The sequence below is a fragment of the Amycolatopsis roodepoortensis genome (genome assembly GCF_014873915.1).
Classification (GTDB): Bacteria; Actinomycetota; Actinomycetes; order Mycobacteriales; family Pseudonocardiaceae; genus Amycolatopsis; species Amycolatopsis roodepoortensis.
The window spans coordinates 56934-112404 of sequence record NZ_JADBEJ010000002.1; the positions used below are offsets into that span (position 1 = coordinate 56934).

Sequence of the window (55471 nt, forward strand, 5' to 3'; positions counted from 1 at the left end):
TGGTGCGCCGGCTGGCGATGCTGCCGCTCGAAGCCGTCGCCCGCGGATATCTCACCGGTACCGGTCTCGCCGATTATCGCGCGCGCGGCACGGTTTGCGGCGTCGAACTTCCGCCGGGCCTGACCGACTCGTCCCGGCTCCCCGAACCCATCTTCACTCCCGCGACCAAGGCCGACCGCGGCTCGCACGACCAGAACATCGCCTTCGACGACGTCGTCGGGCAACTCGGCCGCGAACGGGCCGAGGAGGTCCGCGAGGCGACGCTGGCGGTGTACCGCCGCGGCGCGGAGTTCGCCGCCGAACGCGGCATCCTGCTCGCGGACACGAAGCTCGAATTCGGCATCGACCGCCAGGGGAACCTCGTGCTGGCCGACGAGGTCCTGACGCCGGATTCCTCGCGCTACTGGCCCGCCGGCGGTTACGCGCCCGACAGCCCGCAGCCGTCGTTCGACAAGCAGCCGCTGCGGGACTGGCTCACCAGCCCGGCGTCCGGCTGGCACCGCCGGGACAGACCGGAGTCGCCACCCCTGCCCGAGGACATCGTCGCCGCCACGCGGGCGAGGTACATCGAGTCCTACGAACGCATCACCGGCCGGTCGCTGCAGGATTGGCCCGCCTGACCTGCGGAGTTCACTCCGACGTCAGGCGAGCGCAAGCCCGGGCTGGCTCACTGGTGGGGTGGATGCACGTTTGCTGGTTTCCCTGTCCGGCGTGACCACCCGGACGTTGCACCGCTGTGCCGATCTCGCGGCCGAACTCGACCGGCGCAGGGTCCCGCTGTCGGTGCTCTACGCCGCTCGCACCGGCGAGGGCCCCGTGACCGAGTGGGTCAGGACGCGCCGCACCAACGGCGATTCCGTCCTCCTGCACGGCTACGACCACCAGGTCCCGCCCACCCATCGCGCCGTCTACCTGGGCAAACGCGCCGAGTTCGCGGCACTTCCCGCGCACGAGGCGCGGCTGCGGCTGATCGCGGCGAAGGCCGCGCTCGACGCCAACGGCATGGCCGTCGACGGTTTCGCGCCGCCGCGCTGGATCGCGTCGGAGGGCACCGTGCAGGCCCTGCGTGAGCACGGCTTCACCCTGTGCGCGGACCTGGTCTCGGTGCGGGATCTGGTGTCCGGCCAGGTCCAGCGCGCCAGGGTCCAGGAGTTCGGCGGGCCGTCGCACCGCACGGAGACCGTCCGCTGTTTCGCGCTGGTGTTGGCCGCCGCCAGGGCCGCCCGCCGCGGCGGGCTCGTCCGGCTCGGCATCGACGCCGCGGACCTCGCCCGGCCGGGGCTGCGGCAGGCGTTCCTCGACGCCGTCGACGTCTCGCTGGAGAACCGCGCTTTCGGAACCACGTACGGCTCGCTCTCGCGAACGCGGGTTAAATTGTCGGGATGACCGACGAGGGTGGCGCACCGGCGACGCTGATGCGGCTCTGGCGGCAGGCGGAGCGCCCGACGCGCGGCAGGCCGTCCGTGCTCGACATCGACAGTGTCGTGGCGGCCGCGGTGGATCTCGCCGATCGCGAAGGCGTCGTGAACGTGACGCTGGCGAGCGTGGCGAAGGACCTCGGCGTCACGAAGATGTCCCTGTACCGCCACATCGGTTCGAAGGCGGAACTGCTGGAGCTGATGGCCGATTTCGCCATCGGTGATCCGCCGCGCGTGGAGCCGGCCGGTGACTGGCGGACCGAGCTGACCACGCTGGCCGAGGCCAACCGCGATGTCCTGATGAAGCACCCGTGGCTGGTCGAGCTGCCGCTCACCGGCCCTCCGGCCGGACCGCACGCGGTCGCGTGGATGGACGCGATCCTGCGGACGCTGCGCGACACCGGCCTCGACTGGGGCACCAAGGGCGGGGTCCTGGTGCTGATCGGCGGCTATGTCCGCCTCGCCTGCGCGCAGGCCATCCAGCTCGCCGAGGGCAGGAAGGGCAGCGAGCTGAGCCAGGCTCAGGCCGAACGGGCCTACGGCAAAGGCCTCGCCGAGCTGATCGACCCCGAGCGTTTCCCCGATGCCGCGGGCTTCCTGACCTCAGGGCTCGGAGACTCCGAACAGGACTCCGATTTCGACTTCGGTCTCGGCGTCGTGCTCGACGGCATCGCCGCTCTCGTCGACGCCGGCTGACAAGTACCCGCCTCCTCCTTTAGTATCCGCCGGACATTAATTAGTGTACGTTGGATACTAAAGGGGGCTTCATGACATCGACACCGACGAGCGAGCGGGTGCTCGCTCCGGATCTGGCCAGGGGTTTCGCGCTCCTGCTCGTCGCGCTGGCGCATACCGCCAGCATCTTCCTTGGGAACACGCCGGGCGTCGATCAGACGCCGGAAGGCCTGGAACGGCCGTACTTCGTGCTGCTGTTCGTGTTCGTCCACGCGTGCGCGCTGCCGCTGTTCGGCATGATGCTCGGCTACGGCATCGTGCAGTTCGCCAACCGTCAGGAGGCGCTGGGACAGCCGTGGCCGCGCACGCGCGGCATCCTGCTTCGCCGTCACGCGTGGCTGCTGGTCTTCGGCGCCGTTGACGGGGTGCTGTTCTTCTCCGGCGACGTGCTCGGCGCGTACGGCGTGATAGGCGTGGTGTTCACCCTGCTGCTTTTGAGGCGTGGCAAGGGTTTCTACCGGATTCCAGTGCTGTACCTCGGGTTCGGCGTCTGCTATCTGGCCGTGCTGATGTACCTGGTGCTCACCGGTGGTTCCGGGAACGCGCCGGTCCCGTCCGTCGAGGACGTGTCATCCCTGGCGCCGACGTATGGCGACGCCGTGCGCGAGCGGCTCACGGAATGGCCGATGAGCACGGCGATCCTGCTGTCGTCGATCCTCTTCGTCTGGGTGGGTGCCTGGGCCGCGAAGAAGCGCGTCCTGGAGGAGCCGAATCGGAAACTGCTCCTCTTCGGTGTGTTCGGCGGTTTCGGCGTCGCGATCGCGGGTGCGTTGCCGATGGGGCTTTTCGCCGGTGACTACGTCGGATTCGACGAAGGGACCGCCGGGCTCGTCAAGCTGATGTACGAGGGAGCGGGCCTGTTCGGCGCGATCGGTTACATCAGCTTGTTCGGGCTCATCGGTATGGCGGTCGGCGAGAAGCGCCGCGGCGTCGTGGTCACCGCGATCTCGGCGCTCGGCCAGCGCACGCTGAGCGCGTACCTGTTCCAGTCGGTGGCGTGGCTGATCCTGGCGCCGCCGTTCATGCTGGGGCTGAGCGGCAGCACGTTCGTCGCGGCGGCGTGCGGGCTCGGCGTGTGGCTGCTGACGGTCGTCGTCGCGTACCTGATGCACCGGCGGGGGTATCGGGGACCGGCGGAGATCCTGGTGCGGAAACTGGCCTATTGGGCCCCGGAGACTGTGTCGCGAAAGCCACTTTCGCGACGCTAGATGTCCCGAAAGTGGCTTTCGCGACACTGGCGGCCAACCGCTCCGGCGACCGGACGGCAAGAGGCGTTGCGAAAGCCACTTTCGCAACCTTCAACGTTGCGAAAGCGGCTTTCGCAACGCCATCGGGGGCGGCGCGGCGTACCGGAGCTAGAGCTTCACCGGTTCCCCGACATCCAGCACCTTCACCTCGGTGCCTTCCGGCGCGAGATTCGTGAACAGGCCGTAGTGCATCTGCGGCCGCGCGAGGACGGCTTCGTGGATCGGGACGGCGAGGCGCGGCGACACCGCACGCAGGTAGTCGACCGCCTCGCCGGCCTTCAGCCACGGGGCGCCGGTGGGCAGGCCGAGCACGTCGATCTTCTGTTCCGGCACGAAGAACGAGTCGCCGGGGTGGTAGAACGCGCCGTGGTCGACGACGTAGCCGACGTTCGGGATCACCGGGATCTCCTCGTGGATCACCGCGTGCTCACCACCGACCACGTCAACGCTGCTGGAGCCGATTTCGAGGGCGTCGCCGGGGTTCGCGATCTGGAACTCGGCGCCGATCTTCCCCACCGCTTCGGCGGAACCCGGGTCGACGATCAGCCGCACGCCGGGGTTGGCCTCCAGCAGCGAGGGCAGCCTGTCCGCGTCGAGGTGGTCGAAATGCTGGTGCGTGATCAGGATGGCGTCCAGCTCACGCTCGCCCTCGAAGCCCGCCGAGAAGGTGCCGGGGTCGATCAGGATCCGCGCGCCCTCGGTCTCCAGAAGGGTGCAAGCGTGTCCAAAGTGGACAATACGCATCGGTCTTCTCCTTCGCGGTAGCTCGATTCCAGCCTATGCCCGCAGCAGGGCGTCGCCAAGTTCGGTGCGCCGATAACGGACTTCGCGGCCGCGCCGCCGGGTTTCGAGCAGGCCGGCCGCGCGCATCGCGGTCAGATGCTGCGAGACCGTCGGCGCCGAGAAGCCGAGCCGTCGTGCCAGCTCGGTGGTGCTCGCGGGCTCGTTGAGCGTCGTGAGCAGCGCGGCCTTCGTCCGGCCGAGTACTCCGGCGAGGGCGCCGGGCGGACTTTCGGGATCCGACCAGAGTTCGGCCACCCCGCGAGCCGGGTACAGCAGCGAGGGCTGCCACGGCTCCATCGTGATCACCCCGACCGAAGGCCAGGCGAAGACGCCGGGGATCAGCAACAATCCGCGTCGGTCGAGGTGGACGCGGCCGCGTTCCTTCATTTCGATCACCAGGACGTCGTCGACGAGCCGCACCCGCGGGTGGATGTCCTCGAGCACCAGCGCGATACCGCCGGCGGCCAGGCGTCGCGAGCGTTCCTCGATGTCGGCGACCAGGAACCGGCGCATCCGGGGCCAGTGCGGCTCGACCAGTTCGGTCCAGGCGATCTCCATCTGGCTCGCTAGCAGATCCCTTGCCTCGGCGGGATCTTCCGGCAGGCCGCTCAGGTCCGCGTCCACTTTGGACAGCTCGTGGGCGACCTGCTCCGGTGTCGTGCGACGGATCTCGGCGAGCTGGGCGGACGCCGTGGTCTCCGGGCCGCTCGGCGGCGGGCTGAGGAAATCGGTGATGTAGTGCCGCGCGCTCATCACCTTGGCGAAGCCGTCGATGGGCAGGTCCGGCAGTTTCGCGGCGGCCTCGCGCAGCCACGGCAGGTGGCTCGGGTGCCCGCGCCGTCCGAGCAGCGTCTGCATCGCGCCCATGGTCTCGTCGAGCGGGGAGATGCCGAAGCGGACGCGGTTCGCGCTCTCGGCGGTCAGGACCAGCTCGATCATCGGATTAGGCTATGTCCTAATCAATGGTCCTGGCCAGCCCGGGTTCGACAGTGTTCGTGGCATGACGTTGCTGCGTAATTCCGGGTATTGGCGCTGGTCGGCGGGGGTGCAGCTGAACCGGCTGCCCGGCATGATGGCGCCGTTGGCCTTCACCGTGCTGACCACCGCGACGACCGGTTCGTACCGGCTCGGCGGGATCATGATGGCCGTTTTCGTCGCCGCCGAGATGGTCGGCGCCGTGCCGACGGGACGGCTGCTCGACCGCGTCGGCCCCGCGCGCGGGCTCGTCGTGCTGCTCCCGCTGGTCGCCGCCGGACTGTTCCTGCTGGCCGCGGTCGCTTCCGCCGGAGCCCCGGACTGGGTGCTGCTCGCGCTGGCGATCCCGCCGGGGCTGGTCGCGGGCGGGCTGAACGGCGGTTTCCGGACGTTGCTCGCCGCGACGGTGACCGAAGAGGAGCTGCCGAGGGCGGTTTCGGTGGACGCGATGATCCTCGAAGGCGTCATCGTCGGCGGGCCGCTGCTGGTGGCGCTCCTGGCGACGTCCGGCCCGGTCGTCCCGATTCTCGCGATGGCCGTCGTCGCCCTGCTCGCGGCGCTGCTCGTACCGCGGCGGACCGTTCCGCGAGATCCACAAAGGACGGTCGAGCGCCAGTCGATCCCGGTCGCCGCGTGTGTGCCCTGGCTGGCGGGGTTGTTCACCGTCGGGCTCCTGCTGTCGACCATCGAGGTCGGGCTGCTGCCGCTCGTCCTGCGCCTCGGCGCGCCCGAATCGGCGACGGCCATCGTCATCGTCGTGCTGTGCGGGGCCAGTATCGCCGGGAGCGCGCTGTACGCGATGCGGGGGAAGGCCGGCGATCCGAGGCTGTTCCTGGCCGGTTTCGTGGTCGGCGGGATCGTGGTTTCGGCGGGCTTCGGCTGGGACGGGCTGCTCGGCGGGGTCGCGCTGATCGGGCTCTGCACCGGCCCGCTGATGGCCGTCTCGTCGGTCAACCTGCAGAAGCTGCTGCCGGAACGCCGCCGGTCGGAGGGGTTCTCACTGGCCTTCACCGTGCAGGCTTCGGGCTTCGGGCTGGGTTCGCTGGCGATCGGCGTGCTGCCGGTCTGGCTGTGCCCGCTGCTCGGTGTCCTTGCGGCCCTCGTCTCCTGTGCGATGCTGGTGGCACGCCCCAGGCGAGCTATTGGCACGCCGTCAGTAACGTCGTAGCCTGGGCTTTGAGCCGAGACACGGGAGAAGTCGATGACCGCAGTCCAGCCGAAGCCGACCGCGCACAGCGTGGGGGAGACCTTCGATTCCCTCAGCCCGGCGACCGACGAGGTCGTCGGTACCTACCCGGTGCACAGCAAGGAGGACGTCCGCGCCGCCATCGCCCGCGCGAAGGACGCCGCCGAATGGTGGGCCGGGCTCGGCTACGACGGTCGCGCCGAACGCCTGCGCCGCTGGAAGGGCGTCATCACCCGCAGGCTGCCGCAGCTGTGCCAGGTCGTGCGCGACGAGACCGGGAAACCGATCGCCGACGCGCAGCTGGAGAGCGTCCTCGCCATCGAGCACATCGCGTGGGCGGGCAAGCACGCGCGCAAGATCCTCGGCAAGCAGCGCCGCGCGGCCGGGCTGATGATGTCGAACCAGGCGGCGACGGTCGAGTACCAGCCGCTCGGCGTCGTGGGCGTGATCGGCCCGTGGAACTACCCCGTCTTCACTCCGCTCGGCTCCATCGCGTACGCCCTCGCCGCCGGCAACACCGTCGTCTTCAAGCCGAGCGAGTACACGCCCGGCGTCGGGAAATGGCTGGTCGACGCCTTCAACGAGGTCGTCCCGGAGTGGCCGGTGCTGCAGCTGATCACCGGCTTCGGCGAGACCGGCGCCGCGCTCGTCACGGGCGGCGTCGACAAGATCGCCTTCACCGGCTCGACCGGCACGGGCAAGAAGATCATGGCCGCGGCCGCCGAGACGCTCACCCCGGTGATCATCGAGGCGGGCGGCAAGGACGCCGTCCTGGTCGACGCGGACGCCGACCTCGAAGCCGCCGCCGACGCGACCGTCTGGGGCGCGTTCTCCAACTCGGGCCAGACCTGCATCGGCGTCGAGCGCGTGTACGTCCACGAGCGTGTGCACGACGAGTTCGTCGCGAAGGTGGTCGAGAAGTCGAAGGACGTGCGGGCAGGCTCGGACGCGGCCGCGCAGTACGGCCCGGTGACGATGCCTTCGCAGCTCTCGGTGATCAAGCGCCACATCGCGGACGCCATCGAGCGCGGCGGCAAGGCGCTGGTCGGCGGCGTGGACGCGGTCGGAGACCGTTACGTGCAGCCGACGGTGCTCGTCGACGTGCCCGAGGACTCCGTGGCGGTCCAGGAGGAGACGTTCGGCCCGACCGTCACCATCGCCAAGGTCCGCGACATGGACGAGGCCGTCGAGAAGGCCAACGACACGAAGTACGGCCTCGGCTCGACGGTGTTCTCGAAGTCGCGCGGCCTCGAACTCGCCGGACGGCTGCGCACCGGCATGACTTCGATCAACGCGCCGCTTTCCTTCGCCGGTATCGCTTCGCTGCCCTTCGGCGGCGTCGGCGACTCGGGCTTCGGCCGGATCCACGGCCCGGAAGGCCTGCGCGAGTTCGCCCGTCCGAAGGCCGTCGCGCGGCAGCGGTTCACCGCGCCGATCGTGCTGACGTCGTTCTCCCGCAAGGAAAAGACGGACGCGCTGGTCGCGAAGCTCATTACCGTGCTGCACGGAAAGCGGTAGCGGAGCGCTTTGGGTCTCGTGAGTGGTAAGGACGGTTCTAACCGTCCTTACCACTCACGAGCGTCACTTGCCCCGGATGAGGTCCGCGGCCTTCTCCGCCACCATGATCGTCGGCGCGTTCGTGTTCCCGCGCGGCACCACGGGCATCACCGACGCGTCGACCACGCGCAACCCGTCCACCCCGCGCACCTTCAGCGACGGATCGACGACGGCGTTTTCGCCCGTCCCCATCGAGCAGGTCCCGACGGGGTGGTACAGCGTCTGCGTCTTCTCGCGCACGTAGTCGGCCAGTTCATCGTCGGTCAGGTCGTGCCGCTCCGGCAGGAACGGCTTGTCCAGATAGCGCGCCAACGGGCCGGACTTCCCGATCTCGACCAGGGCCCGCATCCCGGCGAGCATCTTCTCCATGTCGACGGATTCGGCGTAGTAGGCCGGGTCGATTTCCGGCTTCCACAACGGATTCGACGACTTCAGCCGCAGGCGTCCCCGGCTCGCGACGTCCACCAGGGTCGCCGCCGAGGTGAAGCCCGGCACCGTCGGCTCGCGCATCCCGTTGTCGTAGAACAACGTCGGCGCGACGTGGATCTGCATGTCCGGCGGTGAGACACCGTCCGCGGCGGGGAAGAACGCACCCGCCTCGCCGATGTTCGAGGCCAGCGGGCCGCGTTTGGTGAGCTGGTACCGCACCAGCCCGCCCGGCGTCGCCGCGTCCACGAGGTCGGTGGTGCCACGCGTCGACCAGATGATCCCGCAGGCGGGATGGTCGTGCAGGTTGTCGCCGACGCCGGGAAGCGCGGCCACGACGTCGATCCCGTGCTCCCGCAGGTGTTCCGCCGGGCCGACGCCGGAGAGCATCAGCAGTTGCGGCGAGTTCACCGCGCCGCCGCTCAGCAGGACCTCCGTCGACGCGCGCACGGTCGTCTCGGTGCCTTTGTCCAAATAGGACACGCCGACGGCGCGGGTGCCTTCGAAGACGACGCGGGTGGCTTGCGCGTTGGTCCGCACGGTGAGGTTCGGGCGCGCCAACGCGGGCCGCAGGTACGCGTCGGCCGTCGACCAGCGGCGGCCCTTCTTGCACGTCACCTGGTAGACGCCGGCGCCTTCCTGTGACTCGCCGTTGAAGTCGTCGGTGCGTTTGAGGCCCCAGGCGACCGCGGAATCCACCCAGGCGAGCGACAACTCGTGGGTGAAGCGGCGGTCCTCGACGTGCAGCGGGCCGTCGGTGCCGTGCAGCGGCCCGCCGAGCCGCTGGTTGCCCTCCGCCCGTTTGAAGTACGGCAGGACGTCGTCGAACCCCCAGCCCTCGGCGCCGTGCCCGTCGCGCCAGCCGTCGTAGTCGGCGCGGTTGCCGCGGATGTAGATCATCGCGTTGATCGACGAACAGCCGCCGAGCGTCTTCCCGCGCGGCCAGTACAGCGTCTTGCCGGTGTGCTTCTGCTCGACCGTCTCGTAGTTCCAGTCCCATTTGGTCTTGAACAGGCCGGGGAACGCGGCGGGGATGTGGATCTCGTCGGCGTCGTCCTCGCCGCCCGCCTCGAGCAGGAGCACCCGCGCCGACGGATCCTCGCTCAGCCGGTTCGCCAGTACGCATCCCGCGCTGCCCGCGCCGACGATCACGTAGTCGAAGGAGTCCTGATCGGCCACGGTGCCTCCTGCTGCTCGCCCGGTGTTGACGCCCCGCCAATGGGCTCATCTTGGCCCAGCGCCGCGCTCCGAGCATCCCCCAGACGAAGGATCGGTGCGAGCTCAGTCCGAGTCGGGTGAAAAAGAGGCCACGCAGGGGCCGCCCTCGGCGTCGTCCTCGGTCTCGATCCGGCCGGGGTTCCGGACGCCGTCGACCTCGCCGGTGAGGTGCAGGATCGTCTGCTTCGCGGTGGTCAGCACGTCGGCGTTGTCGACGGTGTACCTGCCCTCGCCGTGGATGATCTGCTGCACGCCGTCGCGCGTCGTGTCCGGCACTTTCTCGCACAGCACGGACAGCGCCGCCGGGATGTCGCGCGCGTTGATCGCGTCGACGAACTTGTTCCCCGCTTCTTCGCCCGTCTTGACGTCAGGGCGTGGCGACGGCTTCGTCTCGATGCCCGGCAGCGGTTCGGGCTCGCCGCCGATCTTGGCGTCGCGCACGCACCAGCCGCCCTCGCCGGGGATCATCGCGATCCCGACGGTCTGCCCGCCTGCGTTGAGCGTGGCCGAATACTCCTGCGGCGCACGCTGGCGCGCGGGCGTGCCGAGCTGTGCGCCGTCGGTGGCGGCCATGACCTGCTCGAAACTGTAGGACCGCTTCGAGCGGATCGGGCACCAGAGCTGGCTGAGCCGATCTTCGGCGACGCCGTTCACGAACGACTGGCTCAGCTGCTCCGGCGTCGCGCGCGAGGTGGTGTCGGCCTTGGCCTTGAAGAAGCCCGGCGTCACGAACCCGGTGAAGGCGACACCGCCCGCGATCAGGACGAAGACCAGCACCAGCGTGATCCAGAGCCCGGTCTTCGGCTTCTTCGGCGGTGCGTACTGCCCGTAGGTCATGCGGCAACCGTAGTGAAGTAGGCTCGGGCGGTACCCACGACCTGCGTGAATAAGGAGCAGCCTGCCGTGGCCCGAGTCGTCGTCGACGTCATGCCCAAGCCCGAAATCCTCGACCCGCAGGGCCAAGCCGCGCTCGGCGCGGCCGGTCGTCTCGGCTTCACCGGGATCACCGAGATCCGTCAGGGCAAGCACTTCGAGATCGAGGTCGACGACTCCGTCGACGACGCGACGCTCGAAAAGATCGCCGAGGGCTTCCTCGCGAACCCCGTCATCGAGCAGTGGACCATCAAGCGGGTGGACGCGTGAGCGCCCGCATCGGGGTCATCACCTTCCCCGGCACGCTCGACGACGGTGACGCGGCCCGCGCGGTCCGCTACGCCGACGCCGAAGCCGTGCCGCTGTGGCACGCGGACGAGGACCTGAAGGGTGTCGACGCCGTCGTCGTCCCCGGTGGCTTCTCGTACGGCGACTACCTGCGCGCCGGCGTCATCGCCCGGTTCGCGCCGGTGATGTCGTCGGTGATCGAGGCCGCCCACAAGGGCATGCCGGTGCTCGGCATCTGCAACGGCTTCCAGATCCTGTGCGAGGCCGGGCTGCTGCCGGGCGCGATGATCCGCAACGCCGGCCTGCACTTCATCTGCCGTGACCAGTGGCTGCGCGTCGAGAACAACGACACCGCGTGGACCACCCGGTACGACAAGGACGCCGAGATCCTCATCCCGATGAAGAACATCGACGGCTGCTTCGTCGCCGAGCAGGCCACGCTCGACGAGCTGGAGGGCGAGGGCCGCGTGGTTTTCCGCTACGTCGGCGGCAACCCCAACGGCTCGCGCAACGACATCGCCGGGATCCGCAGCGAGAACGGCCGCGTCGTCGGGCTCATGCCGCACCCGGAGCACGCCATCGACGCCCTCACCGGGCCTTCGGACGACGGTCTCGGCATGTTCTACAGCGCCGTCGACGCTCTTTCATTGGTCGCGCGCTGACGTAAACGCGCCGAAGGGGCGCCGTTCCGTATCCAACTCGCGTTGAGTGCGGAGGCGCCCCTTCATCGTGTTTACGTGGGCCTTCGGCCCGAAAGAGGGCGCGCGACGTGAAGTCTCCGTCGGGCGCGGGGCGCCCTTGGGGAGACGCGTCTCCCCAAGGGCGCCCCGCATTTCGTCCTCTAAATGCGTCAGGAGGCAGCGGCCACCAGGGCGGAGTAGGGGCCTCCGGCGGCCAGCAGCTCCGCGTGCGAACCCAGCTCGGTCACCCGGCCGCCCTCGATGACCGCGACCCGGTCGGCCGCGGCCGCGGTGTGCAGCCGGTGCGCGATCGCGATCACCGTGCGCCCTTCGAGCACCGCGCTCAGCGACCGCTCCAGCTCCCGCGCCGAACCCGTGTCCAGCAGCGACGTCGCCTCGTCCAGCACCAGCGTGTGCGGGTCGGCCAGCACCACCCGCGCCAGCGCGAGCTGCTGCGCCATCGCCGCCGGGACGGCGACCGCCCCGGCCCCGACCTTCGTGTCCAGCCCGTCCGGCAGGCTCGCCACCCACTCCGAAGCCCCGACCGAGGCCAGCGCGGCCAGCAGCCGTTCGTCGGCCCAGTCCCCGGCCGGGAGCGTGAGGTTGTCCCGCAGCGTCCCCGAGAAGACGTGCTGCTCCTGCGTCAGCAGCAGGACCTCGCCGCGCAGGACGTCGTCCGGCAGCGTCGACACCTCGGCGCCGCCGATCCGCACCGAACCCGAGGTCGGCGCCGACATCCCGGCCAGCAGCCGCCCGAGGGTCGACTTGCCGGCACCGGACGGCCCGACGATCGCCAGCCGCTCCCCGGCGGGCACCCGCAGGTCGATCCCGTGCAGCACCTCCCGGTCGGCGTTGTAACCGAAGCGCACGTCGCGGACCTCGATGTCCTGGCCGCGCGGAGCCGCCGAGGCCGTCTCCGAAGACGAGGCGGGCCGCACACCCAGCAGCCGCCGCAGCGAGACCCCCGCGACCTGGATGTCCGCGAGCCAGAACAGCGCCTCGTTCAGCGGACCGGTCATGACCTGCGAATACAGCAGCATCGCGGTGATCGTGCCGAGCCCTTCCCAGCCGTTCGAGTAGGCGAGCAGGCCCAGCCCGAGCATCACCGGCACCGGCAGCACGTAACTGATCTCCAGCGACGGGATCCACCGCATCTGCAGCGCCCGGACCTTGCGTTCGCCCAGCATCGCCGCGTCGAGACCGTCGTGCCCCGTCCGGATCCGGCGGCCGGTCAGGTTCAGCGCCTCCGCCGTCCGCGCGCCCTCCGCGGTCTCGTGCGTGGTGGACTGCAGCTCGGACCACTTGTCGAGCATCCGCCGCATCACATCGGGGATCCGCCGCTGGTACCAGATGTTCACCGGCACCAGCAGCGGCAGCGCGACCAGCAGGCCCAGCGCCAGGAACGGCGACGTGATCACCATCGCCACCACGGTGAACACCACCGTGACGGCGGCGATCAGGATCTCCGGCGCGCCGAACCGCACCGCGTGGTCGATTCGGCTGACGTCGGTGGTCGCCCGGCTGAGCAGGTCACCCGTGCCCGCGGCCTCGACCGTGCCGAGCGGCAGGTTCAGCGCGTTCCCGACGAACTCCTCACGGTTCTTCGCCAGGATCCGCTCGCCGAACACCCGCGCGCGAAGCCGCGCCAGGCCCTTGAACCACGCCTGCGCGCCCAGCACGACCACGAACGCGATCGCCAGCCAGGTGATCGTGGCGGTCGTCGTACCTTCGACGACCTCGTCCACCAGCGCGCCCAGCAGCCTCGGCCCGGCGAGCCCGATCGCGGTCGCGACGCAGAACAGGCCGAGCATCACGGAGAACTCGCGCTTGTTGGCGCGCGCGGTCTCCTTGATCCAACGTCTGACGTCCTTCTTGTCTGCCAGCGGCAGCTTTTTCATGCTGTCATTTCCTTACCCCCGAGGTGGTCGTCGCGAACCCGCCGGAGGGCCTTCGGCCCCCCAACGGATTCGCGAGGCCTTCGGCCAAAGGCGGCCACAGCGACTCCGTCTTCAAGCGACCACTTTCGTATCGATGACCACATCGGCCACATGTGTCCACAAAGGACTTTGACTGAACACGACGGTGGTCTTGCCGCGCCGCAGCTTCGCGACGCGTTCGGTTATGCGGGCTTCGGTATGCGCGTCGACGGCCGAGGTCGGCTCATCGAGCAGCAGGACGTCGGCGTCGGTCGCCAGCGCGCGGGCCAGGTTCAGCCGCTGCCGCTGACCACCGGAAACCTCACGTCCGCGTTCGCCGATCACCTCGTCGACGCCGTTGGGCAGCGCGTCCACGATGTCTTCGGCGTCCGCCGCGTACAGCGCTTCGGTGATCTCGACGTCCCCGGGCTCGGCGGGGGTGACCTGCTCGCGCAGCACACCGGAGAACCAGATGTCCTGGTTGTGCGCGAACACGACCCGCCGCCGCAGCTCGTCGAGGGCGACCCGGTCCACCGGAACCCCGCCGACCAGCGCGGGTTCACTCGGATCGGTGAACCGCGCCATCCGCGAAGCCACCGCTTCGGCGTCGGCCCCGACGTCGATGACGGTCAGTTTCCCGGCCTCGACCTTGATCCCGGACGTCTCGTCGTACAGATCCAGCGGGCCTTCCGGCAGCGGCACCGGGTGCTCCGGCTCGGCCAGCGTGCGTTCGGTGGACAGCAGTTTGCACACCTTCCGCGCCGAAACCAGCGCGGCGCTCAGCACGCCCGCGAACTCCGTCGCCGTCGTCACCGGGATCACCAGGAACACCGAGATGCCGTAGAACGTGATCAGCTCCCCGACCCCGATGGTGCCGTTCATCGTCAGCTGCGCGCCCAGCCAGGTGATGACCACCGTGACCAGTCCCGGCAGCGCGACCTCTGCCGCCGCGAGCCAAGCCTCGCTGCGTCCGACCTGGACACCGGCCGCGCGGACCCGCTGGCTGGAGCGGCGGAAGCGGTCGAGGAACTGCTTCTCGCCGCCGACACCGCGAAGGATCCGCAGACCGGAGACGATGTCCGCGGCCAGCGCGTTGACCTCGGTCTTCTCCTCGCGCTGCTTCGTCTGACGCTTCTCAAGCGGCTTCAGCAGAGGCCCGATGCCGACCACCGCCAGCGGGACACCGATCAGCGCGACCACGCCGAGCAGCGGGGACGTCGACAGCAGCGCCGTCGCGCACACGATGAACGCGATCAGCGAACCGAAGGCCCGCCCGAGCACCTCGAAGGAGTCACCGATCGGGTTGATGTCGCTGGTGGTGATCGCGACCACGTCACCCGTGGTGGTCGTGTCGCGCAGATTCGCGCCCAGCTTCGCCGCGTGTTCGGTGGCCAGGCGCTGCGTCACCCCGGCGCCGTGGATCCAGCAGCCGTAGGACGCGAAATGCTGCACCGTGCCCGCGATCGTCTGCGCGATCCCGAGCCCGGCGGCCGCGAGACCCCACAGCCAGACGGAATCGCCGTCGCCGCGGCCGATCGCGTCGATGCCGCGGCCGATCGCGACCGGCAGCAGGGCGATCGGAAGCGACCACAGCGCACCGCTGATCGCCGAGACGGCGAGCAGTCCCGGACGCGCGAGCATCATCCTGACCAGGTACCGCCAGGCGGTCGGCTTGGCGGGCAGGCGTAGCCGCGGAAGCGGATATGTGGCGGAAAGCACGATTACCGACGTTAAGCCGATCACCGTCGCGGGCGCGACCGATTTATCCGTGGGCGACCGCGAGTGGGCTTGAACACTCGCCTATTCTCAAGGCCGTGGCGAACCCTGAGGTTGACACCGTGACCAGCACCGTTGACACCACTCAACGCGCCGAGGCGACCCCCGAACTGACCCAGCCGTACGTCGAGCTCGGCCTCGCCGACGACGAGTACGCCCGGATCCGGGAGATCCTCGGCCGCCGTCCGACCGACGCCGAGCTGGCGATGTATTCGGTGATGTGGAGCGAGCACTGCTCGTACAAGTCCTCGAAGAAGCACCTGCGCTACTTCGGCGAGACCGCCACTCCCGAGATGAAGGAGAAGATGCTCGCCGGCATCGGCGAGAACGCGGGCGTCGTCGACATCGGCGAGGGCTGGGCGGTCACCTTCAAGGTCGAGAGCCACAACCACCCGTCCTACGTGGAGCCGTACCAGGGCGCCGCGACCGGTGTCGGCGGCATCGTGCGCGACATCATGGCGATGGGCGCGCGCCCGCTCGCGGTGGCGGACGCGCTGCGCTTCGGCCCGGCGGACGCCCCCGACACCCGCCGCGTCCTGCCCGGTGTGGTCGCCGGCGTCGGCGGCTACGGCAACTGCCTCGGCCTGCCGAACATCGGCGGCGAGCTGGTGTTCGACCCGAGCTACTCCGGCAACCCGCTGGTCAACGCCCTGTGCGTCGGCGCGATGCGCGTCGAGGACCTGCACCTCGCCTTCGCCTCCGGCAAGGGCAACAAGATCATCCTGTTCGGCGCGCGCACCGGCCTCGACGGCATCGGCGGTGTGTCCGTCCTGGCGAGCGACACCTTCTCGGGCGACGAAAGCTCGGGCGGCCGCAAGAAGCTCCCGAGCGTCCAGGTCGGCGACCCGTTCACCGAGAAGGTGCTCATCGAGTGCTGTCTCGAACTGTTCGCCCAGAAGCTCGTCGTCGGCATCCAGGACCTCGGCGGTGCCGGGCTTTCCTGCGCGACGTCGGAGCTCGCGGCCGCCGGCGACGGCGGTATGCACATCTACCTCGACCGGGTTCCGTTGCGCGCCACCGGGATGACCCCGGCGGAGGTGCTGTCCAGCGAGTCGCAGGAGCGCATGTGCGCGGTCGTCTCGCCGGAGAACGTCGAGGCGTTCATGAAGGTCTGCGAGAAGTGGGACGTCATCGCCACCGACATCGGCGAGGTCACCGACGGCGAGCACCTGGTCATCACCTGGAACGACGAGGTCGTCGTCGACGTCCCGGCGCACACCGTGGCGCACCAGGGCCCGGTGTACGACCGCCCGATCCAGCGTCCGTCCACACAGGACGCTCTGCAGGCCGACACCTCGGCCAAGCTGCCCCGTCCGTCCACTTCGGACGAACTGCGCGCCGACATCCTCAAGCTGATCTCGTCGCCGAACCAGGCGTCGAAGGAATGGGTGACCTCCCAGTACGACCGCTACGTGCGCGGCAACACCGTGCTCGCGCAGCCGTCGGACTCCGGCGTCATCCGGATCGACGAGTCGACCGGCCGCGGTGTGGCCGTCTCGACCGACTGCAACAGCAAGTTCGTCTACCTCGACCCGTACGAGGGCGCGAAGCTCGCGCTGGCCGAGGCGTACCGCAACGTCGCCACCAGCGGCGCGAAGCCGGTCGCGGTGTCGGACTGCCTGAACTTCGGCGCGCCGACCGACCCGGGCGTGATGTGGCAGTTCGAGCAGGCGGTGCACGGCCTCGCCGACGGCTGTGTCGAGCTCGGCATCCCGGTGACCGGCGGCAACGTCAGCTTCTTCAACCAGACCGGTGACACGGCCATCCTGCCGACCCCGGTGGTCGGCGTGCTCGGCGTGATCGACGACGTCACCCGCCGCATCCCCACCGGGATCGGCGCGGAGGCCGGGGAAACCCTGCTGCTGCTGGGCGAGACGCACGACGAGCTGGACGGTTCCGCCTGGGCGCGCGAACTGCACGGCCACCTCGGCGGCCGCCCGCCTCGCGTGGATCTGGCGCGCGAGAAGCTGCTTGCCGACATCCTCATCGCCGGTTCGCGTGACGGCATGATCTCCGCCGCGCACGACATCTCCGACGGCGGCCTGATCCAGACGCTCGTCGAGACCGTCCTCATCGGACAGTGCGGTGCCCGCGTCTTCCTCGACGCGGAACAGGATCCGTTCGTGCAGCTGTTCTCCGAGTCCGCGGGCCGGGTGCTGGTCGCCGTGCCGCGCACCGAGGAACTGCGGTTCACCGAGATGCTGACCGCGCGCGGCCTGCCGTGGCGCAAGACCGGCGTCGTGGACCCGGAGTCGGGCTCGCTCGAACTCCAGGGCATCACGGAGTTCACGCTGGACGAGCTTCGGGAGACCTGGGAGAAGACGCTCCCGGCGCTGTTCGACTGAGCTGAAGGGCCGCGTTCGGCCTCCGGAAGTACATGAAGGCCCCCTTCCTTGCGCCAGGCGCAAGGAAGGGGGCCTTCATGTACTTGAAACGGGGCTCTGCGGGCCCGCCGCCTGAAGTCTGCCCCGGTTCACCTGTCGCGAAAGCCACTTTCAGGACATCAGACGTCGCGAAAGTGGCTTTCGCGACGTCTGTTGGGTCGTGAGTGGCTAGCCCTCACTGGCAGGCAGAGCCGAACCCTCCGCGAACTTCGCGTCCTCCAGTGACGGGGCCTCCTCGAAGGTCGCCACACTCAAGTCGACAGGCGCCTCGACGACCAGGCCGTCCAGCGACACCTTCCGTTCGAACCGTGCCCTCGTGACCTCGAACCTGCCGCGGATGGTCGCGTTCTCCAACAGGAACTTCCCGGACAGCTGAGCGTCGGTGAGGTCGAGATAGGACAGCACCTCGCACCGATCCGCGCCGAACCAGCCGATCCGCCTGCCGAGCAGCCCCAGCTTGTCGAGCCGGGCGTCGCTGAGGTTGAGCGAAAGCGTCGGCCCGGTGGTCCCGGCGTGGGGAAGGATGTCGCGGATCAGCCGCTCGGCCGCACGCCGGACCAGCCTTTCCCGCTCCGCCGCCGCCCGCTTTTCCTTGTCGTCCCAGTCGAGGTCCGGGTCGAAACTCGGGTGCTCGAACGGCCGCCGCAGGTACGCGCACAACACGTCCAGCACCGTCTGCCGGTACTCCGGACGCGTCCTGGCCAGCCCGGCGAGCGAATGCATCGCCCCGATCCGGACCTGATCGGCTTCGTTGCCCAGCAGTTCGATCGACTTGGCGAAGCGCTCGTCGGAGATCCGGCTGCGCTCGATCTCGTGCCGGTCCTCTTCGGTACGCCTTCGCCGGTCGTTGAGCCAGAGCCCGTAGAGCGCGGCGATCGCCCCGCCCGCCAGCGCGCCGGTCTTGAGCGCGTCGCCGCGGCTGGTCGCGCGATCCGTGAGCAGCCAGGCGGTGACCCCGACGAGCACCACGACCGACGACAGCAACGTCCAGAGCAACGGCGACTTGACCAGGCGCCTCATCAGTCCTTCACCGTGAGCCGGGCGCGGCCGTCCGGCAGTGTCTCGACGGCCCAGCCCGCGGGGAGTTCGTGATCCCTCGCCGGCTCCACGGACGTGTTGTACAGCGACACCGTGCCGGGCGGCTTACGGAAGCTCAGGTCCCCGAAGCCCTCGAACCGGGCGCGACGCAGATCGAGCGTGCCCTTGAACTCCGCGTCGGCGAAGACGGCGTCCTTCGCGAAGACGCTGTCCTTGAAGGAGGTCTCGCCCGCGAACACGGTGTCGCGGAACTCGACGTCCTCGGAGAACCGGACCCCGCTGAACCACGCCCGCTGTTCGAACTTGGCGTCACTGCACCGGAAGAAGCCGATGCGCTTCTCCTTTTCCGTGCCCGCGCCGGTCAGATACACCGGCCCGCGGAACACACAGCCGGACAGGTTGGTGCTGCTGTACAACCCCGCGTAGCGGAGCAGCAGCTTGCCGACCTTCCGCTCCGAAAGATCGAAGTACTCCAGCACCGCGCCGGTCAGGTCGAGGTCGTACGCGTTGCCCTCGGAATCCGCGGCCGGGAGCAGTTCCCCGATCAGCCGTTGCGCGGTCTGCCGGACTTGGAGTTCCTGGTCCTGCTCCGCGGAGCCCGCTTCCGGCGCGGCGTTCCCGTCCCGTTTCGCCGTGTCCTTGTACCGCGGATGCTCGAACGGCCGCCGCAGGTACGAGCACAGGATGTCCAGCACGGTCTGCTTGTAGACCTCGCGGCCGCGAGCCAGCCCCGCCAGCGCGTGCAGGGCGCCGACCCGCACCTGGTCCGCCTCATGGCCGAGCAGTTCGACGGCCTTCGCGAACCGTTCGTCCGAGATCCGGTCCCGGTCCTGGTCGGCCCGCCGCAGCTCGAGCTCCTGGCGCTGCCGTTCGACTTCCTGGCGCCGCTCCTCGACCCGGCGCCGCCTGTCGTTGAGCCACAACGCGTACAACGCGACGATGGCGCCCCCGGCTATGCCGCCGGTCTTCAGCGCCTCGCTGCGGCTGGTCGCCGGATCCGTCAGCAACCAGCCGCCGACCGCGAGCAGCAGTACGAGCGAGACGACGAAGGTCCAGAGCAGCGGGGAGCGGAGAATCCGCTTCATCCGCTCAGAATACGAAGAAGTTGCGGACGCAGAAGGACTTGTCCGGGTTGTCGTCCGAGGAGATCCCCGACCCGCTCACCTTCTTGCCCTTGACCGTGCCCTCGATGTCACCGGTGATGAACCCGTCACCGATACCGGAGGTCGAGGTGACCTCCAGCTGCGACGGCGCCGGGGCCATGATGTCGATCGAGTCGCCCATGGTCGCCTTCATGTCCGCGCACACCAGCGCCAGCGCGCCGGCCTTGTCCCCGGCGCTCACCTTGGCCAGGAAGTCCTTCAGGTTCTGGATGCCCTTCGGGTTCCCCTCGGAACCCGTGCCACCGCTTTCGGTGCTCCTCGGGCTGCTCCTCGGCGAGCTCGACTTCGGGCTGCTCTTCGGCGCGGAGGTCGGCGCCTGCTCGGACGACGACGCGGGCGGCGGCGCGGCCGTGTTGTTGCCCTCGTCCTTGCTCAGCAGGAAGCCCGGCGCGACGAACCCGGTGACACCGAACGCGATCAGCACCACCAGGCCGATCACGATCCCGATGATCAGGCCGGTCTTGCTCTTCGGCGGCGGCGCGGGCGGGCCGCCGAAGCCCTGCTGGTAGCCCTGGTTGTTCGGGTCCCAGCCCTGCTGGGGCTGCTGCGGGTACTGCTGGGTCTGGTCCCAGCCCTGCTGCGGCTGCTGCGGGTACTGCTGCGTCTGGTCCCAGCCCTGCTGCTGTCCGTACTGCTGCGGCTGACCGTACTGCTGGGTCTGGTCCCAGCCACCCTGGTGCGGCTGCTGTCCCTGGGGGTCCTGGCCATAGGGCTGGCCTGGCTGGGGTGGGTAGGTCATCGGTCTCGCCTTCCGTACTGGGGCCTGAGGCTGCAGATCAGACGACCGGCGGTCAGCGCTGGTTCCGGATCCGCCCGTGCCAGGGATTTTCCAGGGGCAAGGTACCCCGCGCGCGAAAGCGGCTCCCGGCCGAGGCCGGGAGCCGCCTGTTCACGGAATGCGCAGCTCAGCCGTTGGCCAGTGCCTGCAAGCGGTCGTAAGCGCCGTTGAAGGTGTTCTGGTCGAGCGGGCTGGAGGTGTACTGCCACACGGTGTAGTAGCCCCAGCCGTAGGGCAGCGCGCCCACGGTGGAGGCGTAGCGCGCGATCCACAGCGGGACCGTGCCACCGAAGTTCTGCGTCGAGCCGACGCAGGTGCTCCACCAGCTCGTCGAGGTGTAGATGACGGGCCAGCGGCCGGTGCGCGCCTTGTAGCGGTCGTGGAACGCCCGGATCCACGACCCCATGGCGGACTGGCTCAGGCCGTAACAGGTGGCGCCGTACGGGTTGTACTCCATGTCCAGCGCGCCCGGCAGGGTCTTGCCGTCCTTGGACCAGCCGCCGCCGTTGTTGATGAAGAAGTCGGCCTGCGCCGCGCCGCTCGAGACGTTCGGCAGGGCGAAGTGGTACGCGCCGCGGATGAAGCCCTGGTTGTAGGAACCGTTGTACTGCTGGGCGAAGTACGGGTTCTTGTAGCTCGTGCCTTCGGTGGCCTTCGTCCACACGAAGCGCTTGCCCTGACCCCACCAGTAGGCCCAGTCGACGTTCTTCTGGTAGCTGGCCACGTCCATGCCCGCGACGGTCGCGAGCACCCCGGCCTCGGGCTGCGGCTGCGCGGCCTTGGCCTTGGACTCCGGGGTGGAGGTGTCGCCTTCCACGCGCCGGATCTGCGATCCGATCGTGTGGTCGTTCTGCTGGAGATCCTGTTCGATCGACATGATCTCGGGGGACGGGGCGGCCGACGCCGGGACCGTGCTGCCGAGCAGGAGCAGCGCGGAGCCGACGGCGATGGTGATTCTTCGGGAAGTGCGCATTACGACAATCCCTTCACGGATAACCCTCGCTGAGGACGGCGACCTTGCAGGTGGTAGCCGTCCGGGCACGATTGTTGACGACGAGTGCCGGGTTTGTCACTAACTTCCGTGAAATTGGTACTACGCGTGGGTGATTTTCATTTCCAGGTAGCCCTGGTTATGTGATCTTGTAACGCCCACTCGGGTGAGTGTTCAGCCGAGCGAAAGCGCGCGTACGCGGTCGACCGTGCCGTTGAACCAGTTCTGGTCGCCGGGCAGGCTGCCCCGGTCCGCGAACTGCCAGATGGTCTGGTGCTTCCAGCTCGCGGGCAGCTCGCCGATCTCCGTGTTGTAGCGCGCTATCCACAGCGGGTTCTGCCAGAACGCGTTGCTGTTCCCCGTGCAGCGCTTCCACCAGCTCGTCGACGTGTAGATCGTCGGATGCCGCCCGGTGCGGTGCAGATAGGTCGTCGCGAACGACGTCATCCACGCCACCATCTGGGCCGGTGTCTTGCCATAACAGGTTTCACCGTATGGGTTGTACTCGACGTCGAGCGCGCCCGGCAGCGTCTTGCCGTCCTTGGACCAGCCGCCGCCGTGGTCGACGAAGTAGTTCGCCTGCGCGGCGCCGTCCGAGATGTCGGGGCGGGCGAAGTGATACGCGCCGCGGATCAGGCCGACGCCGTAGGAACCGTTGTACTGCTGGGCGAACCGGGGATTGACGAAGCCGGTGCCCTCGGTCGCCTTCACGTAGACGAACTTCGCGCCGGTCCGGGCGGCGGCGGGCCAGTCGACCACGCCTTGGTGGCCACTCACGTCGTGGCCGAGCGTCTGCCCTTCGCCGCCGTACAGCGGCCCCACCACCCCGTCGACACCTTCGTGCAGCGCGATCTGTGAACCGGCGTAGTGCTCCTCGGCCCCGTCGTATCGCGGCCCGCTTTCCCGTGCGACGGCGGGGGTCTGCGCGAGCAGCAAAACCCCCGCCGTGAGGACGGCCCCCCAGCCTTTCGAACACACTCTGCGACTCATCACGTCGCCACGATCCCTCGCGGAAAGGGAATCAGCGACTCGAACATCACTCGAAAGAGTGGCGTTCGCCCTGAATAAATTGGGCCGAGTGGGTTAACCGGGCCCTAACGACGCTCCTCCGAAAGGGCTTTGTCGAGGTGCTCCGAGGGGACGATCGCGGTGAGCCGGTCGTGCGGATTGATCGTCACGGGGTGGCCGGCGAGCAGCGGGACCATGTCCCGGCCCAGCACCGCCCTGGCGTGCGGCCATTCGCGCGGCACCAGCGATTTGGCCGTGTACGCGGGAACGAGCACCTTGCCGTCGGTGTTGTGGAAGCCGATGACCGTGCGCTGCACCGGCGAAAGGGCGTAGACGAACAGCGTCGAGTCGAGGATGACTCGCGGCAGGTCGGCGGCCGGGCGGTGGTTCGTGCGCACCAGCTGCAGCAGCTGCTCGAGTTCGTTGCGCGGCTCGGGGAAGCCGAGCGCCTTCGGCGAAGGACGGTAGCGGTCGTTGGGGTGGAAGTCCTCGACGATCTCGCCGCCGCCGTTCACCGGGTACGCGCCGACGACCGCCCAGGACGGCACCGGGCCGTCGGGGTCGAAGGCCTCGTCGATGACGTACAGCCAGCTGTTGGGGTTGGCCTTGGCGTTGGCGCGCATCTCTTCGGTGATCTTGGGCTTCGCCTGTTTCCGCTTGCCCGCCGGGCTCGACGCCAACCGATCCGCCTCGTCCCGCTGCGCCATCGCCATCCCCACGTTCCGGGTGCCTGAAGGTTTGTTCGCGCTCACTCTACTGTTCTCCCATGGCCTCTTCGCGTTCGGTCGACCCCGCTGAGTTACGAGCCGCGATCGCGGCGATTTCCCCCTGGTTGAGCGGATCCGGTCCGGATCCGGCCCGTCCGGAGCTGGCCGCGGCGGTGCGGCTGAGCCTGCGGACACTGGCCGGGGACGCCCCGGGGAAGAGTGTCGAAGTGCGGGTGCCGCCGTTCGCGGCGGTGCAGTGTGTCGAAGGATTGCGCCATACCCGCGGGACGCCGCCGAACGTCGTCGAAACGGATCCGCGCACGTGGCTGGAACTGGCGACCGGGCTGCTCGGCTGGGCCGACGCCGTCGAGTCGGGGCGGGTCACCGCCTCCGGGAGCAGGGCCGATCTGGCCCGCTGGCTGCCCTTGGTCCGCCTCTGAAACCGGTGAACGGGCCGTTCCTTGCGAGACTGGCAAGGAACGGCCCGTTCAGAGCTGGTCTCAAGCCTTACGGCCGATGCCGCCCGAGATCGTCCGCTGGGCCGTGTTCAGCTCCTTGATCCGCGGGCCGTCCGGCCACCAGTCGGCGCACAGCTGGACGCCGGGCTCGACCATCTCGAGGTCGTGGAACAGCTCCTCGATCTCGGCCTTGGTGCGGAAGGTGCCCGAACCCATCGGGCTGTGGAGGAAGAACTCCTCCATCTTGCGGGCGATCTCGGACAGCTCGTCCTCCGGGTCGGAGAAGTGCGAGATCGCCACGTACGAACCCGACGGCAGCGCGTCGATGTACTTCTTCATGATCTTGGCGGGCTCGTCGTGCGGCCCGTTGTAGTGGTGCAGGGTCCCGAGCTGCAGCAACGCGATCGGCTGCGAGAAGTCGATGTGCCGCCGGATGTCCGGGTTCTCCATGATCCGCTCCGGCTCGAAGATGTCGTCCGAGACGAAGTGGGTGTTCTCGTTCTCTTCGAGCAGCGCGCGCCCGTGGGCGAGCACCACCGGGTCGTTGTCGACGTAGACGACCTTGATCTCCGGGTTGATCCGCTGCACGACCTGGTGCGTGTTCTCGGCCGTCGGCAGGCCGGATCCCAGGTCGAGGAACTGGGTGATGCCCGTCTGGCTGGCGAGGAACCGGCACGCGCGGATCAGGAAGCCGCGGTTCTCGGTCGCCAGGTCCTGCGCCTCGGGGGCCGCCTGCTGGACCTTGCGCAGCACCTCCCGGTCGATCTCGTAGTTGTCCTTGCCGAGCAGGAAGGCGTCGTACACCCGGGCGATGCTGGCCCGGGTCGGGTCGACACCCACGGGCACTCGTTCCGTCCGGGTCGGGGCGTCGGGCATCTTGAACCTCACAAAACTGTGTCGGAAGTCTCGGGCTCTACGTAGAGTAGAACCACGTACGCGAGCGGTAAACCGAGCCATCCCTGTCGTGTCGAGGTCCAAACGTGTACTTTCAGTAATCGGCTTGTTCCCCTGTGAGTGTCGTCGTGCGAAAGGTCCCGGTCGATGAACGCGGTCACCCCGCCTGGCGGTGAGCAGTCCCTGGGTCCCACCGCGCGACGGATGATCCTCGGCTCTCAGCTCCGCCGGATGCGTGAGGACGCGGGCATCACGCGCCAGGAGGCCGGCTACAGCATCCGCGGCTCCGAGTCGAAGATCAGCAGGCTCGAGCTCGGCCGCGTCGGCTTCAAGGAACGCGACGTCGCCGACCTGCTGACCATGTACGGGATGACCGATCCCGCCGAGCGGCAGCAGTTCCTCGACATGGTCAAGGAGTCGAACGAGCCGGGCTGGTGGCGCCGCTACGGCGACCTGATGCCGAGCTGGTTCAACGACCTCGTCGGGCTCGAAGAGGCCGCGGCCCGGATCCAGGTGTGGGAGCCGCTGTACGTCACGGGCCTGCTGCAGACCGAGGACTACGCGCGGGCCATCATGAGCCACGGCCGCAAGGACATGGTCAACGAACAGGTCGACCGCCGGGTCGCGCTGCGGATGCGACGGCAGAAGATGTTGTCCCGGCCGGACGCGCCGCGGTTGTGGCTGGTGCTCGACGAGTCGGTGCTCTACCGCCCGATCGGCGACCGCGAGGTGCTGAAGGGCCAGATCGACCACCTGCTGGAGATGATCCAGCAGCCGAACATCTCGGTGCAGGTGCTCCCGTTCGACCGGAGCGGCTACTCCGCGGACAGCGCGTTCTCGCTGCTTAGGTTCGCGGAAGAGGAATTGCCGAACATCGCCTACACCGAGTACCTGACCGGCGCGCACTACATCGACAAACGCGAAGAGATCGAGCGGTACAGCCGGGCGCTGGACATGCTCGCGGTCGACGCGGAGACGCCGGATCGCAGCCGCCAGATGCTGATGAAGCGCTGCGCCGAAATCTGAGCCGGTCACCGTTGTGGGGCTGGCCGCCGTTCCGGCTCCGGCCGGTTTTTTCTTGCCTGCGCCCAAAATTCCGGCAACAAGTCGTAGTTGTTCACCCAACGGTGGCTCCGTTCGTCACCCGTTAGTGGGACGGATGACGGCCTAAGTCATCACTGCACGCGAATTCTGCAAAAACTTCTGCACGTGCATTTACCGCTGCAGTCACACGTGCTAACTTTGGGATCACAGGCAAATGCACATGCAGATGCATCGCCCGAAGTCTTCTGTCGGGGAAGGTGGGGACCATGGCTGAACAGTTCGACAACGGCATCCCGGCCGATCGTCTTACCGGCGCCCAATGGCGCAAAGCCAGCTACAGCAACGCGATCGGCAACTGTGTCGAGGTGGCGCCGCTCGCTTCCGGCGAGATCGCGATGCGCAACTCGCGTTTTCCGACCGGGCCCGCCCTGGTCTACACCCAGGCCGAGATGGCCGCGTTCCTCGCGGGTGCCAAGGACGGCGAATTCGATGACGTCCTCGGGTGACACCATCACCGCGGAGATCACCGATATCGAAAGCGGCCTGCAGGAACTGATCCGCCGCGGGTACCAGTTCGTGCACCCGTGCGACGCGAACGGCGAGGTACTGGCCGTGGTCGGCGTGCGAGTCCACGACAACGTGGTCGACGTGGTCCGGCTCAACGCCGAGGACGACGTCGTCGCCACCCGCATGCCCGGGACCGAGGAGGACATCCTCGAGCCAGAGGTCTGGCTGTGGCGATACGCCGGCAACGCGGCGACGGTGCTGACCGAGCTGCTCGCGCTTCCGGACGAGCGGACCCCCGGCTCGCTGTACGTCCCGGAGACCGCGGCCAAGGGCTGCTGGGTGCCCGGCCGCGGCGGCACCTCCAAGTGGCTGGCCGCGGGCTGAACGCCTCCTAAGCACAGTCGACCGCCTCTGTCGAGGGGGAGCGGTCGGCTGGTCGGGGGTCGTGAGTGCCGGGCCTTGACACCCGCTCGTCACTCACGGTCATCGCTTGAAGCGTGTCCAGTGCCACGTCGCGCGGCGCGTTGATCTCCTGCTCACCGTTTACACTGGTGGCGGCCTGCCCTCTTTCTCCCTGGGAGCACCTCGGTGGTTTCCGACCCGTCCCTCGCCGGACAGCCCGTGACCGACCAGCCCGATCCGGAACCCCGCGAGGAATGCGGTGTCTTCGGTGTCTGGGCGCCCGGAGAAGAGGTCGCGAAGCTGACCTACTACGGGCTCTACGCACTTCAGCACCGCGGCCAGGAAGCGGCCGGCATCTCGGTCTCCGACGGTTCGCAGATCGTCGTCTTCAAGGATCTCGGCCTGGTCAGCCAGGTGTTCGACGAGCAGGTCCTGCAGTCGCTGCAGGGACATATCGCCGTCGGCCACTGCCGCTACTCGACCACCGGCGCGACCATCTGGGAGAACGCGCAGCCGATCTTCCGCACCACCGCCACCGGTAGCGGCTTGTCCTTCGCACACAACGGGAACCTCGTCAACACCGCCGAGCTGCGGGATCGCACGGTCGAGGCCGGGCTCAAGCCGCACGCGGGCCTGACCGGTTCGTCCAGCGACTCCGACCTGGTGTGCGGGCTGCTCGCGGCCAACGCCGCCGACAAGGGCATCGAAGCCGCCGCGCTGGAACTGCTGCCCACCCTGAAGGGCGCCTTCTGCCTGGTCTTCGCCGACGAGTCCACCCTGTACGCCGCGCGAGACCCGCACGGCGTGCACCCGCTGGTGCTCGGCAGGCTCGAACGCGGCTGGGTGGTCGCGAGCGAGACGGCCGCGCTGGACATCTGCGGCGCGTCGTTCGTCCGCGAGGTCGAGCCCGGTGAGCTCATCGCGATCGACGCCGAGGGCTTGCGTTCCTCGCGCTTCGCGAACCCCGAGCCCAAGGGCTGCGTCTTCGAGTACGTGTACCTCGCGCGCCCCGACACCTCGATCGCCGGCCGCAGCGTGCACGCCACCCGCGTCGAGATCGGCCGCAAGCTCGCCGCCGAGCACCCGGCCGACGCCGACCTGGTCATGCCGGTGCCCGAATCCGGCACCCCGGCCGCCATCGGCTACGCGCAGGGCTCCGGCATCCCGTACGGCACCGGCCTGGTGAAGAACGCCTACGTCGGCCGCACCTTCATCCAGCCGTCGCAGACCATCCGCCAGCTGGGCATCCGGCTCAAGCTGAACCCGCTGCGCGACGTCATCCGCGGCAAACGGCTCGTGGTGGTCGACGACTCCATCGTCCGCGGCAACACCCAGCGCGCCCTGGTCCGCATGCTGCGGGAGGCCGGCGCGCTCGAGGTGCACGTCCGGATCGCGTCGCCGCCGGTGCGCTGGCCGTGCTTCTACGGGATCGACTTCGCCTCGCGCGCCGAACTGGTGGCCAACGGCGTCGACCTCGACGGCATCCGCCGCTCCATCGGCGCGGACACCCTGGGCTACATCTCCCTGGACGGGCTGGTCGCGGCTTCGGAGCAGCCTAAGTCGCGGTTGTGCACCGCGTGCTTCTCCGGCGAGTACCCGATCGCGCTGCCCGAAGACGCGCTGATCGGGAAGCACCTGCTGGAGAGCCTGGACTCGGTCAATGGCGCGGCGAAGCCCGTCAGCCCTGCCGGGTACGGTGCTGAGGACGCCATCCGGCGTCCCTAGACCTCTCTTCCAGAGTTGGAGTCCGCTTCCGTGAGCGAGTCCACGAGCGCCACGTACGCCGCCGCCGGCGTCAGCATCGACGCCGGTGACAAAGCCGTCGAGCTGCTCAAACCGCACGCCGAGAGGGCCACGAGGCCCGAGGTGATGGGCGGGGTCGGCGGTTTCGCCGGGCTGTTCTCCCTGAAGCTGGACAAGTGGAAAGAGCCGGTGCTGGCCTCGTCGACCGACGGGGTCGGCACCAAGATCGCCGTCGCGCAGGCGCTCGACAAGCACGACACGGTCGGCATCGACCTGGTCGCGATGGTCGTCGACGATCTGGTCGTCACCGGCGCCGAGCCGCTGTTCATGCAGGACTACATCGCCGTCGGCAAGGTCGTCCCGGAGAAGATCGCGGCGCTGGTCGGCGGGATCGCCGAGGGCTGTGTCCAGGCAGGTTGCGCGCTGCTCGGCGGCGAGACCGCGGAGCACCCCGGCCTGATGGGCGAGCACGACTACGACCTCTCGGGCACCGGCATCGGCGTCGTCGAGGCGTCGAACGTGCTCGGCCCGGAGCGGGTCCGCCCCGGCGACGTCGTCCTCGCGCTCGGCTCGTCCGGCCTGCACTCCAACGGCTACTCGCTCGCCCGGCACGTGCTGCTGGACATCGCGCGCATGCCGCTCGACGGGCACGTCGAGGAGTTCGGCCGCTCGCTCGGCGAGGAGATGCTGGAGCCGACCAGGATCTACGCGAAGGACTGTCTCGCGCTGGCGGCCGAGGCCGACGTCCGCACGTTCGCGCACATCACCGGCGGCGGCCTGGAGCAGAACCTCGCCCGTGTCATGCCGCGCGGGCTGGTCGCCCGGCTCGAACGCGGCACCTGGACCCCGGCGCCGGTGTTCGCGCTGATCGGTCACCGCGGCAAGGTCGAGCGCGCCGAGCTGGAGAAGACGTTCAACATGGGCGTCGGCATGGTCGCGATCGTCGGCGCCGACGACGTCGACCGCGCGCTGGCGATGCTGACCGCACGGCACGTGCCGGCGTGGATCCTCGGCGACGTGCAGCCCGCGGAAGACCCGGACGGCCCGCGCGCCGTGCTCTCCGGTGACCACCCGCGCTTCTGAATATTCTCTTGGCCCTGGTGGAACACTGAGTCCGTGGCTGATGACGTGGTGGTCGGCACCCGTTTCGTGATCCCGGGTGCCGAATTGAGCGAACGGTTCTCCCGGTCGTCGGGTCCGGGTGGGCAGGGCGTGAACACCACGGACTCGCGGGTCGAACTGTCCTTCGACGTGGCCGGTTCGGCGTCCGTCCCGGAGCATCTCCGGGCCCGGATGCTGGACCGGCTTTCGTCGCGCCTGGTCGACGGCGTCGTCACGATCACCGCGTCCGAACACCGCTCCCAGCTGATGAACCGGGAAGCCGCGCGGGCGCGGCTGGTGATGCTGCTGCTGGACGTGTCGGCGCCCCCGGCCGCCAAGCGGCGTCCCACCAAACCCTCACGAGGCTCGAAGGAACGCCGCCTGGCGTCGAAGAAGCGCCGAGGCGAGGTCAAGAAGTCACGCCGCGGCGGCTACTCAGATGAGTGACAGGTGCACGCATTCGGCCGCGGTCTTGAAGCCGACCCGGCCGTAGACGCGTTCGGCCTGCCCGGCGCCCGGCGTCAGGAACACCGACCGGCCGCCGCGCGCGTGCGCTTCACGCGTCAGGTACTCCGTCATCGCCGCGGCGATCCCGCGGCTCCGGTACCCCTCGACCACGCCGATCCCGGCGATCTCGGTCGCGCCGTCGAGGATCGCGGTCGCGACCCCGCCGCCGACGACCTCACCGGATTCGGCCACGGCCATCACCGACATGGTCTCGCCGCTCAGCTGATCCGGTGAGGGGTCGAGGTGGAGGTCGGGATCGTCCTCCCCGAACGCCACGTTCTGCGCCCGGATCATCTGCCGGAGTTCGCTCTCGGTTTTCGGGGTGACCAGGCTGATCCCGGCCGGTTCCGGTTGCCCGACGACCTGCCCCGGGGAACAGATCATCAGCGGAACCCGCCGCTCCAGCGTGTAACCGCACTCGACGAGCACAGCCTCGGCGGCCGGAACCGCTTCGGTGAGGAACTCCAGACGCGGCACGAGCCCGCGCTTGCGGAACGCCTCGGTGAGCGCGGCGATGTCGGCCTTCGCGGGGACGGCGCCGTCGTCGGGGATCGCGTAGTTGAGGAACGGACTGCCGGACTCGAGGTAGTACGTGGCCAGGAACGGCCCGATCCGCTCGGTCTCCCGGAACTTCGCCGCGGTGAGGCGGATGTAGGACTGCAAAGCACGAATCGTCTCGGAAAGCACTGGTGGAAAGCCTTTCGGGCAGAAGAAGGAGACGCACGGGAGAATCCGCGTGCGTGCTGGAGCTGGCAGGTGCGCCGGCTAGCTCGTGCCGACGCCACCGAAGGCGTCAGGCATGAGGCATCCCTCTTTCTGCGTACGTAGGGCTTTCGCGATCACTCTCGCACTGCGGTCAAGCCGTTTACCTCCGCTGCGGATGCGCGATGCTCGAATACCGCTCGTCCCACGCCGATCTCGGGACCCGCAGCCGGACCGGGGCGGCGCACACCCGCCGGACCTGGACCGGGATCCGCACCGGCGGCCGGACGTCCAGGCGATGCCACAGCCGTTTGCTCAGCGCGGCGCCCGCCACGGCACCGAGCGTGTTCAGCAGGATGTCGTCGGCCGAGGTCACCCTGCCCGCCTGGATCAGATATTGCGTGCCTTCCACCAGCACCGAGACGGCCAGCGCGCCCAGCGCGATCCGGGCGAGCGACCGCAGGCGGCGGGACCGCACGGGGAGGAGGGCGCCGAGCGGGCTCAGCATGAGGACGTTGCCCAGCGCCTGCCAGAGGTTGGCGCTGTCGGTCAGGGCCAGCCGCAGGTCGGTGCCGGGTTCGAGGTTCAGCCTGCTGCCCTCTACGCCGGTCACCGGCATCGTGACCAGGCACAACACCAGGAAGCAGGCCAAGGCGAGCGTCATGTCGACGGCGGCCGTCGCCGACGCGGAGAAGGGGTCGGCACGTCTTCGCCGCCGATGCGCCGCGAGGAGCGGCCAGCCGAGCAACGCGTAGGGAATCGCGATGATCGTCAACGGGATCATCCCGCCGAAAGCGCGGAGCAGCTCACCCATGGCCTTCCTTTCCGGAGCGCCCAAGATCACCTTCGCATCGCAAGATCGACTCGGCATGGCGGAGTCGGCGCACTAAGAGGTGATCTTTTCCGCTGGCGGAAAAGGTTTTCCCATGCTGGTGACCGTCCACAAAGGAACCTGTGGACAAACCTGTGGATGGCCGCGAAGTCTTCGGAAGAAGGCCTTATCGCGTAAGGAAAAGCCTTGTGGGTGACCTGTGTACTACTTGCCGTGTCCGGCGAGTTCCCGCGCGTGTTCGAGCAGCTTCTGGAGGTGAAGTCCGCGACGCACGTCACACGGGTGCGACGTCGTGCCGCTCGCGGCCATCGCGGCGAAATCGTCCAGAAGCGCGGTGTACGACTCGCCCGCCGAGCTCGGCTTGCGACCCAGAGTGCGGTAGCCGTGCTCGCCGTAGACGGCCACTTCGACGACCGTCGGCTGGATCGGCAGCCGCAGCGACAGGGTCGCCGTACTGGTCGCGCCACCCTCGTGGGCTAACAGCAATTGCCACAGATCGTCATCGGTCCGGTTCGCGGCGAGCACTTCGGTGATCTCACCGAGCGCCGCGTCCAGCAGATCGAGGGCGTGCGGGCCGATGTCGGCGAGCGCGCCGGAGTCGTGCCGCCACGCCGAGGACTGATACTGGCCGCCGAGCAGCGCGCCCGAAAGCCACCGCGCTCCGCCGCCGCGCCAGCCGCCGGCTTCCTTGATGCCGTCGAGCCACTCGCGGGTCATCGGCGAAAACCGCAGGATGAGGACCACGAGCGCCGCAACACCGGCGGCCTCCACCGCGTCCGCGAGCCGCCGCGCGCCGTCGAGATCGGCGGCGATCGGCTTCTCCAGGATCAGGTGCTTGCCCGCTTCGGCCGCCTTGGCCGCCAGCTCCGCCTGGACGGCGGGCGGCACCGCGAACGCGACCGCGTCCACCTGATCGAGCAACTCGTCGAAACTGTCGACGGCCTGGGCGCCATGCGCCTCGGCCAGCTCCTTCGCGGCCCCGGGACGCCTGGCCCAGACCGCGCGCAACGTCGTCCCTGGGTGATCGGCGAGACCTGGCGCGTGCACCGTCTTCGCCCACGGACCGGCACCGACCAGACCCGCGCGCAGCTGTCCCTGTCCCACGCCCCCGAGTCTAGGTGTGCCGCCACGCAAGCTGAACGCACCATCGAGTTGCGTTTATTGCGTTTGTTGCGAATAATTCGTTGAGAGCCGATACTGGGAGCACGTTGAACACGGGAGCAGTGATGACTGCGCTGACCATCGACCAGATCGTCCCGGGACGCCACGACATCGACGTGGCGATCGAGGCACTTCCGCACGTCGAGGCCTACCTGGCCCGACGTCATGAGCGGGACACCGTGCGCGTCGCCGTCGACGAGAACGAAGAGTCCGTGGTCGTGCCCCGGGGAGTCGTCGACCTGATGGCCCGCGTGCTGGCCTTGGTGGCGGCGGGCGAGAGCGTGTCCATCGTCCCGTCACACGCGGAACTGACCACGCAGCAGGCGGCCGACCTGCTCAACGTTTCCCGGCCGTTCCTCATCGGGCTGCTCGAATCGGGGCGGATCGAGTACCGCACGGTGGGTAAGCATCGGCGGGTGAAAGCCGGGTCCCTCCACGACTACCTGCGCGAAGACGACCGACGGCGCCGCGCCGCGGCGGACGAGCTTTCCGCCCTGAATCAGGAGATGGGGCTGACCTAGCAAGTGGCCTTCGTGGTCCTTTTCGACGCCAACGTGCTGTACCCGAACGTTCTGCGTGATCTCCTGCTCCGGATCGCGCAGAGCGGGTTCGTGCAGGCGAAATGGACGGACGAGATCCTCGACGAGGTCTTCCGGAACCTCCGGAAGAACCGGCCCGATCTCGACCCGCGCAAGCTCGACAGGACGCGAAACCTGATGAACGCCTCTGTCCGGGACTGCTCTGGTCACCGGCTACGAACCGCTCGTCGCCACCCTCGAACTGCCGGATCCGGCCGATCGGCACGTTCTCGCGGTGGCCATCAAGGCGCAGGCGCGCGTGATCGTGACCGAGAACCTGCGGGATTTTCCCGACCGGGTTCTCGGCCGCTGGAACGTCGAGGCCCAGAGCGCCGACGACTTCGTCCTCGACCGGATCGAGCTCGGTCAGCGTGTGGTGGTGGAGGCGGTGCGGCGCATCGTCGACGCGCGCCGCGCTCCGCCTGCCAGCGTCGCCGAGGTTCTCGACGCTCTGGAGCGCTGCGGCCTACGCAAGTCGGTCGCGGCGCTCCGTCGCGGTGAAGAGCCGGATCAGGAGTAGCTGTAGAAACCGCGGCCGGTTTTCTTGCCGAGCAGGCCGGCGTCGACCATGCGCAGCAGCAGCGGCGGCGAGGAGTACAGCGGCTCCTTGAACTCGGCGTACATCGAGTCCGCGATGGCCTTGATGGTGTCCAGGCCGATCAGGTCCGAAAGCCGCAGCGGGCCCATCGGGTGCGCGGTGCCGAGCTCCATACCGCGGTCGATGTCCTCCGCCGACGCGAAACCCGACTCGATCATCCGGATCGCCGAAAGCAGGTACGGCACGAGCAGCGAGTTCACGATGAACCCGGCGCGGTCCTGCGACCGGATCACCGTCTTGTTCAACGCCGCCGTCGCGTGCTCCTCGGCCCGGCGGGCGGTGTCGTCGCTGGTCAGCAGCGAGGGCACCAGCTCGACGAGCGGCAGCACCGGGACCGGGTTGAAGAAGTGGATGCCGACCACCTGCTGCGGACGGCCGGTGGCCATGCCGAGCTTCATGATCGGGATGGAAGAGGTGTTGGACGCGAACACCGCGTCCTCCCGCTCGACGATCTTGTCCAGCGACCGGAACACCTCGACCTTGGCCTGCTCCTGTTCCAGGATGGCCTCGATGACGAGGTCGCGGTCGGCGAACTCGCCGATCTCGGTGGTGAAGCGGAGCCGTCCGAGCGCCGCGTCGGCGTCTTCCTGCGAGAGCTTCCCGTTCTTGACGCCGCGTTGCAGCGACTTCTCGATCCGCGCTCGCCCGGAGTCCAGCGCCGGCTGGTTGACCTCGGTGACGATCACGTCCAGCCCGGCCCGCGCGTGCACCTCGGCGATGCCCGAGCCCATGAGCCCGGCCCCGACGACACCTACTCGCGCTACGTCAGACATGGCACCTCCTCGTATTTTGGGCAGCACGCGACACGCGAGGGTGGTCTACCGGGCAAGCCCGGATCCACCCTCGCGTGTCACGCGTTGCTCAGCGGCGGTATTCGTCGTACCCGTCGTACGGGTCGTCGTCATACCGCTTGTCGTCCTCGTGCCTGTCTTCCGAGGAACTACTGGACAGCTCGCGCTGCAAAGCATCGAAGTCGGTTTCGTGCGAGCTGTACTTGAGCTCGCGCGCCACCTTCGTCTGCTTGGCCTTAGCCCGGCCGCGCCCCATGGCTCGACCCCCTCGCACAGGGGCGGGGCGGCCGGGGGAATCGGCGGCCCCGCATCGTCTCGACAATTCTTTCCTGCTGACACCGTACCGTGTCCGGGGGGTTGGATGCGACGTGGCACGGTGTGCCGGTGGCGACAGTGTTCACCGAACGCCGGTTACCGGCCGGTCGGTGGCGATAGTCGCAGGTCGGCGTGCCACGATGCTCGTGTGCCCCGTCCGTTCGCGGCTTATCTCCGCGTCTATGAGCCCCTGCTCGCGCTGGGGGATCCACCGGACGAACGCCTGCTCGAGGCCGTCGAAGCGGCCCGGCTCGATCGTTCGGCCGCGGGCGCGCGCGAGCAGGCATTGTGGCTCAAGTCACAGCATGTCGGCCGGTTGCTGCCCGCCGAGCTCGCGGACGGCAGGGCCGCGCCCAGCCTCGTCACCGACGTCCTCGTCCTGGATCCAGAAAACGTGCCGGAGGGTGAGCACGGCGACGCCGGTCCAGGGCCGTTGATCTGTCCGATGGAGATCCGCGCGCGCTCGGCCGCGGCACTGGTGACCTTCCTCGGCGACGCGCATCCCGCGTTGAAGAGCGCGGTGCTCGACGCGGGCGGCGCGTCACTCGACACGATCCGCTCGCGGGCGAAGTCCGCCATTGGCGATCTGTCCGCCTCGGCGTCGCACACGCTGTCGACGACGTGGACCGTCCCGCTTCCGTGGTTCGTGCTCTTCGACCCCGGGATGCGCCGGGTCAAACTCGGCAAGGGCCGTGACGACCCCGAACGCGAGGTGTCGTGGCGGGTCTCCATCGCCGACGCGCGACATCGCGCCCGCGAGGTCGGCGACCTGCTCGAAGCGACCTTCGGCGACTCGGGCCCGGGCCGGGTACTGCTCGAGACGCGGCGCTGGCTCGACAGCTTCCACCCCGGGTCCGCGGTCGAGCTCGACTACGGCGGTCTCGTGCAGCTTTTCGCCGACCCGATCCTGCAGGCCGACACGACGGCCGAAGAGGTGCACGACATCCTGGACGCGCTCCGCACCGGCAACGTCGACGAGCTGGCGGAACTGTTCGCCGACCTGCGGGACTTCTGGGGCGACCTGGCCGCGCGGGAACGCGCGAACTAGCCGTAGAGGCCTTCGGCGACCCTCAGCTCGCCGACCGGTTTCCCGCCGCCCAGCACCGCCTCGCGCGCGAGGGCGCCGGCTTCCTCGCCAGGGTCGATGCCGAGGTGGCGCAGCGTCGCGAGCAGCAGCGGGATCCGGGCCCTGGCCGCGCCGTCGTCGATCTTCAGCGCCAGCGCCGTGCCGTCCGGGAGGGCGAACGCGTGCACTCCCTCGGCGCCGCCCTTCGACAGCAGGCCCTCGACGTTCCGCATCAGCACGGTGTCCTCGCGGCCGGTGCCCGCGACCTGCCACGGATGCGCGCGGACCGCGTCCGCGACCCGGCGTTCCGGTCCGCCCATGGCCGTGACCAGCCTGCCGAAGGAACGGGCGAGACCGGTGAGGGAGAACGCGAACAGGGGCGCCCCGCAGCCGTCGACGCCGACCGTCTCGATCGTCTCGCTGGTGAGGTCGGCGACGGCGGCCTGGACGACCTTCTGCAGCGGATGGATCTCGGCCTCGTAGTCCTTGGTCGGCCAGCCGAGCTGCGCGCAGGTCATGAGCATCGCGGCGTGCTTGCCGGAGCAGTTCATCGCGGCGCGGCGTTTCCCGGCCGAGGCCACGGCCAGCATGCTGGGCTCGTGCAGCGGGAAGGCGGGCGGGCAGGCCAGCGCGTCCTCGGTCAGCCCCGCGCGGGAAAGCATCGCCAGGGCGCCCTCGACATGGCCGGGCTCGCCGTTGTGCGATCCGCAACCGAGCGCGAGCTCTTCGTCGCCGATCGTGAGGCCGGCGCGGAGCATCCCGACGGCTTGCAGGGGTTTGTTGGACGAACGCGGGTACACCGGCCGCTCGATGTCGCCGGCGGAGAACCGCACCGAGCCGTCCGGTGCGGTGATCACGAGCGCGCCGCGGTGCACGCTCTCCACGAAACCGGATCGGACGACCTCGACCAGGACCGGATTCGTCACTCGGAGCCGCCGCGTTCGGTGTCGAGCAGGTCGTCGACCGAGGCCGTGCCCTTGCGGTAGCGGGTGGCGATCTCGGCGTTGATCGTGTCCATCACGCTCTGGACCTCGCGCCGGTACGAGGAGACCGAAACCTCTTCGTCGGCGTACCGGTTGAGGGCGTTGACCAGCTTCTCGTCCGACAGGGTGCTGACGTCGGAAAGGTCCGTGTCGCCGATGAGCGCCTCGGCGAACCGGCGGTGCTCACCCGCGCGCGACGGCTCCAGCCGCTGGTGCCTGCCCGAACCCGTGGCCGGGCCGATCGCGTTGTCCGCCAGGATCGCGGCCAGCCGCTCGACGACGCTGCTCTCGCCTCCCGAGCTCCGGCGCTCCTGCTCGGCCCGCACGATGTCGATCCGCGCGTGCAGCAGGCGCCGCAGGTACGACAGGTCGGTCTCCTCCTGCGCGGCCTCGTCGCGGCGCTCACGCAGCACGGAAAGGGTCAGCTCGCCGAGGTCGCTGAGATACCCAGGGCCGAGCACGCGGTCGATACGACGGCGACCACCGGGCCGGACTTCGATCACCCGCGTAGCTTATCGCGCTCCAGCGGAAATGTTCCGCAGGGAGCGATACCACAAGGATCTCCGCCCCTCACGACACCCACCGCCGCGCAGCCGCTCTTTCGGTTCCTTCCAAAGCGCGCCCCCCACCCGTCCCGGGGGCGGCCCCTGGTCCAGTCTACCGGGGGTGGGGCGGGAAAAGTGCTGGTCGGCGGAGTTGTCCACAGGTGGGCAACGTTGTGGACAACTTGTGGATGGCTGTGTGCAAGTACGTGAAGGCCCCCTTCATTGCGCCTAGCGCAATGAAGGGGCCTTCACGTACTTGGGTCGTGAGCGAAGGGCGAGTTTCCAGCGCTCAGCCGAGGGAAGGGGGCCTTCACGCGCAGCCGCTGTGACCAACGAGGCGGAAGCGGCCGGTGAGGCGACAGTGACGTATCCGCAGGTAGTGAAGGCCTCCTTCAGGGACCCAGAGTCCCTCAAGGAGGCCTTCACGGACCAGCCATCAAGGTAGCGAAGGGCCCCTTCCCAACCCTCAAGGTAGGCAAGGAGGCCTTCACGGAACGAGCAGCCGCACCTACCCCCGCAGCCGCTGAGCCGCTTCCCGCCCAGGCGCCGGAGCCTCACCGGGCACAGAGTCCGGATCGATGGCCGCCTGCACGACGCGATCCTCGGCGCCCACCAGCAGTTCCGCACCCGGCTGCGTGGAGCGTTTGACCAGCGCCAGTGCGATCGGTCCCAGTTCGTGGTGCTGCACCACGCTGCCGACGCGGCCGACGGTCCGCTCGCCCAGCACCACCGGATCGCCGGTTTCCGGCGTGATCTCCGGCGAACCGTCCAGGTGCAGCAGCGCCATGTACCGCGGCGGCCGCCCCACGTTGTGGACCTTCGCGACGGTTTCCTGCCCGCGGTAACAGCCCTTCGCCACGTGCGCGGCGGAGTCGACCCAGTTCACCTCGTGCGGGATCGTGCGCTCGTCGGTGTCGAGGCCCAGCCGCGGCCGCAGCGACTCGACGCGCAGCGCGTCGAACGTCCAGCTGCCCGCCGGTCGCGCGCCCGCGTCGGTCAGGCGCCGCCACCAGCCGGCGAGTTCGGCGCGGGGGACGGCGAGGTCGACGCTGTGCCGTCCCGGCCACGGCATCCGCCGCGCGAAACCGCCGGGGATCGCGACGACCGAGTACGGGTCCGCGCCGACGGGAACACCGACGGCGTCCAGCACCCGGTCGGCGTCGGGGCCGAGGACGGTCAGCAACGCCAGCTCGTCCGAGACATCGCGGATGTCCACTTTGGACCAGAACTTCATCGCTTCGAGGTACTCGCGCAAGGTCTGCTTGCCGCCGGACGGCAACGCGCTGGTGGCCACCGCGCCCCGGTCGCTGTCCAGCCACACCGTGCCGTCCGCGTGCGCGACGACCATATGCGTGTCGACGCGGCCTTGGCTGTCGAGCACGAGCGCCTCGGTGCCGGTGCCTTCGGCGAGCCCGGTGACGTGCTGCGAGATCACCAAATGCAGCCAGGACAGCCGTTCTTCCCCGGTCACGGCCAGGATTTCGCGGTGCGAACGGTCGATCACGACCGCGCCGCGCGCGGCCGTCCGTTGCTCGGCGAACGGGTCACCCCAGTGCCACGGGACACCCTCTTCCGGATGCCCGTCGGGTGCCGCGATCGGTCCGGGAAGGTCGAGCAGGGGGGAGCGGTAGGGCATGAAACCCATGCTAGTGAGTACCGTGTCCCCATGCGCGTGCTTGCCTTCCTCGACGGGACCCTGGCCGACCCCGAAGCCGCCCACCTGCGAGTAGACGACCTCGGGTTGCTTCGCGGCGACGGCGTGTTCGAGACGATCCTCGTCGTCGACGGACGGCCTCGTGAGCTCCGCCCGCACCTCGAGCGGCTGGCGCGTTCCGCGGCCATGCTCGACCTGCCGGAGCCCGACCTCGCCGCCTGGGAGCGCGCCGCGCAGGTCGTCATCGACAACTGGTCCGGCCCGGCCGAGATCGCGCTGAAACTGGTGTACACCAGGGGAATCGACGGCGATCCGGAGGCGAAGCCGTTCGGGTTCGCGCTCGGCGTGGAGATCGACGAGAAGGTCCAGCGGGCCCGCGTCGAAGGCGTCGCGGCGATCACCCTCGAACGCGGTATCGAGCCCGACCTCGCCGAGCGCGCGCCGTGGCTGCTGCTGGGCGCGAAGTCGATTTCGTACGGCGTCAACATGGCCGCGTTGCGGGAGGCCGGCCGCCGTGGCGCGAGCGATGTGATTTTCACCGCCGCCGACGGCACGGTCTTCGAAGGGCCGACCTCGACGGTCGTCCTCGCGAAGGACAAGACGCTCTACACGCCACCGGCGACCATCGGCATCCTGCCGGGGACGACGCAGGCGGCGCTGTTCCGCGGCGCCGAGCGCGCGGGCTGGTCGGTCAAGGTCGAGCCGCTCAACGTCTCGGACCTCACCGAGGGCGAAGGGCTGTTCCTCGCGTCGTCGGTCCGCAAGCTGACCAGGGTGCACACACTCGACGGCGTCGCGCTCACCGACTCCAGCGCGATCCACGCCGAGCTGGCCGCCGCATACGAGAGCGAATACTCGATCAGTTGAGCGGGCTGATGATCAGCAGGTGCGGCAGGATCGCTTCTTCGCGGTAGGCGGCGATCTTGTGGTGCCCGTCGAGGATCACCGCCGCGTCGGTGGTCTCCAGCACGACGGCGACCGGCCGGTGCCCGCTCTTGATCGCCGTCCGGTAGTAGCCGACGCGCGAAACGTCGGCGGGCGGCCAGTCGGCGCTCGGGGTCAGGTAGCGGTCCTCGGCCAGCCTTTCGGGCCCGGCGACCTGGTATTCGCCGTCGGCGAAGAGATTCAGAAGCGGGCGGAGCGTGTCGCCGAGCGGGCGCCGTATCTGACCGGTGGCCAGCGCGATCCGCAGCGACTGCGGAAGCTCTGGTTGGGCGGGGACCCGGTTCGAAGCGATCTTTCCCGCTGAGAACCAGTTAGCGCTGTTCGTGTCGATGACACCCGTGCCACCGTCGACCTTTACCTGTTCCACACCCTCGTGGACGAGTGAAAGCGGAGAAGGGTTCCGGGTCGGGCCTGCGCGAGTGCCGGGAGTGACGCCTGTCTCACCACGGCCGCCACCGGATAACCACCGGTAGTTGGATGATCCGCCAAGAACACCACCGGCAACCCGTTCGGCGGCACCTGGACGGCGCCGGTCAGCAGGCCTTCGCTCGGCAGTTCCCGCTCCGCGTATCCGGCCGCGCGAGTCAGCGCGGGTCCGTCGAGCCGGAGTCCGACGCGGTTGGATTCCGACGTCACCGTCCAGGTCTTCGCGAGCCCGGCCGCCGGGTTCTCGAACCAATGCGCCCGCGGCCCCGGATCGATCAGCACGACGAGCTCGGCCGGCGCCATGCTGGGCAGCACGACGTCGGCGCCGTCGGACACCGACGGTGTGCCGAGCGGGAGGACGTCGCCCGCCTTCAGCGGCGCCGGCCCGATCTCCGAAAGGACGTCCCGCGACCGGCTGCCGAGTTCCTCCTCGACCGTGATCCCGCCGGAAACCGCCAGGTAGCACCGCAATCCGGTGGCGGGAGCGCCGATCGACAGGACCTGCCCCGCCGCCAGCCACACCGGCGCGTGCGAGCCGACGGGACGCCCGTCGACCTCGACCGGGACGGCCGGCCCGGTCACCGCGATGGTGCAGGACGTCGTGGCGCGCAGCCGCAACCCGCCGAACAGGCACTCGACTCCCGCGGCGGCTTCGTCGTTGCCGACGAGCCGGTTGGCCAGCTTCAGCGCCGGGACGTCCAGCGCGCCGGACGGCGGCACGCCGAGATGCGCGAAACCGGGCCTGCCGAGGTCCTGTACCAGCGCGAGCGGACCTGTGTCGACCACTTCGACGGCCCTCATCCGGCACTCCGGAACCGCACGCGGTCGCCGGGCGCCAGCAACGCGGGCGGATCGGCGCGCGGATCGAACAGGACGGTCCGGGTGCGGCCGATCAGCCGCCAGCCGCCGGGCGAGACACGCGGATAAACGCCGGTGAACTCGCCGGCGATCCCGACCGAGCCCGGGGGCACGCGAGTCCGCGGAGCCGACAGCCGCGGCTGCCGCAGCGGCTCGGGAAGCCCTGTCAGGTAACCGAATCCGGGCGCGAAACCGGTGAAGGCCACGGTGTAGACGGCGCCGGTGTGCAGCCGGACGACGTCCTCTGTGGACACTCCGGCGTCCCGCGCGACGAGTTCGAGATCCTCGCCGTCGTAGGTCACGTCGAGGGTGATCTCGCGGGATTCGCCTTCCGGCGGATGGTCGAGGTCGGCGTCCGCCAGCAGCTCACGCACGGCCGCGAGCGCGCCGGAGCCGGGGGTTTCCACCAAGAGCAGGCTGCGGGCGCCGGGAACGAGTTCGGTGATGCCGTCCGGGCGTGCGGCCGAGACCGCCGCGTGCGCCGCCATCGACTCGGTCAGGGAAGCGCAGTCGAGCAGGGCGGCGTGCTCGCCGTAGGCACGCCACCGCATCGGAAGAACGTCAGCCCACCACGCGACGCAGCAGCGCCGACGTGTGCGGCTGCAGTTCCTGGCCCATCATGGCGCGCTCCTCGACGTAGCCGAGTTCGCCGTTGACGATGCCGTAGAGCCGCTGCGAGGCCGTGACGTCCTTCGCGGTCGAGGTGCGGACGACCGCGTCGGTGCCGAGCTCCCAGGCCGGCACGGACGCCTTGCCACGCGGCTTGCCGTAGAACAGCTCCACGATGCCGGTGTTGTGCGTCAGCAGCAGCTCGATCGTGTCGTCGGCCTGCGGGCGCCAGAACCCGGATTCGCGCGCGGCGGGACGGATGACCTTGCCGTCCTCGTCGAGCAGCCAGGCACGTGCCTCGTGGGTGAGGAACGGGCGGCCGTCGTGCGCGATGGTCAGCTGCATGCCGAACCGGTACGGGCCCTCGATGGTCGGGTAGTCGACCTCGCCCTCGCCGCGCCACACGCCGACGAGCGGCAGGAGCGCCAGGCAGGCGTCGTTGAGGTTCGGGCCTTCACGCAGGTTCGCGGTGTCGCCCGGGATGGGCATGTCAGGAAGGGTGCCGTACGGAGGCAGGTTCCGGTCGCGCGTGCTTTCCGCGCGCTTCTCCGCGGCCTGGATGGCCTCGTCGCCACTAGCCGTCATCGGTCAGCGCTGGTCCGCGTAAAGCCGGTAGACGACGTACACGGCGAACCAGGTGGTCGCGACGCCGGCGAGCACCAGCAGGGTCGTAAACAGGATCTCCACGCCACGCACTTTAGTCGCTACCTGCCCGGACAGGCCTGCCGAGGTCGCGTGGCAGTGCCCACACGCGCGTGAAGGCCCCCTTCCCTCGGCTGAGCCGAGGGAAGGGGGCCTTCACGCGCGAATACGTCAGGCGACCGAGATCGCCAGCTGGTGCACGCCGGGTCCCTGCGCGGTGACGGAGGCCTCGCCATTGCCGGAGCGGTGCAGCGCGCGCACCGTCCAGTCACCGGGGGCCGCGTAGAAGCGGAAGTCGCCGTCGGCCGACGAGACCACCTCGCCGGTGAAGTCGCCGCCGCCGTCCAGCAACCGCACGAAGGCGCCGCCGACGGGGCCCTCCGAACCGGTCACCTTGCCCGCCAGCACGACCTGGCCGCGGGTGTCGTAATCGGCGGGCGTGGCCTCCTGGGCCGGTGCGCCGCAGCTGTCAGTGTCGTTGCCTGCCATCACTTCGCTCCCAACTCGACCGGCACGCCGACGAGCGAGCCGTATTCCGTCCACGAACCGTCGTAGTTCTTCACCTGGTCGTAGCCGAGGAGCTCGTGCAGCGCGAACCACGCGATGGACGAACGCTCACCGATCCGGCAGTACGCGATGGTGGCCTTCGACTCGTCGAGGCCCTCGTCGGAGTACAGCTCCTTGATCTCTTCCTCGGTCTTGAACGTGCCGTCCTCGTTGGCGACCTTCGCCCACGGGACGTTCAGCGCACCCGGGATGTGGCCGGGGACCTGCGACTGCTCCTGCGGCAGGTGCGCCGGGGCGAGCAGCTTGCCGGAGAACTCGTCGGGCGAGCGCACGTCGACGTAGTTGCTCTTGCCGATCTCGGCGACGACCTCGTCGCGGAACGCGCGGATCGAGAGGTCCTGCTCCTTGGCCTTGTACTCGGTCGGCTCGCGCTTGACGTCGTCCGAGTTCAGCTCGCGGCCGTCGAGCTCCCACTTCTTGCGGCCGCCGTCGAGCAGCTGCACCTTGTCGTGGCCGTAGAGCTTGAAGTACCAGTACGCGTACGCGGCGAACCAGTTGTTGTTGCCGCCGTAGAGGATCACGCGGTCGTCGTTCGAGATGCCCTTCTCGGACAGCAGCTTCTCGAAGCCCTCCTTGTTGACGAAGTCGCGGCGCACCCCGTCCTGCAGGTCCTTGCGCCAGTCGAACTTCACCGCACCGCGGATGTGTCCGTTGTCGTACGCGGTCGTGTCCTCGTCGACCTCGACGAACACGACACCCGGCGTGTCCAGGTTCTCCTCGGCCCACTGGGTGGTGACCAGGACGTCTTCACGGCTCATGGAGCTGACTCTCTTTCTGGGGTTAGGACGCGCGAGGGCTGGGACTGAAACGCTTGATGAGCAGGTACATCTCGCAACCGAGACAGAAGTTGAACGCCGCGTTGAGGAACGCCGCGAAGAGCGCGAACGCCGTCGCGACGAAGCCGAGCGCGGTCAGGCCGGTGGCGAACCCGACGGTGCCGACGACGGCGAACACGAACCCGACGGCCTGCGCGAACCGCAGCGGGGCGGCGTCCTCGCGTTCGGCCGTCGGGCCGAGCCGCGGCGCGACGAGGTAGCGATAGATCAGGGAGTACGGCGCCGGCTTCAGGCCGATGAAGGCGCCGATCGCGAACACCACCGCCTGCGCCGCGAGCAGTGGCCACCACTGGGTGATGAGCACGACCGCGAGCACGATCGTCGTCAGGATGGCGGCGAAACGCGGACCTCGGGGGTCGACTGCCGGTCCTGCGGACATGGTTCCTCCTGCGAACGAGAGGGAAAGAGGTGCGTGCCGGACGGGCACGCGCAGGCGTGGCTCAGCGAACGCCGGGACACAGGCTGCTGCGAACGCGGCACAGGTCCACTGCGCGGCGCTGGGTCAGCAAGGTTCGGGGCAGCCGGTTCACGGGCACGAGGGTACGCAGAGCTCCCTCAGGTTGGGAACCGTGTTCACACCTTGGGACGCTTCCCGGAATCCGGGATCAGATGAGGCTCCAGGGCGTCGAGAAGGTCCTGACCTCGGGGAACGCCGCCGACCCGGAAGACCTCACGGCCGTCCGCGGTCAAGGCCAGGGTCGTCGGGGTTCGCAACACCGACAGCGCCTGGGCCACTTCGGGGGTTTCGGTGACGTCCAGATCGACGTGCGTGAGGCCGTCGGTCTTCTCCGCGAGCGCCGACAGGATCGCGCGGGTGTGGCGGCACGGCGCGCAGAACGTCGTGGAGATCTGGACCAGGGTGACGCCTTCGGGCGCGAGGGCCTCCGAGACGCGGCCGGGCAGTGTGGGCGCGGTGGACTTGGCCGGTTTGGCCGCGCGGATGCGGCCGTTGCGTGCCTGCAGCAGCGCGCCGGCCACCCCGCCGAGCACCAGTACGCCCAGCAGCACCCACACCCCGGTCATCCGCAAGTCACCCCTGAGGCTTCGCTCCGCTGAAGGCGACGTTCTTGCCCTCGCCCTTGATGGTCACCGAGCCGCTGTTCACCCGCACCGACGTCGGCGTCACCGAGAACGGCATCGCGCCGGTGTCGATGGTCGCGTTGAAGTTCGGCAGCAGCGCGTCCTGTACGGCCTGGGGAACGACGGTGGTCTCCTTGTCATTCCCGAACTGGAGCCGCTTCGGTTCGAGACGGATCTTCTGCCCGTCCAGCTCGATCATCGCGAAGCAGAAGATCTCCACCTTCTGCCCGGCGATCTGGACGTTGCCCGAAACCCGGATCCCGGTGCTGGCGGTGTCGACCGGCTCGCCGTTCTCGTTCGTCGCGGTCGGCTTCGTCTCGCCCTGCCCGCTGTCGCCGTTGCGGACGTAGTCCTCGGTGACCGGCTCGATCTTCAGGTTCTCGATCTTGTCCAGTGGCGCCTGCCGCGCGATGTCCGCGGCCTTGATCGTCACCTCGCCCTTGAGCGTGCCGATGACGATCGACTTCGTGTTGCCGGACGTCAGGTCGGACAGCGGGGCCGTGACGTCGCTCATGTCGGCGTTGAAGTCCACGTCCCGCAGCCTCGGCGGGACGGCGACGCCCTGGGCGTTGATCGTGATGTGACTGTAGTCACCGGAAAGGGCCTGGGTCAGGAAGGGGAAACCGTGCACCGTGACCGCCGGATCGTTGGCCAGCTCCAGCTGCTGGCGGGCCTTCTGGGAGATCGTGTGCTCGGCGTACGCCGCCGCCCCGAAATCGGCCCCGACCAGCAGCACCACCAGCACCGCGAGGGCGATGAGCCAGCCCCGGCCACGGCGCTTTCCTCGCTTGGCCGGCCGGCCGGAAGACGGTCGGTCGTCACGCGCCACGGGCCTGCTCACCATTGTGTCGAATCTCCTTCGTAAACCTCTTTGGCCAGGTGTGATCGATCCAGCACGGGGTAGGTCCTCGGCCCGGCACCCGCTATTCTCACCAAGCACCGGCTGTAGCCACGTTCGAGGCGACCACGACTGAAGGCGGTGCGGCGATGAGCCTGGACCTTCTGGTACTGACCGCGGAAGCAGATGCCACCACGGTATTGCCCGCTCTGGATCTGCTGCCCCACACCGTACGCGTCCGTGCTCCGGAAGTGACCGCGCTGCTCGACGCCGGCCATCGCGACGTCATCGTCCTCGACGCCCGCAGCGATCTCGCCTCCGCGAAGAGCCTCTGCCGTCTCCTCAAGGGCGCCGGCGAGGACGAAACCTCCACGCCGGTCATCGCCGTCGTCGGCGAAGGCGGGCTGGTCGCGGTCAGCGCGGAATGGCGCACCGACGACATCCTCCTCCCGACGGCCGGGCCTGCCGAGGTCGACGCCCGGCTGCGGCTCGTCACCACCCGCGACGGCGGCGCCGCGCAGGTCGACGCCGAGCTCCGCGTCGGCGAACTGGTCATCGACGAGGCGACCTACACCGCGAAGCTCCGCAAGCGCACCCTCGAACTGACCTACAAGGAGTTCGAGCTCCTCAAGTACCTCGCCCAGCACGCCGGCCGGGTGTTCACCCGCGCCCAGCTGCTGCAGGAGGTCTGGGGTTACGACTTCTTCGGCGGTACGCGCACGGTCGACGTCCACGTCCGGCGCCTCCGCGCGAAGCTGGGGCCGGAGCACGAACAGATGATCGGGACCGTGCGCAACGTCGGCTACAAGTTCGAGCGGCCGTCGAAGGGCAGCGCGGCCAAGCAGGCCATCGCGCCGGACTCGAGCGTCTACGAGCCGAACGAGCTTTCCGCGCACTGAATCCCCTTTCTGCCTGACAAGACGTCCGGGCGGGGACCGGGTTCCCGGGTAGGGTCGATTTCATGCTCGATCTGGCTTGGACCGGTGAACCGGACACGGAAGAGATCCACGGCTTCCTGCTCGCCGTGCGTGCGGCCGACGGGCGCCCGGAGGACACCGGTTTCGCCGGTGGGCAGCACCTTCTGGGGCGCCTGGACGGTGAGTTGGTCGCGTACGCGCACCTGGACACCGAAGGCGATTCGCACGGCAACCAGGTCGCCGAGTTGTTCGTTCACCCCGGGCATCGCCGCTCCGGGCACGGCAGGACACTCGTCAAGGCGCTCGTCGACCACGTCGCGGGGAAGCCGCTGCGGGTCTGGGCGCACGGCGATCACCCCGCCGCCGTCCATCTCGCCGGGACCGAAGGTTTCGAGCGCGCCCGCGAGCTGCTGATCCTGCACGCCGATGTGGAAGCCGCGGACTGGCCGGAGCCCGTGACTCGTGAGGGCGTAACGCTGCGGACGTTCGTCCCCGGTCAGGACGAGGAAGCGATGGTCCGCGTCAACGCGCGCGCCTTCGACTGGCACCCCGAACAGGGCGCCCTGACCGCCGACGAGGTCCGGGCGACCGAGAAGGAAGCCTGGTTCGACCCCGAGGGCTTCTTCCTCGCGGAAGAGGAAGGGAAGGTCATCGGCTTCCACTGGACGAAGGTCCACGAGGCCGTCCCCGGCCGGTTCGGTGGCGAGCCCGCCGGCGAGGTGTACGTCGTCGGCATCGATCCGGACGCCCAGGGCGGCGGTCTCGGGAAGGCGCTCACGCTCGCCGGGCTGCGGTACCTCCGTGATCGCGGGCTGGGCCAAGTGATCTTGTACGTCGAAGGTGACAACGCGCCCGCACTCGCCGTGTATTCGAAGCTCGGCTTCACCCGATACGAGGTAGACGTCCAATACGCTCGGTAACGGCGTTCACACGTGCGGCACTTGACCGGTCACGGAGAGCGGACGCGCAGGTCACGGCTGGGACACAGACCACTTTCGGAGTAGTCGCGCTGCTCACATCGGCCGCCTTGTTCACCTGTCGTTCACCCTTAGACGGCCGCCTGTCCACTGTCGGTGCTTAGTGTCCGGGTCCGGAAGGAACGCTCCCGTTCCACCGATCCGGCGAAAGTCTCCCAGTGGAGGAAATGCAGTGAAGATCATGCGGCCCGCGGGCGCGATCGGCATCGTGGCCACCGCCGCCCTCGTGCTCGGCGCCTGTGGATCCGACCCGGCGGCGACCAAGCCCGGCAGCACCGGTGCCGCCGCCGCCCCCAGCGGCGCGGCGAACGTCGAATGCGGTGGCAAGAGCCCCCTTTCGGCCGAGGGCTCGTCCGCGCAGAAGAACGCGATCGACATCTTCGTGCAGGCTTACGCCGCCAAGTGCTCCGGCCAGAAGGTGAACTACAACCCGAGCGGTTCGGGCGCCGGCATCAAGCAGTTCAACGCGAACCAGGTCGACTTCGCCGGTTCGGACTCGCCGCTCAAGGACGAAGAGGCCGAGAAGGCCAAGGCCCGCTGCGCCTCCGACGCGTGGAACCTCCCGCTCGTCGTCGGCCCGGTCGCCGTCGCCTACAAGCTTTCCGGGGTCGACAAGCTGACCCTGACCCCCGAGGTCACCGCCAAGATCTTCAACGGTGGCATCACCAAGTGGAACGACCCGGCCATCAAGGCGGTCAAGGGCAACGAGAGCCTGAACCTGCCGGACAAGGCCATCCAGGTCATCTCGCGCACCGACGAGTCGGGCACCACCGACAACTTCCAGAAGTACCTGAAGGTCGCGTCCAAGGGCGCCTGGACCCAGGGTGACGGCAAGAAGTTCAACGGCGGTGTCGGCAACGGCGCGGAGAAGTCCAACGGTGTCGCCAACGCCGTGAAGTCCGCCGACGGCGCGATCACCTACGTCGAGTCCGCGTTCGCGAAGGACGGCATCAGCACCGCCCTCATCGACAGCGGCTCCGGCGGTGTCGAGCTCAACGCGGCGAACGTCGCCAAGTCCCTCGACGCGGCGAAGTTCAAGAAGGAGGGCACGAACGACCTGGCCCTCGACCTGGACTCGATCTACTCCAGCAACGTGCCCGGCGCCTACCCGGTCATCCTGGCCACCTACGAGATCGTGTGCTCCAAGTACGCGGACGCCGAGGTCGCCAAGGCCGTCAAGGCCTTCCTGAACGTCGCCGCCACCGACGGTCAGAAGCCGCTTTCGGAGAAGGGCTACGTGCCGATCCCGCAGAGCCTGCAGGACAAGGTCCTGACCGCCGTCAAGGCCATCGCCTGATCCTTCCGGTCGAACGGTAAAGACAGGCTGGACAGAAGTAGTCGATGAGCGATTCATCTTCGCCCAGAACGCCCACCGGCGACCCCGGTGGGCGTTCTGGCGTCCGCGAGACCTTCACGGAGGACCCGATTTCGGAGCAATCTGCCGCGTCACCGCCCGAGCAGTCCTCGGTGCGCCTCGCGAGCCCCAATTCCAGGACGGTGCGACCCGGTGACCGCATCTTCCAGATCCTGACCACCGGAGCCGGCGTCTTCGTCGTCTCGCTGATCGGCCTGATCGGGTTGTTCCTGCTGGTGCAGGCCATCCCGGCGCTCCAGGCCGACAACGTGAACTTCCTGACCAGCCAGGTCTGGCAGACCACCCCGGACGACATGCGTTTCGGGATCATGGGCCTGCTGCTGGTCACGGTGTACTCGTCGCTGCTGGCGCTGATCATCGCCATGCCGATCTCGCTCGGGATCGCGCTGTTCCTCACCCAGTACGCGCCGAAGCGGCTGGCGCGGCCGTTCGCGTACGTCATCGACCTGCTCGCCGCGGTCCCCTCGATCATCTACGGCCTGTGGGGCCTGATGGTCTTCGCGCCGGCGATCGAGCCCTTCTCGAAGTGGGTCAACGAGACCTTCTCGTGGATCCCGCTCTTCGCGGCGGGCAACGTCTCGCCGGACCTGCGCGGCACCATCTTCACCGCGGGCATCGTGCTCGCCGTGATGATCCTGCCGATCATCACCTCGCTTTCCCGCGAGATCTTCGAGCGGACCCCCACCCCGCACATCGAAGGCGCGCTGGCGCTGGGCGCCACCCGCTGGGAGGTCATCCGCACCACGGTGCTGCCGTTCGGCAAGGCCGGTTACATCGGCGCCTCGATGCTCGGCCTCGGCCGCGCGCTCGGCGAGACGATCGCGCTCGCGATCATCCTGACCGGCGCGGTCGGCCGCGAGTTCACCTGGAGCCTCTTCGACGGCGGCGCCACGTTCGCCTCGAAGATCGCGGCGGACTACGCGGAACTCAACAACGAGATCTCGGCGGGCGCGTACATCGCGGCGGGTCTCGTGCTGTTCCTGCTGACGCTCATCGTCAACTTCATCGCGCGATCCGTCATCGCCAAGAAGGGGGACTGAGCATGTCCACCACGCTCGAGAAGACCCCCGCCACCACCCCCGCCTTCCAGCAGGTCAGCATGGCCAGGAAGGTCAAGAACGGCTTCGCCACGGCGCTGATCTGGCTGTCGTTCCTGATCGCCGTCGTGCCGCTGGTGTGGCTGCTCGCCACGGTGGTCATCAACGGTGTCAAGCGGATCCCCTACAGCAACTGGTGGACCGAGGACTTCGGCTCGGTGCTGTCGGACGAGGTCGGCGGCGGCGTGGCCCACGCCGTCATCGGCTCGGTGCTGCAGGGCCTGGTCTGCGCGATCATCGCGGTCCCGATCGGCATGCTGGTCGCGATCTACCTGGTCGAATACGGCCGCGGCAAACTCGCGAAGATCACCACGTTCATGGTGGACATCCTCTCCGGTGTCCCCTCGATCGTCGCGGCGCTGTTCATCTACGCCCTGTGGATCACCACGTTCGGCCTCCCGCGCAGCGGTTTCGCCGTGTCGCTGGCCCTGGTGCTGCTGATGATCCCGGTGGTCGTGCGCTCCTCGGAGGAGATGCTGCGGATCGTCCCGGACGACCTGCGCGAAGCCTCGTACGCGCTCGGCGTGCCGAAGTGGAAGACGATCATGAAGATCGTCCTGCCGACCGCGCTGTCCGGCATCATCGGCGGCATCATGATGGCGCTCGCCCGGGTCATGGGCGAGACCGCGCCGCTGCTGGTCCTCGTGGGCTACTCGGCCTACGTGAACTGGGACATCTTCGGTGGCGAGCAGGCCGCTCTGCCGCTTCTGATGAACAACGAACGGGTCAGCAACCCGTTCGACGAAGGTACCGTCGCGTTCGACAGGATCTGGGGAGCGGCGCTCACCCTGGTGCTGATCATCGCGATCGTGAACCTCCTCGCCATGCTCTTTGCCCGTCTTGTCGCCCCGAAGAAGAAGTGAGCTGTTTGAGATGGCCAAACGAATCGACGTCAAAGACGTGGACATCTACTACGGCAAATTCCACGCCGTGGACGGCGTCACCCTCTCGGTGCCGCCGCGGAACGTCACCGCGTTCATCGGCCCGTCGGGCTGCGGCAAGTCGACGGTGCTGCGCACGCTGAACCGCATGCACGAGGTCATCCCCGGCGCCCGCGTCGAGGGTGAGGTGCTGCTCGACGGCGAGGACATCTACGGCGCCGGGGTCGACCCGGTGCAGGTCCGCCGCACGATCGGCATGGTGTTCCAGCGGCCCAACCCGTTCCCGACGATGTCCATCCGCGACAACGTCGTGGCGGGGCTGCGCCTCGGCGGCACCAAGGGCAAGAAGGAACTCGACGAGGTCGCCGAGCGCGCCCTGCGCGGCGCGAACCTGTGGAACGAGGTCAAGGACCGGCTGAACAAGCCGGGCGGCGGCCTCTCCGGTGGTCAGCAGCAGCGGCTCTGCATCGCGCGGGCGATCGCCGTGCGGCCCGACGTGCTGCTGATGGACGAGCCGTGCTCCGCGCTCGACCCGATCTCGACGCTCGCCATCGAGGACCTGATCGGTGAGCTCAAGAAGGAGTACACGATCGTCATCGTGACGCACAACATGCAGCAGGCGGCGCGGGTCTCGGACCAGACCGCGTTCTTCAACCTGGCGGGCGTCGGCCAGCCGGGTCGCCTGGTGGAGCTGAACGACACCGAGAAGATCTTCTCGAACCCGGACGAGAAGGCGACCGAGGACTACATCTCGGGCCGCTTCGGCTGAGTCTCTCTCTTTTGCGCGTGAAGGCCCCCTTCCCTCGGCTGAGCCGAGGGAAGGGGGCCTTCACGCGCTTGGGGCGAGGCTGGGGCGGGGCTGGGGCGGGCGGACGTTGCGAAAGTGGCTTTCGCAACGTTGAAGGTTGCGAAAGTGGCTTTCGCAACGCGTTCCCGCGGTGCGGTGCACAGGTGCCGGACGCGCGCGGGCGGCTGGGGACATCTCGCGTGACTGGGCGGACGTCGCGTGTGTCTGGACGGCCGCCAGGTGTGTCTGGGCGGACGCCACGTGTGTCTGGATGGACGACACGCGAAACGACCGACATCGGTCCCGGTGGTCGTGAGCCTGCCGTAAGAAGACGAAGGGGCCCTTCACCGCGTGAGATGCGGTGAAGGGCCCCTTGGCCACAGAGCGAAGGTCCCTTACAGCTCGTCGGGTCCGTAGCCGGGCATCTTGCCGGTCACCACGAAGATCATCCGGCGCGCGACCGAGACGGCGTGGTCGGCGAAGCGCTCGTAGAAGCGGCCCAGCAGGGTGACGTCCACGGCCGCGGCGACGCCGTGGTCCCAGTTCCGGTCCATGATGACCGTGAACAGGTGCTTGTGGATCTCGTCGACCTCGTCGTCGTCCGACTCGATCGTGCGGGCGGCCTCGACGTCCTTGGACTTGATGACCTGCTCGACCTGGCGGGCCAGGCTGACGCCGACCTCGCCCATCTTGGCGAAGTCCGCCTTCACCTCTTCGGGGAGCACGGGGTCCGGGTGACGGCGGCGCGCGGCCTTGGCCACGTGCAGCGCCAGATCGCCCATCCGCTCCAGGCTCTCCGCCGCGTGGATCGCGGCGAGGACGGTCCGCAGGTCGGTCGCGACGGGTGCCTGCAGGGCCAGCAGCGCGTACGCCTGCTCCTCGCATTCGGCGCGCGCGTCGTCGACCTTCGCGTCGTCGCTGATCACCTGCTCGGCGAGTCCGAGATCGACCTCGAGCAACGCCCGGGTCGCCCGCTCCATCGCGTCGGCGACCTGGAGCGACATGCTCGCTAGGTTCTCGGCGAGCTGTTCGAGTTCGACATGGTAAGCCTCACGCATGGCCCAACCCTACGGGCAACAGGGTCCAAAAGCCGCATCCCAGAGTGAACCTGACGTGAACCCGGACTAACGAATGCTCCTCAGCCTGAGCTGCTGCTCTTTTTGGCGCCGCCGGATTTGGCGGAGCTGGTCGGAGCGGGCGCTGTGTCGCTCGCGGGCGGCGCCGGCGCCTTCTCTTCCAGCGGGGTGTTGTTGATCAGCGCGTCGAAGACGGCCTTCGCCCGGCTCTGCACCAACACCTCGTTGCCGCGCTTGTTCGCCTCTTCGGTGGTGGGCACGGTGAGGAACTTGACCTTGTCCGAACCCATCCCACGCATCGACTTCGCCAGCGTCATCATCTGGTTGATGCCGATGTTCTCGCCGAAGGTGGCTTTGGCGAACGCGTCGATGAACCCGCTGAGCTTGCCGGTGTCCAGGATGACGTCCTTCGACATCACCGTCTTCAACAGCGCGCCGAGGAAGGCCTGCTGCCGTTTGATCCGGCCGTAGTCCGACGTCGGATCGCCCTTGACGTGCCGCGCCCGGACGTAGTTCAGCGCCTGGTCGCCGGAGATCCGGACCTCGCCTGCCTGCGGGATGATCATGCCGAGCGTGGTGTCGTCGACCGGTTTCTCGTTGTACACGGTGACGCCCTGCACGGCGTCGACCATGGATTTGAAGCCGTTGAAGTCGATCCCGACGAAGTGGTTCATCTTCATGCCGGTGATCTGCTGGATGACCTTCGTGACGCACTGCGGGCCGCCGACCGCGTAGGCCGTGTTCAGCTTCGCGATCTTCTGCGCCGGCGCGGACTCCTCCGAGTACGACGACGTCGCCGGGTCCCAGCGCTTGCATTCGGGCCGGTTGATCTCGAGGTCGCGCGGGAAGGAGACCATGACGACGCGCTGCCGGTCGGCGGGGACGTGCGCGATCATGACCGTGTCCGAACGGGCGCCCGGGGTGCCGTCGGCGTCGCCGACGCCGTCTTCGGCGGCCGCGCCGTCACGGGTGTCAGAACCGACCATCAGGAAGTTCTCGTCGCCGGTCTGGCCCGCGGCGTCCTGGATGTCGGCCGAGTCTTCGTCGAGCGAAGCGACGGTGTTGAACTTCGCGTCGAACCAGGTCTGGGCGCCCCACGCCGAGCCGATGGAAAGGAACACGAGCGCGGCGACCACGGCGGCGGCGATCCGTCCCGCCTTGGCCGTCTGCCTGGTCTTGCGTTCCTTCTTCTCCTGCAGACGGGTCTGCGGGGCCGACTCCTCGGCGGCTTCCGCCGGCGCGGAATCGGTGGTCGTGACCACCCGCTGCAGCGCCGTGCGGGTCTGCTCCAGCAGCGCGGCGGGGCGGGCGGCGAGCCGTTCACGGCGCTCGCGTTTCTTGGCCTCTTCGGCTTCGAGCTCGTCGTGCGCGGCGGAGAACCGGGCCAGCGTGTGGTCGATCTTGCGCTTGGTGATCGTCGCGTCGTCGATCGCCTCGAGCTCGTCGGTCATCGTGAGCCGGTCCATTTCGGACCTGGGCGGGATCGGCGCCTGCTGCACCGGCCGCTGCATCGGGCGGCGGGGACGACGCGGAGGCGGCGGGGCCGCGGGCTGCTGCTGCGCGCCCGGGTTCACCAACGGCGGACGGCGCTGCGTCGGGGCTTCGGGGCTGGGCGCGGCCTGTGAAGTGCGGCGCGGCTGACGCGCGCGAGGCGGACGCGAAGCCTCGGTGGGCTGCGGATTCCGCGGCGGCGTCTGTGCCCGCGGCGTGGCGGGGGTGGCCGCGCGAGGCGCGGGCGCCGGGCTTTCGACGGGAGCCGCCGAGCGGGGACGACGCGGTGCGGGCGGCTCCGTCCGAGCGGCGCGCACACCGGGTCTCGGCGGCTCGGGCGCCGGTTCGCTCTGCCGGAGGCGGCGCGGGGCCGGTGCCTCGGCGGTGGGATCGAAGACCGGGCGTTCACCGGTGTGACGTGCGACAACGTCCGAAACGCTGATACCGCCGTGGGTGTCCATCGAGCGGCGTCGGGCCCTGCGACCGCGCTCACCGGCGCTCCTGTCGGTGTGACTGTGGCGACCGGTCCCCGGGTTGTGGTGCTCGTCGGGCACTCGGTCTCCTTTCACGACTCGTCGAAGCTCTTTCGTTATCGTACGGACACCTCGGGTTCGTGACGACAACCATCCCGGAATTTTCTTCACTCAAGGTACCGAGAAGCGCCGAACGGTCCATGCGATCGGGTGAGCGGTCGTGGTTAAAGCTGCGTTAAAAGGACCGAAACCACTACACAGAGTGCGACGCTTGACTGTGTGAGTGGCGGCGAGTAGTACCTAGGCGCCGGCGGACTCGGCCGCGTTCATCGGCTGCGGAATCGTCCCCGACGATTCCGCGTCCTGATAGGCCACTTTGTTTCGCCCGGCCCGTTTCGCCATATACAACAAAGCGTCGGCGCTCCGCAACTGCCGTTCCGGTTCCGCCCCGATATCCGGCTCCGCGCGGCTTTCGTGCGCGAGCCCCACGCTGATCGTCACCGAGAGACCGGGACGGATCCGGCGCCACGGATGGCGGGCCACCCGGATACGGGCGGTGTCGGCGATG

General features: G+C 68.9%; 59 protein-coding genes (2 of these 59 only partly in view). 26 read left to right on the forward strand and 33 right to left on the reverse strand.

Annotated features, from left to right (window positions below; translation table 11 throughout):
• From H4W30_RS09350 to H4W30_RS09365, 4 genes are all read left to right on the forward strand, one after another.
• Positions 1-620, forward strand: partial view of a phosphoribosylaminoimidazolesuccinocarboxamide synthase gene (locus tag H4W30_RS09350; protein WP_192742534.1) — the 3' portion only. It extends 262 nt beyond the left edge of the window; 620 of the gene's 882 nt are visible here — the last part of the coding sequence; the start codon falls outside the window, past its left edge; the stop codon is at positions 618-620.
• 58 nt (positions 621-678) lie between these two features.
• Positions 679-1386, forward strand: coding sequence for a DUF2334 domain-containing protein (locus tag H4W30_RS09355; protein WP_318780572.1), 708 nt, complete (start codon positions 679-681; stop codon positions 1384-1386).
• Complete coding sequence (locus H4W30_RS09360) at positions 1383-2114, forward strand: TetR/AcrR family transcriptional regulator (protein ID WP_192742535.1); 732 nt, start codon at positions 1383-1385, stop codon at positions 2112-2114. The genes H4W30_RS09355 and H4W30_RS09360 overlap by 4 nt, the downstream gene beginning before the upstream one ends.
• A 71-nt stretch (positions 2115-2185) precedes the next feature.
• Positions 2186-3361, forward strand: coding sequence for a DUF418 domain-containing protein (locus H4W30_RS09365; protein ID WP_192742536.1), 1176 nt, complete (start codon positions 2186-2188; stop codon positions 3359-3361).
• A 147-nt stretch (positions 3362-3508) separates the two neighbouring features.
• On the opposite strand, the gene H4W30_RS09370 is transcribed toward H4W30_RS09365, so the two are convergent.
• A complete protein-coding gene (locus H4W30_RS09370; protein WP_192742537.1) occupies positions 3509-4144 on the reverse strand; it encodes an MBL fold metallo-hydrolase in 636 nt (211 codons plus the stop codon).
• A gap of 33 nt (positions 4145-4177) precedes the next feature.
• A complete protein-coding gene (locus tag H4W30_RS09375; RefSeq protein WP_192742538.1) occupies positions 4178-5122 on the reverse strand; it encodes an ArsR/SmtB family transcription factor in 945 nt (314 codons plus the stop codon).
• Positions 5123-5183: 61 nt separating this feature from the next.
• On the opposite strand from H4W30_RS09375, the gene H4W30_RS09380 reads away from it, so the two are divergent.
• Positions 5184-6326 (forward strand): MFS transporter, encoded by a 1143-nt coding sequence (locus H4W30_RS09380; protein WP_192742539.1) that lies wholly within the window; start codon positions 5184-5186, stop codon positions 6324-6326.
• A 33-nt stretch (positions 6327-6359) separates the two neighbouring features.
• A complete protein-coding gene (locus H4W30_RS09385) occupies positions 6360-7862 on the forward strand; it encodes an aldehyde dehydrogenase family protein (RefSeq protein WP_192742540.1) in 1503 nt (500 codons plus the stop codon).
• 63 nt (positions 7863-7925) lie between these two features.
• Here the strand turns inward: H4W30_RS09385 and H4W30_RS09390 are convergent, their stop codons facing one another.
• Both H4W30_RS09390 and H4W30_RS09395 read right to left on the reverse strand, forming a co-directional pair.
• Positions 7926-9506: a GMC family oxidoreductase gene (locus H4W30_RS09390; protein WP_192742541.1), complete on the reverse strand. Its 1581-nt coding sequence runs from the start codon at positions 9504-9506 to the stop codon at positions 7926-7928.
• A 102-nt stretch (positions 9507-9608) separates the two neighbouring features.
• Positions 9609-10382: a hypothetical protein gene (locus H4W30_RS09395; protein ID WP_192742542.1), complete on the reverse strand. Its 774-nt coding sequence runs from the start codon at positions 10380-10382 to the stop codon at positions 9609-9611.
• A 66-nt stretch (positions 10383-10448) separates the two neighbouring features.
• Here H4W30_RS09395 and purS point away from each other — a divergent pair, with 66 nt between their 5' ends.
• Positions 10449-10688, forward strand: coding sequence for a phosphoribosylformylglycinamidine synthase subunit PurS (gene purS / locus H4W30_RS09400; protein ID WP_125784867.1), 240 nt, complete (start codon positions 10449-10451; stop codon positions 10686-10688).
• Positions 10685-11368 (forward strand): phosphoribosylformylglycinamidine synthase subunit PurQ, encoded by a 684-nt coding sequence (gene purQ / locus H4W30_RS09405; RefSeq protein ID WP_192742543.1) that lies wholly within the window; start codon positions 10685-10687, stop codon positions 11366-11368. Before purS ends, purQ begins: the two co-directional genes overlap by 4 nt.
• Before the next feature lie 188 nt (positions 11369-11556).
• Here the strand turns inward: purQ and H4W30_RS09410 are convergent, their stop codons facing one another.
• Together H4W30_RS09410 and H4W30_RS09415 are read right to left on the reverse strand one after the other, a co-directional pair.
• Positions 11557-13284, reverse strand: a complete 1728-nt coding sequence (locus tag H4W30_RS09410; protein ID WP_192742544.1) for an ABC transporter ATP-binding protein — start codon at positions 13282-13284, stop codon at positions 11557-11559.
• Between the two features lie 111 nt (positions 13285-13395).
• The gene (locus H4W30_RS09415) at positions 13396-15021 is read right to left on the reverse strand and encodes an ABC transporter ATP-binding protein (protein ID WP_192742545.1); all 1626 of its coding nucleotides are present in this window, start codon (positions 15019-15021) and stop codon (positions 13396-13398) included.
• Between the two features lie 119 nt (positions 15022-15140).
• Between H4W30_RS09415 and purL the strand changes: the two genes are divergently transcribed.
• Positions 15141-17423, forward strand: coding sequence for a phosphoribosylformylglycinamidine synthase subunit PurL (gene purL / locus H4W30_RS09420; protein WP_192742546.1), 2283 nt, complete (start codon positions 15141-15143; stop codon positions 17421-17423).
• A 207-nt stretch (positions 17424-17630) separates the two neighbouring features.
• On the opposite strand, the gene H4W30_RS09425 is transcribed toward purL, so the two are convergent.
• The 6 genes from H4W30_RS09425 to H4W30_RS09450 form a co-directional block, all read right to left on the reverse strand.
• Positions 17631-18482, reverse strand: coding sequence for a hypothetical protein (locus H4W30_RS09425; RefSeq protein ID WP_192742547.1), 852 nt, complete (start codon positions 18480-18482; stop codon positions 17631-17633).
• Positions 18482-19585: a pentapeptide repeat-containing protein gene (locus tag H4W30_RS09430; RefSeq protein ID WP_192742548.1), complete on the reverse strand. Its 1104-nt coding sequence runs from the start codon at positions 19583-19585 to the stop codon at positions 18482-18484. Before H4W30_RS09430 ends, H4W30_RS09425 begins: the two co-directional genes overlap by 1 nt.
• A 4-nt stretch (positions 19586-19589) precedes the next feature.
• Positions 19590-20402 carry a flagellar basal body-associated FliL family protein gene (locus H4W30_RS09435; protein WP_192742549.1) on the reverse strand — a complete coding sequence of 271 codons (813 nt, stop codon included), beginning with the start codon at positions 20400-20402 and terminating at the stop codon, positions 19590-19592.
• A 166-nt stretch (positions 20403-20568) separates the two neighbouring features.
• Positions 20569-21414 (reverse strand): lysozyme, encoded by an 846-nt coding sequence (locus H4W30_RS09440; protein ID WP_192742550.1) that lies wholly within the window; start codon positions 21412-21414, stop codon positions 20569-20571.
• A gap of 192 nt (positions 21415-21606) precedes the next feature.
• A complete protein-coding gene (locus tag H4W30_RS09445; RefSeq protein WP_192742643.1) occupies positions 21607-22422 on the reverse strand; it encodes a lysozyme in 816 nt (271 codons plus the stop codon).
• A 104-nt stretch (positions 22423-22526) separates the two neighbouring features.
• Positions 22527-23153 carry a type VII secretion system-associated protein gene (locus H4W30_RS09450; RefSeq protein ID WP_192742644.1) on the reverse strand — a complete coding sequence of 209 codons (627 nt, stop codon included), beginning with the start codon at positions 23151-23153 and terminating at the stop codon, positions 22527-22529.
• 53 nt (positions 23154-23206) lie between these two features.
• Between H4W30_RS09450 and H4W30_RS09455 the strand changes: the two genes are divergently transcribed.
• Positions 23207-23587: a sterol carrier family protein gene (locus H4W30_RS09455; protein WP_126736229.1), complete on the forward strand. Its 381-nt coding sequence runs from the start codon at positions 23207-23209 to the stop codon at positions 23585-23587.
• A 60-nt stretch (positions 23588-23647) separates the two neighbouring features.
• Here the strand turns inward: H4W30_RS09455 and H4W30_RS09460 are convergent, their stop codons facing one another.
• Entirely contained in the window at positions 23648-24445 is a 798-nt protein-coding gene (locus H4W30_RS09460) for an SAM-dependent methyltransferase (RefSeq protein WP_185927310.1), read from the reverse strand.
• Between the two features lie 201 nt (positions 24446-24646).
• Between H4W30_RS09460 and H4W30_RS09465 the strand changes: the two genes are divergently transcribed.
• From H4W30_RS09465 to arfB, 6 genes are all read left to right on the forward strand, one after another.
• The gene (locus H4W30_RS09465; protein WP_192742551.1) at positions 24647-25525 is read left to right on the forward strand and encodes a helix-turn-helix domain-containing protein; all 879 of its coding nucleotides are present in this window, start codon (positions 24647-24649) and stop codon (positions 25523-25525) included.
• 284 nt (positions 25526-25809) lie between these two features.
• Complete coding sequence (locus H4W30_RS09470) at positions 25810-26049, forward strand: DUF397 domain-containing protein (RefSeq protein WP_038521375.1); 240 nt, start codon at positions 25810-25812, stop codon at positions 26047-26049.
• Complete coding sequence (locus H4W30_RS09475; RefSeq protein ID WP_192742552.1) at positions 26033-26434, forward strand: hypothetical protein; 402 nt, start codon at positions 26033-26035, stop codon at positions 26432-26434. The genes H4W30_RS09470 and H4W30_RS09475 overlap by 17 nt, the downstream gene beginning before the upstream one ends.
• A 204-nt stretch (positions 26435-26638) precedes the next feature.
• Positions 26639-28177: an amidophosphoribosyltransferase gene (purF, locus tag H4W30_RS09480; RefSeq protein ID WP_007032554.1), complete on the forward strand. Its 1539-nt coding sequence runs from the start codon at positions 26639-26641 to the stop codon at positions 28175-28177.
• Positions 28178-28207: 30 nt separating this feature from the next.
• Positions 28208-29278 (forward strand): phosphoribosylformylglycinamidine cyclo-ligase, encoded by a 1071-nt coding sequence (gene purM / locus H4W30_RS09485; RefSeq protein ID WP_126736225.1) that lies wholly within the window; start codon positions 28208-28210, stop codon positions 29276-29278.
• Between the two features lie 33 nt (positions 29279-29311).
• Positions 29312-29743 carry an alternative ribosome rescue aminoacyl-tRNA hydrolase ArfB gene (gene arfB, locus H4W30_RS09490; RefSeq protein ID WP_318780573.1) on the forward strand — a complete coding sequence of 144 codons (432 nt, stop codon included), beginning with the start codon at positions 29312-29314 and terminating at the stop codon, positions 29741-29743.
• Here the strand turns inward: arfB and H4W30_RS09495 are convergent.
• The 3 genes from H4W30_RS09495 to H4W30_RS09505 all read right to left on the reverse strand — a co-directional run bounded on the left by H4W30_RS09495 (position 29732) and on the right by H4W30_RS09505 (position 32441).
• Positions 29732-30490 carry a GNAT family N-acetyltransferase gene (locus H4W30_RS09495; RefSeq protein WP_192742553.1) on the reverse strand — a complete coding sequence of 253 codons (759 nt, stop codon included), beginning with the start codon at positions 30488-30490 and terminating at the stop codon, positions 29732-29734. The two genes, arfB and H4W30_RS09495, sit on opposite strands and share 12 nt — an antisense overlap.
• Before the next feature lie 178 nt (positions 30491-30668).
• Positions 30669-31319 carry a VanZ family protein gene (locus H4W30_RS09500; protein WP_192742554.1) on the reverse strand — a complete coding sequence of 217 codons (651 nt, stop codon included), beginning with the start codon at positions 31317-31319 and terminating at the stop codon, positions 30669-30671.
• A gap of 222 nt (positions 31320-31541) precedes the next feature.
• Positions 31542-32441, reverse strand: a complete 900-nt coding sequence (locus H4W30_RS09505; RefSeq protein WP_192742555.1) for a Gfo/Idh/MocA family protein — start codon at positions 32439-32441, stop codon at positions 31542-31544.
• Between the two features lie 122 nt (positions 32442-32563).
• Here H4W30_RS09505 and H4W30_RS09510 point away from each other — a divergent pair, with 122 nt between their 5' ends.
• Positions 32564-33019 (forward strand): helix-turn-helix domain-containing protein, encoded by a 456-nt coding sequence (locus H4W30_RS09510; protein WP_192742556.1) that lies wholly within the window; start codon positions 32564-32566, stop codon positions 33017-33019.
• Between the two features lie 292 nt (positions 33020-33311).
• Complete coding sequence (locus tag H4W30_RS43675) at positions 33312-33596, forward strand: hypothetical protein (protein WP_318780574.1); 285 nt, start codon at positions 33312-33314, stop codon at positions 33594-33596.
• On the opposite strand, the gene H4W30_RS09520 is transcribed toward H4W30_RS43675, so the two are convergent.
• Positions 33587-34447: a 3-hydroxybutyryl-CoA dehydrogenase gene (locus H4W30_RS09520; RefSeq protein WP_192742557.1), complete on the reverse strand. Its 861-nt coding sequence runs from the start codon at positions 34445-34447 to the stop codon at positions 33587-33589. The two genes, H4W30_RS43675 and H4W30_RS09520, sit on opposite strands and share 10 nt — an antisense overlap.
• Before the next feature lie 88 nt (positions 34448-34535).
• On the reverse strand, positions 34536-34721 hold the full coding sequence (locus tag H4W30_RS09525; RefSeq protein ID WP_007032561.1) for a DUF3073 domain-containing protein: 186 nt from the start codon (positions 34719-34721) through the stop codon (positions 34536-34538).
• A 207-nt stretch (positions 34722-34928) separates the two neighbouring features.
• Between H4W30_RS09525 and H4W30_RS09530 the strand changes: the two genes are divergently transcribed.
• Positions 34929-35828: a hypothetical protein gene (locus tag H4W30_RS09530; RefSeq protein WP_192742558.1), complete on the forward strand. Its 900-nt coding sequence runs from the start codon at positions 34929-34931 to the stop codon at positions 35826-35828.
• Here the strand turns inward: H4W30_RS09530 and H4W30_RS09535 are convergent.
• The 3 genes from H4W30_RS09535 to ygfZ all read right to left on the reverse strand — a co-directional run bounded on the left by H4W30_RS09535 (position 35825) and on the right by ygfZ (position 39010).
• The gene (locus H4W30_RS09535) at positions 35825-36772 is read right to left on the reverse strand and encodes an asparaginase (protein WP_192742559.1); all 948 of its coding nucleotides are present in this window, start codon (positions 36770-36772) and stop codon (positions 35825-35827) included. The genes H4W30_RS09530 and H4W30_RS09535 overlap by 4 nt on opposite strands.
• Positions 36769-37332 carry an RsiG family protein gene (locus tag H4W30_RS09540; RefSeq protein WP_007032564.1) on the reverse strand — a complete coding sequence of 188 codons (564 nt, stop codon included), beginning with the start codon at positions 37330-37332 and terminating at the stop codon, positions 36769-36771. The genes H4W30_RS09535 and H4W30_RS09540 overlap by 4 nt, the downstream gene beginning before the upstream one ends.
• Before the next feature lie 550 nt (positions 37333-37882).
• Positions 37883-39010, reverse strand: coding sequence for a CAF17-like 4Fe-4S cluster assembly/insertion protein YgfZ (ygfZ, locus tag H4W30_RS09545; RefSeq protein ID WP_192742560.1), 1128 nt, complete (start codon positions 39008-39010; stop codon positions 37883-37885).
• A gap of 30 nt (positions 39011-39040) precedes the next feature.
• On the opposite strand from ygfZ, the gene H4W30_RS09550 reads away from it, so the two are divergent.
• Complete coding sequence (locus H4W30_RS09550; protein ID WP_126736216.1) at positions 39041-39895, forward strand: aminodeoxychorismate lyase; 855 nt, start codon at positions 39041-39043, stop codon at positions 39893-39895.
• Here H4W30_RS09550 and H4W30_RS09555 read toward each other — a convergent pair.
• From H4W30_RS09555 to H4W30_RS09595, 9 genes are all read right to left on the reverse strand, one after another.
• On the reverse strand, positions 39888-40340 hold the full coding sequence (locus H4W30_RS09555; RefSeq protein WP_192742561.1) for a hypothetical protein: 453 nt from the start codon (positions 40338-40340) through the stop codon (positions 39888-39890). The genes H4W30_RS09550 and H4W30_RS09555 overlap by 8 nt on opposite strands.
• Positions 40328-41200, reverse strand: coding sequence for a 5-oxoprolinase subunit C family protein (locus H4W30_RS09560; RefSeq protein WP_192742562.1), 873 nt, complete (start codon positions 41198-41200; stop codon positions 40328-40330). The genes H4W30_RS09555 and H4W30_RS09560 overlap by 13 nt, the downstream gene beginning before the upstream one ends.
• The gene (gene pxpB, locus H4W30_RS09565; protein ID WP_192742563.1) at positions 41197-41808 is read right to left on the reverse strand and encodes a 5-oxoprolinase subunit PxpB; all 612 of its coding nucleotides are present in this window, start codon (positions 41806-41808) and stop codon (positions 41197-41199) included. The genes H4W30_RS09560 and pxpB overlap by 4 nt, the downstream gene beginning before the upstream one ends.
• Positions 41809-41818: 10 nt before the next feature.
• Complete coding sequence (locus H4W30_RS09570; protein WP_192742564.1) at positions 41819-42451, reverse strand: FABP family protein; 633 nt, start codon at positions 42449-42451, stop codon at positions 41819-41821.
• 228 nt (positions 42452-42679) lie between these two features.
• On the reverse strand, positions 42680-42997 hold the full coding sequence (locus tag H4W30_RS09575; protein ID WP_126736211.1) for a DUF1416 domain-containing protein: 318 nt from the start codon (positions 42995-42997) through the stop codon (positions 42680-42682).
• A complete protein-coding gene (locus H4W30_RS09580) occupies positions 42997-43833 on the reverse strand; it encodes a sulfurtransferase (RefSeq protein WP_192742565.1) in 837 nt (278 codons plus the stop codon). Before H4W30_RS09580 ends, H4W30_RS09575 begins: the two co-directional genes overlap by 1 nt.
• A gap of 22 nt (positions 43834-43855) precedes the next feature.
• Positions 43856-44290: a DUF4395 domain-containing protein gene (locus H4W30_RS09585; protein ID WP_192742566.1), complete on the reverse strand. Its 435-nt coding sequence runs from the start codon at positions 44288-44290 to the stop codon at positions 43856-43858.
• 194 nt (positions 44291-44484) lie between these two features.
• Positions 44485-44934 carry a TlpA family protein disulfide reductase gene (locus tag H4W30_RS09590; protein WP_192742567.1) on the reverse strand — a complete coding sequence of 150 codons (450 nt, stop codon included), beginning with the start codon at positions 44932-44934 and terminating at the stop codon, positions 44485-44487.
• 7 nt (positions 44935-44941) lie between these two features.
• Positions 44942-45835, reverse strand: a complete 894-nt coding sequence (locus tag H4W30_RS09595) for an LmeA family phospholipid-binding protein (protein WP_126736209.1) — start codon at positions 45833-45835, stop codon at positions 44942-44944.
• Between the two features lie 143 nt (positions 45836-45978).
• Between H4W30_RS09595 and H4W30_RS09600 the strand changes: the two genes are divergently transcribed.
• The 6 genes from H4W30_RS09600 (at position 45979) to pstB (ending at position 51845) form a co-directional block, all read left to right on the forward strand.
• Positions 45979-46728 carry a winged helix-turn-helix transcriptional regulator gene (locus H4W30_RS09600; RefSeq protein WP_192742568.1) on the forward strand — a complete coding sequence of 250 codons (750 nt, stop codon included), beginning with the start codon at positions 45979-45981 and terminating at the stop codon, positions 46726-46728.
• A 62-nt stretch (positions 46729-46790) separates the two neighbouring features.
• Positions 46791-47666, forward strand: coding sequence for a mycothiol synthase (gene mshD, locus H4W30_RS09605; protein WP_192742569.1), 876 nt, complete (start codon positions 46791-46793; stop codon positions 47664-47666).
• 229 nt (positions 47667-47895) lie between these two features.
• A complete protein-coding gene (gene pstS, locus H4W30_RS09610) occupies positions 47896-49020 on the forward strand; it encodes a phosphate ABC transporter substrate-binding protein PstS (protein WP_125679659.1) in 1125 nt (374 codons plus the stop codon).
• Positions 49021-49220: 200 nt separating this feature from the next.
• A complete protein-coding gene (gene pstC, locus H4W30_RS09615; protein WP_192742646.1) occupies positions 49221-50138 on the forward strand; it encodes a phosphate ABC transporter permease subunit PstC in 918 nt (305 codons plus the stop codon).
• A gap of 2 nt (positions 50139-50140) precedes the next feature.
• On the forward strand, positions 50141-51058 hold the full coding sequence (pstA, locus tag H4W30_RS09620; RefSeq protein ID WP_192742570.1) for a phosphate ABC transporter permease PstA: 918 nt from the start codon (positions 50141-50143) through the stop codon (positions 51056-51058).
• A gap of 10 nt (positions 51059-51068) precedes the next feature.
• Positions 51069-51845, forward strand: coding sequence for a phosphate ABC transporter ATP-binding protein PstB (gene pstB / locus H4W30_RS09625; RefSeq protein WP_005152681.1), 777 nt, complete (start codon positions 51069-51071; stop codon positions 51843-51845).
• Positions 51846-52258: 413 nt separating this feature from the next.
• On the opposite strand, the gene phoU is transcribed toward pstB, so the two are convergent.
• The 3 genes from phoU to H4W30_RS09640 all read right to left on the reverse strand — a co-directional run.
• Entirely contained in the window at positions 52259-52921 is a 663-nt protein-coding gene (phoU, locus tag H4W30_RS09630) for a phosphate signaling complex protein PhoU (RefSeq protein ID WP_016337999.1), read from the reverse strand.
• A gap of 80 nt (positions 52922-53001) precedes the next feature.
• Positions 53002-54405 carry an LCP family protein gene (locus H4W30_RS09635; RefSeq protein WP_192742647.1) on the reverse strand — a complete coding sequence of 468 codons (1404 nt, stop codon included), beginning with the start codon at positions 54403-54405 and terminating at the stop codon, positions 53002-53004.
• A 798-nt stretch (positions 54406-55203) separates the two neighbouring features.
• Positions 55204-55471: the end of a GGDEF domain-containing protein gene (locus H4W30_RS09640; RefSeq protein WP_192742571.1), read on the reverse strand. Its footprint extends 461 nt past the window's final position; only the last 268 of its 729 coding nucleotides appear in the window; the start codon falls outside the window, past its right edge — the gene reads right to left on this strand; the stop codon is at positions 55204-55206.

Bases quoted from the DNA above. Each gene is read 5' to 3' on its own strand.
- H4W30_RS09590 (WP_192742567.1), bottom strand. From the start codon at position 44,934: ATGACCGGGGTGTGGGTGCTGCTGGGCGTACTGGTGCTCGGCGGGGTG.
- H4W30_RS09440 (WP_192742550.1), bottom strand. From the start codon at position 21,414: ATGCGCACTTCCCGAAGAATCACCATCGCCGTCGGCTCCGCGCTGCTC.
- H4W30_RS09595 (WP_126736209.1), bottom strand. From the start codon at position 45,835: ATGGTGAGCAGGCCCGTGGCGCGTGACGACCGACCGTCTTCCGGCCGG.
- H4W30_RS09560 (WP_192742562.1), bottom strand. From the start codon at position 41,200: ATGAGGGCCGTCGAAGTGGTCGACACAGGTCCGCTCGCGCTGGTACAG.
- H4W30_RS09450 (WP_192742644.1), bottom strand. From the start codon at position 23,153: ATGGCGATGGCGCAGCGGGACGAGGCGGATCGGTTGGCGTCGAGCCCG.
- mshD (WP_192742569.1), top strand. From the start codon at position 46,791: ATGCTCGATCTGGCTTGGACCGGTGAACCGGACACGGAAGAGATCCAC.
- H4W30_RS09360 (WP_192742535.1), top strand. From the start codon at position 1,383: ATGACCGACGAGGGTGGCGCACCGGCGACGCTGATGCGGCTCTGGCGG.
- H4W30_RS09380 (WP_192742539.1), top strand. From the start codon at position 5,184: ATGACGTTGCTGCGTAATTCCGGGTATTGGCGCTGGTCGGCGGGGGTG.
- H4W30_RS09635 (WP_192742647.1), bottom strand. From the start codon at position 54,405: ATGGACCGGCTCACGATGACCGACGAGCTCGAGGCGATCGACGACGCG.
- H4W30_RS09600 (WP_192742568.1), top strand. From the start codon at position 45,979: ATGAGCCTGGACCTTCTGGTACTGACCGCGGAAGCAGATGCCACCACG.
- H4W30_RS09410 (WP_192742544.1), bottom strand. From the start codon at position 13,284: ATGAAAAAGCTGCCGCTGGCAGACAAGAAGGACGTCAGACGTTGGATC.
- H4W30_RS09465 (WP_192742551.1), top strand. From the start codon at position 24,647: ATGAACGCGGTCACCCCGCCTGGCGGTGAGCAGTCCCTGGGTCCCACC.
- H4W30_RS09525 (WP_007032561.1), bottom strand. From the start codon at position 34,721: ATGGGGCGCGGCCGGGCTAAGGCCAAGCAGACGAAGGTGGCGCGCGAG.
- H4W30_RS09475 (WP_192742552.1), top strand. From the start codon at position 26,033: ATGACGTCCTCGGGTGACACCATCACCGCGGAGATCACCGATATCGAA.
- H4W30_RS09445 (WP_192742643.1), bottom strand. From the start codon at position 22,422: ATGAGTCGCAGAGTGTGTTCGAAAGGCTGGGGGGCCGTCCTCACGGCG.
- ygfZ (WP_192742560.1), bottom strand. From the start codon at position 39,010: ATGCCCTACCGCTCCCCCCTGCTCGACCTTCCCGGACCGATCGCGGCA.
- H4W30_RS09370 (WP_192742537.1), bottom strand. From the start codon at position 4,144: ATGCGTATTGTCCACTTTGGACACGCTTGCACCCTTCTGGAGACCGAG.
- H4W30_RS09365 (WP_192742536.1), top strand. From the start codon at position 2,186: ATGACATCGACACCGACGAGCGAGCGGGTGCTCGCTCCGGATCTGGCC.
- phoU (WP_016337999.1), bottom strand. From the start codon at position 52,921: ATGCGTGAGGCTTACCATGTCGAACTCGAACAGCTCGCCGAGAACCTA.
- H4W30_RS09395 (WP_192742542.1), bottom strand. From the start codon at position 10,382: ATGACCTACGGGCAGTACGCACCGCCGAAGAAGCCGAAGACCGGGCTC.
- H4W30_RS09575 (WP_126736211.1), bottom strand. From the start codon at position 42,997: ATGGCAGGCAACGACACTGACAGCTGCGGCGCACCGGCCCAGGAGGCC.
- H4W30_RS09585 (WP_192742566.1), bottom strand. From the start codon at position 44,290: ATGTCCGCAGGACCGGCAGTCGACCCCCGAGGTCCGCGTTTCGCCGCC.
- H4W30_RS09425 (WP_192742547.1), bottom strand. From the start codon at position 18,482: ATGAGGCGCCTGGTCAAGTCGCCGTTGCTCTGGACGTTGCTGTCGTCG.
- H4W30_RS09430 (WP_192742548.1), bottom strand. From the start codon at position 19,585: ATGAAGCGGATTCTCCGCTCCCCGCTGCTCTGGACCTTCGTCGTCTCG.
- pstB (WP_005152681.1), top strand. From the start codon at position 51,069: ATGGCCAAACGAATCGACGTCAAAGACGTGGACATCTACTACGGCAAA.
- H4W30_RS09385 (WP_192742540.1), top strand. From the start codon at position 6,360: ATGACCGCAGTCCAGCCGAAGCCGACCGCGCACAGCGTGGGGGAGACC.
- H4W30_RS09570 (WP_192742564.1), bottom strand. From the start codon at position 42,451: ATGACGGCTAGTGGCGACGAGGCCATCCAGGCCGCGGAGAAGCGCGCG.
- H4W30_RS09550 (WP_126736216.1), top strand. From the start codon at position 39,041: ATGCGCGTGCTTGCCTTCCTCGACGGGACCCTGGCCGACCCCGAAGCC.
- H4W30_RS09500 (WP_192742554.1), bottom strand. From the start codon at position 31,319: ATGGGTGAGCTGCTCCGCGCTTTCGGCGGGATGATCCCGTTGACGATC.
- H4W30_RS09580 (WP_192742565.1), bottom strand. From the start codon at position 43,833: ATGAGCCGTGAAGACGTCCTGGTCACCACCCAGTGGGCCGAGGAGAAC.
- H4W30_RS09470 (WP_038521375.1), top strand. From the start codon at position 25,810: ATGGCTGAACAGTTCGACAACGGCATCCCGGCCGATCGTCTTACCGGC.
- H4W30_RS09520 (WP_192742557.1), bottom strand. From the start codon at position 34,447: ATGTCTGACGTAGCGCGAGTAGGTGTCGTCGGGGCCGGGCTCATGGGC.
- H4W30_RS09435 (WP_192742549.1), bottom strand. From the start codon at position 20,402: ATGACCTACCCACCCCAGCCAGGCCAGCCCTATGGCCAGGACCCCCAG.
- H4W30_RS09455 (WP_126736229.1), top strand. From the start codon at position 23,207: ATGGCCTCTTCGCGTTCGGTCGACCCCGCTGAGTTACGAGCCGCGATC.
- pstA (WP_192742570.1), top strand. From the start codon at position 50,141: ATGTCCACCACGCTCGAGAAGACCCCCGCCACCACCCCCGCCTTCCAG.
- pxpB (WP_192742563.1), bottom strand. From the start codon at position 41,808: ATGCGGTGGCGTGCCTACGGCGAGCACGCCGCCCTGCTCGACTGCGCT.
- H4W30_RS09375 (WP_192742538.1), bottom strand. From the start codon at position 5,122: ATGATCGAGCTGGTCCTGACCGCCGAGAGCGCGAACCGCGTCCGCTTC.
- H4W30_RS09510 (WP_192742556.1), top strand. From the start codon at position 32,564: ATGACTGCGCTGACCATCGACCAGATCGTCCCGGGACGCCACGACATC.